At 65.6% G+C, this 56800-nt stretch carries 43 protein-coding genes and 5 pseudogenes (1 of these 48 cut by a window edge); 32 read left to right on the top strand and 16 right to left on the bottom strand.

What is annotated here, in order from left to right; translation table 11 throughout:
• The 7 genes from ACIIOY_RS19530 to ACIIOY_RS19560 form a co-directional block, all read left to right on the top strand.
• A protein-coding gene (locus ACIIOY_RS19530) for an ABC transporter permease (RefSeq protein ID WP_411036389.1) crosses the window boundary here: on the top strand, nucleotides 1–26 show its end. It extends 760 nt beyond the left edge of the window; the window shows 26 of its 786 coding nt (coding positions 761–786); its start codon lies beyond the left edge, outside the window; its stop codon occupies nucleotides 24–26.
• A gap of 4 nt (nucleotides 27–30) precedes the next feature.
• A complete protein-coding gene (locus tag ACIIOY_RS19535) occupies nucleotides 31–816 on the top strand; it encodes an ABC transporter permease (RefSeq protein WP_411036345.1) in 786 nt (261 codons plus the stop codon).
• A 3-nt stretch (nucleotides 817–819) separates the two neighbouring features.
• On the top strand, nucleotides 820–1935 hold the full coding sequence (locus ACIIOY_RS19540; protein WP_411036346.1) for an ABC transporter ATP-binding protein: 1116 nt from the start codon (nucleotides 820–822) through the stop codon (nucleotides 1933–1935).
• Nucleotides 1936–1951: 16 nt separating this feature from the next.
• Nucleotides 1952–3337, top strand: coding sequence for an NAD(P)/FAD-dependent oxidoreductase (locus tag ACIIOY_RS19545; protein WP_411036347.1), 1386 nt, complete (start codon nucleotides 1952–1954; stop codon nucleotides 3335–3337).
• Between the two features lie 12 nt (nucleotides 3338–3349).
• A complete protein-coding gene (locus ACIIOY_RS19550; protein ID WP_411036348.1) occupies nucleotides 3350–3709 on the top strand; it encodes a cupin domain-containing protein in 360 nt (119 codons plus the stop codon).
• A gap of 42 nt (nucleotides 3710–3751) precedes the next feature.
• Entirely contained in the window at nucleotides 3752–5746 is a 1995-nt protein-coding gene (locus ACIIOY_RS19555; RefSeq protein WP_411036349.1) for an oxidoreductase, read from the top strand.
• 224 nt (nucleotides 5747–5970) lie between these two features.
• Nucleotides 5971–12756 carry a beta strand repeat-containing protein gene (locus ACIIOY_RS19560; RefSeq protein ID WP_411036350.1) on the top strand — a complete coding sequence of 2262 codons (6786 nt, stop codon included), beginning with the start codon at nucleotides 5971–5973 and terminating at the stop codon, nucleotides 12754–12756.
• A gap of 46 nt (nucleotides 12757–12802) precedes the next feature.
• Here ACIIOY_RS19560 and ACIIOY_RS19565 read toward each other — a convergent pair whose 3' ends face one another.
• Together ACIIOY_RS19565 and ACIIOY_RS19570 are read right to left on the bottom strand one after the other, a co-directional pair.
• Nucleotides 12803–13495, bottom strand: coding sequence for a LysR substrate-binding domain-containing protein (locus tag ACIIOY_RS19565; RefSeq protein WP_411036351.1), 693 nt, complete (start codon nucleotides 13493–13495; stop codon nucleotides 12803–12805).
• A gap of 29 nt (nucleotides 13496–13524) precedes the next feature.
• A complete protein-coding gene (locus tag ACIIOY_RS19570) occupies nucleotides 13525–13710 on the bottom strand; it encodes a LysR family transcriptional regulator (RefSeq protein WP_411036352.1) in 186 nt (61 codons plus the stop codon).
• Between the two features lie 185 nt (nucleotides 13711–13895).
• Between ACIIOY_RS19570 and ACIIOY_RS19575 the strand changes: the two genes are divergently transcribed.
• A complete protein-coding gene (locus tag ACIIOY_RS19575; RefSeq protein WP_411036353.1) occupies nucleotides 13896–14777 on the top strand; it encodes a DMT family transporter in 882 nt (293 codons plus the stop codon).
• A 117-nt stretch (nucleotides 14778–14894) separates the two neighbouring features.
• Here the strand turns inward: ACIIOY_RS19575 and ACIIOY_RS19580 are convergent, their stop codons facing one another.
• Nucleotides 14895–15845, bottom strand: a complete 951-nt coding sequence (locus tag ACIIOY_RS19580; RefSeq protein WP_411036354.1) for a LacI family DNA-binding transcriptional regulator — start codon at nucleotides 15843–15845, stop codon at nucleotides 14895–14897.
• 367 nt (nucleotides 15846–16212) lie between these two features.
• Here ACIIOY_RS19580 and ACIIOY_RS19585 point away from each other — a divergent pair, with 367 nt between their 5' ends.
• The 5 genes and pseudogenes from ACIIOY_RS19585 to ACIIOY_RS19605 all read left to right on the top strand — a co-directional run.
• A complete protein-coding gene (locus ACIIOY_RS19585) occupies nucleotides 16213–17160 on the top strand; it encodes a 2-hydroxyacid dehydrogenase (protein ID WP_411036355.1) in 948 nt (315 codons plus the stop codon).
• A 10-nt stretch (nucleotides 17161–17170) separates the two neighbouring features.
• Entirely contained in the window at nucleotides 17171–18202 is a 1032-nt protein-coding gene (locus ACIIOY_RS19590) for an L-idonate 5-dehydrogenase (RefSeq protein WP_411036356.1), read from the top strand.
• A 9-nt stretch (nucleotides 18203–18211) separates the two neighbouring features.
• Nucleotides 18212–18967 carry an SDR family oxidoreductase gene (locus ACIIOY_RS19595; protein WP_411036357.1) on the top strand — a complete coding sequence of 252 codons (756 nt, stop codon included), beginning with the start codon at nucleotides 18212–18214 and terminating at the stop codon, nucleotides 18965–18967.
• Nucleotide 18968: 1 nt separating this feature from the next.
• Nucleotides 18969–19487, top strand: a complete 519-nt coding sequence (locus ACIIOY_RS19600; RefSeq protein WP_411036358.1) for a gluconokinase — start codon at nucleotides 18969–18971, stop codon at nucleotides 19485–19487.
• A pseudogene (locus ACIIOY_RS19605) lies at nucleotides 19484–19618 on the top strand (NAD(P)-binding domain-containing protein); the annotation flags it as partial. The gene ACIIOY_RS19600 and the pseudogene ACIIOY_RS19605, both read left to right, overlap by 4 nt.
• Before the next feature lie 165 nt (nucleotides 19619–19783).
• Here ACIIOY_RS19605 and ACIIOY_RS19610 read toward each other — a convergent pair.
• A pseudogene (locus tag ACIIOY_RS19610) lies at nucleotides 19784–20498 on the bottom strand (SDR family NAD(P)-dependent oxidoreductase).
• Here ACIIOY_RS19610 and ACIIOY_RS19615 point away from each other — a divergent pair.
• Nucleotides 20446–20805 (top strand): annotated as a pseudogene (locus tag ACIIOY_RS19615) (helix-turn-helix domain-containing protein); the annotation flags it as partial. The pseudogenes ACIIOY_RS19610 and ACIIOY_RS19615 overlap by 53 nt on opposite strands.
• Nucleotides 20806–21104: 299 nt before the next feature.
• On the opposite strand, the gene ACIIOY_RS19620 reads toward ACIIOY_RS19615, so the two are convergent.
• The 6 genes from ACIIOY_RS19620 to pstS all read right to left on the bottom strand — a co-directional run bounded on the left by ACIIOY_RS19620 (nucleotide 21105) and on the right by pstS (nucleotide 30540).
• Entirely contained in the window at nucleotides 21105–22211 is a 1107-nt protein-coding gene (locus ACIIOY_RS19620; RefSeq protein ID WP_411036359.1) for a siderophore-interacting protein, read from the bottom strand.
• Nucleotides 22205–24367 carry a TonB-dependent receptor gene (locus ACIIOY_RS19625; RefSeq protein ID WP_411036360.1) on the bottom strand — a complete coding sequence of 721 codons (2163 nt, stop codon included), beginning with the start codon at nucleotides 24365–24367 and terminating at the stop codon, nucleotides 22205–22207. Before ACIIOY_RS19625 ends, ACIIOY_RS19620 begins: the two co-directional genes overlap by 7 nt.
• 155 nt (nucleotides 24368–24522) lie before the next feature.
• Complete coding sequence (locus ACIIOY_RS19630) at nucleotides 24523–25509, bottom strand: helix-turn-helix transcriptional regulator (RefSeq protein ID WP_411036361.1); 987 nt, start codon at nucleotides 25507–25509, stop codon at nucleotides 24523–24525.
• 487 nt (nucleotides 25510–25996) lie between these two features.
• Nucleotides 25997–27568: a CYTH and CHAD domain-containing protein gene (locus ACIIOY_RS19635; protein WP_411036362.1), complete on the bottom strand. Its 1572-nt coding sequence runs from the start codon at nucleotides 27566–27568 to the stop codon at nucleotides 25997–25999.
• A 172-nt stretch (nucleotides 27569–27740) separates the two neighbouring features.
• Complete coding sequence (locus ACIIOY_RS19640) at nucleotides 27741–29474, bottom strand: Na/Pi cotransporter family protein (RefSeq protein ID WP_411036363.1); 1734 nt, start codon at nucleotides 29472–29474, stop codon at nucleotides 27741–27743.
• Nucleotides 29475–29532: 58 nt separating this feature from the next.
• Nucleotides 29533–30540, bottom strand: coding sequence for a phosphate ABC transporter substrate-binding protein PstS (gene pstS, locus ACIIOY_RS19645; RefSeq protein ID WP_411036364.1), 1008 nt, complete (start codon nucleotides 30538–30540; stop codon nucleotides 29533–29535).
• Between the two features lie 362 nt (nucleotides 30541–30902).
• Between pstS and ACIIOY_RS19650 the strand changes: the two genes are divergently transcribed.
• The 4 genes from ACIIOY_RS19650 (at nucleotide 30903) to ACIIOY_RS19665 (ending at nucleotide 34152) form a co-directional block, all read left to right on the top strand.
• Nucleotides 30903–31709: a 3-hydroxybutyrate dehydrogenase gene (locus tag ACIIOY_RS19650; protein ID WP_411036365.1), complete on the top strand. Its 807-nt coding sequence runs from the start codon at nucleotides 30903–30905 to the stop codon at nucleotides 31707–31709.
• 40 nt (nucleotides 31710–31749) lie between these two features.
• Nucleotides 31750–32493, top strand: coding sequence for an acetoacetate decarboxylase (locus ACIIOY_RS19655; RefSeq protein WP_411036366.1), 744 nt, complete (start codon nucleotides 31750–31752; stop codon nucleotides 32491–32493).
• Between the two features lie 11 nt (nucleotides 32494–32504).
• Nucleotides 32505–33677, top strand: a complete 1173-nt coding sequence (locus ACIIOY_RS19660; protein ID WP_411036367.1) for a patatin-like phospholipase family protein — start codon at nucleotides 32505–32507, stop codon at nucleotides 33675–33677.
• 193 nt (nucleotides 33678–33870) lie between these two features.
• Entirely contained in the window at nucleotides 33871–34152 is a 282-nt protein-coding gene (locus ACIIOY_RS19665; protein ID WP_411036368.1) for a hypothetical protein, read from the top strand.
• 380 nt (nucleotides 34153–34532) lie between these two features.
• Here the strand turns inward: ACIIOY_RS19665 and ACIIOY_RS19670 are convergent, their stop codons facing one another.
• Nucleotides 34533–35942, bottom strand: coding sequence for an aminotransferase-like domain-containing protein (locus ACIIOY_RS19670; RefSeq protein WP_411036369.1), 1410 nt, complete (start codon nucleotides 35940–35942; stop codon nucleotides 34533–34535).
• A gap of 105 nt (nucleotides 35943–36047) precedes the next feature.
• Here ACIIOY_RS19670 and ACIIOY_RS19675 point away from each other — a divergent pair, with 105 nt between their 5' ends.
• The 8 genes and pseudogenes from ACIIOY_RS19675 to ACIIOY_RS19710 all read left to right on the top strand — a co-directional run.
• Nucleotides 36048–37367 (top strand): hydroxymethylglutaryl-CoA reductase, degradative, encoded by a 1320-nt coding sequence (locus ACIIOY_RS19675; protein WP_411036370.1) that lies wholly within the window; start codon nucleotides 36048–36050, stop codon nucleotides 37365–37367.
• 5 nt (nucleotides 37368–37372) lie between these two features.
• Nucleotides 37373–38386 carry an ABC transporter permease gene (locus ACIIOY_RS19680; RefSeq protein ID WP_411036371.1) on the top strand — a complete coding sequence of 338 codons (1014 nt, stop codon included), beginning with the start codon at nucleotides 37373–37375 and terminating at the stop codon, nucleotides 38384–38386.
• 37 nt (nucleotides 38387–38423) lie between these two features.
• A complete protein-coding gene (locus tag ACIIOY_RS19685) occupies nucleotides 38424–39437 on the top strand; it encodes a sugar ABC transporter substrate-binding protein (RefSeq protein ID WP_411036372.1) in 1014 nt (337 codons plus the stop codon).
• 13 nt (nucleotides 39438–39450) lie between these two features.
• A complete protein-coding gene (locus ACIIOY_RS19690) occupies nucleotides 39451–41562 on the top strand; it encodes an ABC transporter permease (RefSeq protein WP_411036373.1) in 2112 nt (703 codons plus the stop codon).
• Nucleotides 41562–42656 (top strand): SMP-30/gluconolactonase/LRE family protein, encoded by a 1095-nt coding sequence (locus tag ACIIOY_RS19695; RefSeq protein WP_411036374.1) that lies wholly within the window; start codon nucleotides 41562–41564, stop codon nucleotides 42654–42656. Before ACIIOY_RS19690 ends, ACIIOY_RS19695 begins: the two co-directional genes overlap by 1 nt.
• Nucleotides 42653–44149: a sugar ABC transporter ATP-binding protein gene (locus ACIIOY_RS19700; protein WP_411036375.1), complete on the top strand. Its 1497-nt coding sequence runs from the start codon at nucleotides 42653–42655 to the stop codon at nucleotides 44147–44149. Before ACIIOY_RS19695 ends, ACIIOY_RS19700 begins: the two co-directional genes overlap by 4 nt.
• Nucleotides 44149–45102, top strand: coding sequence for a hydroxymethylglutaryl-CoA lyase (locus tag ACIIOY_RS19705; RefSeq protein ID WP_411036376.1), 954 nt, complete (start codon nucleotides 44149–44151; stop codon nucleotides 45100–45102). Before ACIIOY_RS19700 ends, ACIIOY_RS19705 begins: the two co-directional genes overlap by 1 nt.
• Nucleotides 45103–45138: 36 nt before the next feature.
• A pseudogene (locus tag ACIIOY_RS19710) lies at nucleotides 45139–45267 on the top strand (LysR family transcriptional regulator); the annotation flags it as partial.
• 76 nt (nucleotides 45268–45343) lie between these two features.
• Here the strand turns inward: ACIIOY_RS19710 and ACIIOY_RS19715 are convergent.
• Genes ACIIOY_RS19715 through ACIIOY_RS19725 form a run of 3 tightly spaced genes read right to left on the bottom strand, consistent with a single transcriptional unit; the run spans nucleotide 45344 to nucleotide 48200 of the window.
• Complete coding sequence (locus ACIIOY_RS19715) at nucleotides 45344–45649, bottom strand: antibiotic biosynthesis monooxygenase (RefSeq protein ID WP_411036377.1); 306 nt, start codon at nucleotides 45647–45649, stop codon at nucleotides 45344–45346.
• A 36-nt stretch (nucleotides 45650–45685) separates the two neighbouring features.
• Nucleotides 45686–47248: an autoinducer-2 kinase gene (gene lsrK / locus ACIIOY_RS19720; protein ID WP_411036378.1), complete on the bottom strand. Its 1563-nt coding sequence runs from the start codon at nucleotides 47246–47248 to the stop codon at nucleotides 45686–45688.
• Nucleotides 47249–47252: 4 nt separating this feature from the next.
• Entirely contained in the window at nucleotides 47253–48200 is a 948-nt protein-coding gene (locus ACIIOY_RS19725; RefSeq protein WP_411036379.1) for a sugar-binding transcriptional regulator, read from the bottom strand.
• A 240-nt stretch (nucleotides 48201–48440) separates the two neighbouring features.
• On the opposite strand from ACIIOY_RS19725, the gene lsrA reads away from it, so the two are divergent.
• The 5 genes from lsrA to ACIIOY_RS19750 all read left to right on the top strand — a co-directional run bounded on the left by lsrA (nucleotide 48441) and on the right by ACIIOY_RS19750 (nucleotide 54330).
• Entirely contained in the window at nucleotides 48441–49943 is a 1503-nt protein-coding gene (gene lsrA, locus ACIIOY_RS19730; RefSeq protein ID WP_411036380.1) for an autoinducer 2 ABC transporter ATP-binding protein LsrA, read from the top strand.
• The gene (locus ACIIOY_RS19735; RefSeq protein ID WP_411036381.1) at nucleotides 49936–50967 is read left to right on the top strand and encodes an ABC transporter permease subunit; all 1032 of its coding nucleotides are present in this window, start codon (nucleotides 49936–49938) and stop codon (nucleotides 50965–50967) included. Before lsrA ends, ACIIOY_RS19735 begins: the two co-directional genes overlap by 8 nt.
• A complete protein-coding gene (locus ACIIOY_RS19740; protein ID WP_411036382.1) occupies nucleotides 50964–51977 on the top strand; it encodes an ABC transporter permease subunit in 1014 nt (337 codons plus the stop codon). The genes ACIIOY_RS19735 and ACIIOY_RS19740 overlap by 4 nt, the downstream gene beginning before the upstream one ends.
• 2 nt (nucleotides 51978–51979) lie before the next feature.
• Entirely contained in the window at nucleotides 51980–53011 is a 1032-nt protein-coding gene (lsrB, locus tag ACIIOY_RS19745; RefSeq protein WP_411036383.1) for an autoinducer 2 ABC transporter substrate-binding protein LsrB, read from the top strand.
• 65 nt (nucleotides 53012–53076) lie between these two features.
• Entirely contained in the window at nucleotides 53077–54330 is a 1254-nt protein-coding gene (locus ACIIOY_RS19750; RefSeq protein WP_411036384.1) for a class II aldolase/adducin family protein, read from the top strand.
• Between the two features lie 221 nt (nucleotides 54331–54551).
• On the opposite strand, the gene ACIIOY_RS19755 is transcribed toward ACIIOY_RS19750, so the two are convergent.
• Entirely contained in the window at nucleotides 54552–54929 is a 378-nt protein-coding gene (locus tag ACIIOY_RS19755) for a DUF4112 domain-containing protein (protein WP_411036385.1), read from the bottom strand.
• A gap of 113 nt (nucleotides 54930–55042) precedes the next feature.
• A pseudogene (locus tag ACIIOY_RS19760) lies at nucleotides 55043–55606 on the bottom strand (response regulator); the annotation flags it as partial.
• A gap of 394 nt (nucleotides 55607–56000) precedes the next feature.
• Between ACIIOY_RS19760 and ACIIOY_RS19765 the strand changes: the two are divergent.
• The coding region (locus ACIIOY_RS19765) for a hypothetical protein (protein ID WP_411036386.1) at nucleotides 56001–56800 on the top strand (800 nt) is incomplete at its 3' end.

The raw sequence follows: 56800 nt of genomic DNA on the forward strand, positions 1-56800 counted from the left end.
ACACCCGAACGCGCAGGGAGGCCTGAACCGATGCCCTCCTTCCCGCGCGTCCTCCTCGGCCTCTTCTGCCTGCTGGTCGCCGTGCTGCTGCTCGCGCCGACACTGGTGGTGATCCCCATGTCGTTCAACGGCAACAAGTCGCTCGCCTTCCCGCCGGTCGGCTTCTCCTGGCAATGGTACGGCAACTTCTTCACCAACCCGGACTGGACGACGAGCTTCACCAACTCGCTGATCATCGCGCTCATCGTCGCGGTGGCGGCGACCGTGTTCGGCACGCTCGCCGCCTTCGGCGTCACCCGCGCGGCGGCAAGCACCGGCGGGCTGATCCGCGGCCTGCTGATCACGCCGATGGTCGTGCCGGGCGTGGTGCTGGCGATCGGCATCTACGCCGTCTATCTCGACACGCATCTCGTCGGCGCCGTCACCGGCTTCGTGCTGGCGCACACGATGCTCGCCATCCCCTTCGTGCTGATCGCGGTGCAGGCGAGCCTCGAAGTCTTCGACCGCCGGCTTGAGACGGCGGCCGCCAGCCTCGGGGCGGGACGGCTGACGGTGTTCCGCACCGTGACGCTGCCCTTGATCCTGCCCGGCATCCTTTCCGGCGCGCTCTTCGCCTTCATCACCTCTTTCGACGAGATCATCGTCGCGCTGTTCATCACCAGCCCCTACCTGAAGACCCTGCCGGTGCAGATCTACACGTCGATCACGCGCGATGCCGACCCGACCGTCGCCGCCGTCGGCACGCTGCTGTTCCTGGCGACCTCGCTCATCATCATCGCCGGCCTGCTCTTCGGCATGCGCCGCGGAAGGACCTGACCCATGACCGCACCCCAACGCTCCGCCGGCGCGGCGATCGAGATCCGCAAGGCTTCCAAGCGCTACGGCGCCTTCGCGGCCCTCAACGACATCGACCTCCACATCCGCCCCGGTGAGTTCATGACGCTGCTCGGCCCTTCCGGCTCCGGCAAGACGACGACGCTGAACCTCATCGCCGGTTTCACCGACATCAGTTCCGGTTCGCTGGAGATCGGCGGCAGGAGCGTCACGGGCCTGCCCTCGCACAAGCGCAATATCGGCGTCGTCTTCCAGCACTACGCCCTCTTCCCGCACATGACGGTGGGAAAGAACGTCGCCTATCCGCTGACGCTGCGGGCCATCCGGGGCGAGGAGCGCGAGCGCCGCGTCAGGCGCGCCCTCGACATGGTGAAGATGGCCGATTTCGCCCACCGCTATCCGAGCGAGCTTTCCGGCGGCCAGCAGCAGCGCGTGGCGCTCGCCCGGGCGCTGGTCTTCGATCCGCCGCTTCTCCTGATGGACGAGCCGCTCGGCGCGCTCGACAAGAAGCTGCGCGAATGGCTGCAACTGGAGATCAAGCGCATCCACCGCGAGCTCGGCACCACCTTCGTCTACGTCACGCACGACCAGGAGGAGGCGCTGGTGCTCTCCGACCGCATCGCCGTCTTCAACGGCGGCCGCATCGAGCAGATCGGCACAGGCCGCGAGCTCTACGACCATCCGGCGACGCTCTTCGTCGGCCGCTTCATCGGCGAATCCACGGTGCTGCGCGGCACGGCCGACGTTTCGGGCGGCGACACGGTGATGACCATAGGCGACCAGAAGGTCGTCGCGCATGGCCGCCTTCCGGGCGACGCCCGGCCCGTCATCCTGCTCCGGCCCGAGCGCGTGGGGCTGAAACGCCCCGGAGCCGACGCCGTCACCGGCGAGAACCGCCTGTCCGGCACGGTTTCGGAGGCGATCTATCTCGGCTCCGGCTCGAAATACGAGGTGCGGCTGACGGACGGCACGGTCGCCGTCGTGCGAAGCCCGCTCGGCGTGCCCGATTTCTCGATCGGCGATGTCGTGGACATCGCCTTTTCGCCCGCCGATCTCATCCTTCTTCCCGACGACGCCAGCGCCGACATGACGCTGACCTGAACCGAAAGCACATCCCATGGACGTCAAGACCAACGGCAACATCTCCTTCTGGTATGCCGATATCGGCGGCATTCCGCAGAGGCGCCCGGCCCTTCCCGGCGACCGCGAGGCCGATGTCTGCATCATCGGCGCCGGCTTCACCGGCCTCTGGACCGCCTACTACCTCAAGAAGGCCGATCCTTCCCTTAACGTCGTCGTCGTCGAGCGCGAATTCGCCGGCTTCGGCGCCTCGGGACGCAACGGCGGGTGGCTCTCCGGCGGCTTCGGCTGGTCGCGGGAGAAGTACCTCAAGACCTCGAGCCGCGGCGCCGTCATCGACATGCAGCGCGCCATGGCCGGCACGGTGGACGAGGTGATCCGCGTCACGGAGGCGGAAGGCATCGACGCCGACATCCTGCGCGTCGACAACCTCACCGTCGCCACCAACCGGCCGCAGCTCGACCGGGCCCGCGAGGAATACCAGTTCTATCTCGACTGGCAGATGCCGGCCGAGCGTATCGAGATGCTTTCCGCCGAGGAAGCGGCAAAGCGCATCCGCATCGCCGACGTGAAGGGCGCCTTCGTCATCCGCGACATGGCGCGCGTGCAGCCGGCCAAGCTGGTGCGCGGGCTCGCCCGGGTGGTGGAGGGCCTCGGCGTTGCGATCTTCGAGGGCACCTCCGTCACCGGTTTCGAGAAGGGCCGCGTTGCGACCGACCGCGGCACCGTGCGGGCGCCGGTCATCATCCGCGCCACGGAAGGGTTCACCGCCGGATTCCCCGGCGAGGAGCGCACCTGGCTGCCGCTCAACAGCGCCCAGATCGTCACCGAGCCGGTTCCCGACGCGCTCTGGAAGGAGATCGGCTGGGAAGGCCACGAACTGCTCGGCGATGCGGCGCATGCCTATTGCTACGCCCAGCGCACCCGCGAGGGCCGCATCACCATGGGCGGGCGCGGCGTGCCCTACCGCTTCGGCTCGAAAACGGACGTCAACGGCCGCACGCAGCAGGCGACCATCGACGCGCTCCACGGCATCCTGACCCGCCTGCTGCCGCAGACGAAACCGCTCAGGATCGACCATGCCTGGTGCGGCGTGCTCGGCGTGCCGCGCGACTGGTGCACGACCGCCGGCTTCGACCGGGCGAGCGGCATCGGCTGGGCCGGCGGCTATGTCGGCCTCGGCGTCTCCTCCTCCAACCTCGCCGGCCGCACGCTCGCCGACCTCGTGCTGGGCCGGGAGACGGACCTGACGGGTCTTCCCTGGGTCAACCGCACGGTGCGCAAGTGGGAGCCCGAACCGTTCCGCTGGCTCGGCGTGCACGCCATGTACCAGCTCTACCGGATCGCCGACGAGCGCGAATCCGCCGGCCTGCCGCGCACATCGAGGCTCGCGGCCATCGCCGACAGCATCACCGGCCACTGAAGGACCCTTCCCATGATCAGTTTCGAGAGTTTCGGCGACCTCCTTTCCCTCGACCTCGGCGCCTTCGCGCCGAAGCCGACCTCCATTGAGGGCGACCAGCAGGAGGCGGCCATTGCGCTCTGGACCAGCCCGGACGGCAAGCTGGAGACCGGCGTGTGGGAATGCACGCCCGGCCGCTTCACGGCCGACCGCAGCCAGAACGCCGAAATCTGCCACTTGCTTTGCGGCCGCGTGACCCTGCACAACGGCGACGGCACCACCCGGCAGATCGGCGCCGGCGAGATGTTCGTGCTGCCGCATGGCTGGCGCGGGGAATGGACCATCCACGAGCAGACCCGCAAGATCTACACCATGGTCGCAGGCGGCGTCTGACGCCGCCTGCACCGCAAGAGCATGACGGGAGGAGGAACCCCGATGACCGACGTCGCCCTGGCCGGCGAGACGATGGCGCACGCGCCATCCGCTTTCCCGCACCTGTTCCAGCCCTTGAAAATCCGCGGCGTGACGCTGAAGAACCGCATCATGTCGAGCGGCCACGACACGACGCTTCCGACCGACGGCCTCGTCAACGACGCGCTCCTTGCCTACCACGCCGCGCGGGTCAAGGGCGGCGCCGGGCTGATCGTCAGCCAGGTGGCGGGCGTGCACGAGACGGCGCGCTACACCTCGCACATGCTGATGGCGACCGAGGACGAGTGCATCGACGGCTACCGCCGGCTCGCCGAGCTCTGTCACGCCGGGGGCTGCGTGCTCTTCTCGCAGCTCTTCCATCCCGGCCGCGAGATCATGGAAGGCGGCGACGGCCTTCTGACGGTCGCCTATGCTCCGTCCGTTTCGCCGAACGAGCGGTTTCGCGTCATGCCGCGCGCGCTCGACCGGCGCATGATCGACGAGATCGTCGCCGGCTACGCAGCGGCGGCCCGGCGCATGCATGCGGCCGGCGTCGACGGGGTGGAATTCGTGGCGAGCCACGGCTATCTGCCGGCGCAGTTCTTCAACCCGCGCGTCAACCGCCGCACCGACGGCTACGGCGGCACGCTGGAGAACCGGCTGCGTTTCGCCGTCGAGGCGCTGGCAGCGATCCGGGCGGCGACGTCTGAGGATTTCGTCATCGGCATGCGCATCAGCAGCAGCGAGCGCGACGAGCAGGGCCTTTCCGACGACGAGGCGCTGGAAATCTGTCGCCGGCTGGAACCGATGCTGGACTATGTCAGCATCACCGCCGGCACCTCGGCCTCGCTCGGCGGGGCCGTGCACATCGTGCCGCCCATGGCCTATCGCGCGGCCTATCTTTCCGGCGATGCGGCGCGGTTCCGCAAGGTGCTCGGCATCCCCGTCTTCGTCACCGGCCGCATCAACCAGCCGCAGGAGGCAGAAGCGGTGATCGCAGGCGGGGCGGCGGATGTGTGCGGCATGACGCGGGCGATGATCTGCGACCCGGAGATGCCGGATAAGGCGCGCGAGGGCCGCACGGAGGACATCCGCGCCTGCATCGCCTGCAACCAAGCCTGCATCGGCCATTTCCATCGCGGCGTGCCGATCTCCTGCATCCAGCATCCCGAAACCGGCCGCGAGCTGAAGTTCGGCACGCTGGCGCCGGCCGCCCGGCCGAAATCGGTGATGGTGATCGGCGGCGGGCCGGCGGGGCTGAAAGCCGCCGCCGTCGCCGCGGCGCGCGGCCACCGGGTGACGCTCTACGAGGCGGCCGGCCAGCTCGGCGGACAGGCGCTGCTCGCCCAGCAGCTTCCCCGCCGCGCGGAGTTCGGCGGCATCGTCACCAACCTCGCCCGCGAGGTGGAGCTGGCCAATGTCCGCATCCAGCGCGGCGTGCGCGTCGACCGGGCGCTGGTGGAGGCGGAAAGGCCGGACGCGGTGGTCCTCGCCACCGGGGCAAGGCCCTACCGGCCGGAAATCCCGATCGACGACAGCATCCAGGTGGTCGACGCCTGGCAGGTGCTGCGCAGAGGGGTCAAGACCGGCAGCCGCGTGGTCGTCGCCGACTGGCGCTGCGACTGGATCGGCCCCGGCATCGCGGAGCTTTTGACCAACGAGGGCTGCAGCGTCGACCTCGCCGTCAACGGAACCCATCCCGGCGAGCTTCTGCCGCTCTACGTGCGCGACAACATCGCCGCCGAGCTTCACCGCATCGGCGTGCGCGTCACGCCTTATGCCCGGCTCTACGGCGGCGACGGAGGCACGGTCTACATGCAGCACACGGCCAGCGACCAGCCGATCCTCTTCGAGGACGTGGAGACGCTGGTGCTCTGTCTCGGCCACGCGCCGGCCGACGATCTGGCGGCCTCGCTGCACGGCCTCGTGCCGGAGCTGCATGTCATCGGAGACAGCCTCGCCCCGCGCACGGCGGAAGAGGCCGTCTACGAGGGGCTGAAGGTCTCCGCCGCCCTCTGACGTCCCGACACCCGCACGGCCGTGCGGCTTGCCGCGATCTTCCGCAAAGGATCGCGGAGGAATGCCGCCGCCGGCTCCCGGCACGCGGCCGCCGGAAAGCCGGTCGCCGGGCCCGGCGGACGAAGGCGTACCTTCAGGTTCAGGCAAGCTCATCCCTGTATCGAGCAAGCTGCCGGAACACGTGGATTTGGTGTTCTTTCGTTTCCTTTTTCCAGGACTTTGCCATGACGTCGATCGTTTCCTCGCTCAGCATCAGCCAGATCCGGCAGCTCACGGAATCGGCGATCCAGGGCTGGTCGACGGAAGACGTGGCATCCCTTTCCACCAGCCAGATCGGCGCGTTCTCGTCCCGGCAGATCGCCGCGCTGGAGGTGGAGGACATCGAGATCCTCAGCGCCGGCCAGATCGGCGCGATCGCGCAAAACGCCATCGTCGGCCTCTCGCTGGACCAGATCGGCGCGCTCAACAGATATGCCGCCGGCCAGATCGAAAGCCTGACGACCGCCCAGGTCGCGGTCCTGACGACGGGACAGATCGGCAAACTCTCACCCGAGCAGGCGGAAGCGCTGACGGCGTCCCAGGTCCGGGTGCTGAGCGCGGCCCAGCTCGCGGCGCTCGACCCGCAGGACCTTGCGACCTTCTCGACCGAAGACATGGCCGCGATCAGCTACAAGGCCGTGCAGGGATTGAGCAACGCGGCCATTGCCGCGCTTTCCGCCGAGCAGATCGGCGCGCTCGCCCCTCTTGCCGTCGCGGGCCTCACCCAGTCCCAGGCCGCCGCCCTGACACCCGAACAGATCGAGGCGATGACGACGGAGCAGGTGGCCCTCCTGAAGCCCGCGCAGATCGCGGCGCTGAGCGAGGGAGCGGTCAAGGCCTTCTCCGAAGAGCAGATCGCCGCGCTCAGCACCGGCGCGGTCACCGGCCTAGCGCCATGGCAGATCAGCGCGCTCGAAACCTGGCAGGTCGAGGCATTGACTCCGGCGCAGGTCAAGGTGCTCACCGCGCAGCAGGTCGCCGCCATCAGCGCCGATGGCCTTGCCACCTTCTCACCCGAGGACATCGCGGCGATCTCCAGCAAGGCGCTGCCGGGCCTGAGCATCGGCGCGATTGCGGAATTCTCCACCGCCCAGGTCGCCGCGCTCAGCCTGCAGACCATCCAGGGCCTGACGGTCGCGCAGATCGCCGCGCTCAGCGCCGAACAGGCCGCGGCACTGACGCCGGCGCAGGTCGCCGCCATGAGCGCGGCGCAGATCGCGGCTTTCAGCCCCGAAGAAATCGCGGAACTGCCCGGCGAGAGCTTCGCCGCCATATCGACCAAGGCTCTGCGCGGGCTGAGCACGGCGGCGGTCGCGGCGCTGACCCCCGAACAGGCCGCAGCGATGACCGCCGCCCAGGTCGCCGCCCTCGACGCCCGGCAGGTCACCGCCCTTGCCACCGAAAGCATCGCCCAGCTCTCCACCAGCAAGATCGCGGCCATGAGCAGCGCCGCCGTCAGGGGGCTCACGGCCACGCAGATCGGCAGCATGAGCCTCGCGCAGATCGAGGCCTTCCTGCCGAGCCAGATGAAGGGCTTCACCGCCCAGCAGATCGCCGCCCTCGACAGCGACGGCATCGCGACTTTCTCCGCGGCGGATATCGCCGCGCTTTCGGCAAGCGCGCTTTCCGGCCTCAGCCCCGAGGCCATCGCCGGCCTGACGACGCAGCAGATCGCCGCGCTCAGCGTCAAGGCGGTCGCAGGCCTCACGACGCAGCAGATCGGCATGCTCGACGCGGATCAGGTCGAAGCGCTCAATCCCGCCCAGATCAAGGCGCTGTCGGCAGCGCAGATCGGCGCCCTGCATCCCGACACCCTCAAGGGCTTTTCCAGCGCCGACATCGCGGCCATCCAGAACGGCGCGCTCGCCGGCCTCGGCGCCGATGCGCTCGCCGTGCTTTCCACCGACCAGATCACGGCCCTGACCGCCGCCCAGATCGGCGCGCTCAAATCCGCCCAGATCGCCGCCCTCGACATGGAGCAGATCGAAGCCCTCACGCCGGCACAGGTGAAGGCCCTGAATGCCGCACAGCTTGCGGCGCTGTCTCCGGAAGCGCTTGCCGCCTTCTCGACGGCGGACATCGCCGCGCTCAACAGCCGGGCCGTTTCCGGCATCGCCAGCGCCGCGATCGCCGAGCTTTCGGCCGACCAGATCGGCGCCCTCACCACCGCCGCCCTTTCGAGCCTCACGGTCGCGCAGATGCGCGCGATGAGCGCCCTGCAGATCGAAGCGCTCTCGCCCACGCAGATCGCCGTCTTGAAATCCGGGCAGCTTGCCGCCATGGACCCCGATGCGTTGGCGGCGCTTTCGCCCGCCCACATGGCCGCGATCAACAGCAAGGCCGTCACGGGCCTGCCCACCTCGGCCATCGCCGCCCTGACGCCCGAACAGATCGCCGCGCTCAGCCCGAACGTCGTCGCCGGCCTCTCGACCAGCCAGATCGGCGTGCTCAGCACCGCGCAGATCGAGGCGCTCACGCCCGACCAGATCCGCGCGATGAGCGCCAGGCAGATCACGGCGCTCGGAGCGGAAGGCATTGCGACCTTCTCCACCGCAGACATCGCGGCAATCGGCGTCAAGGCCATTCCGGGCCTGAGCAGCACCGCCCTCGCCGAGCTTTCCTCCGGGCAGATCGCGGCGTTGACGGGCGCTCAGATCGGCGGCCTCACGCCGGCGCAGATCACCGCCATGGACGGGGCCTTCCTCGCCTCGCTGACCACGGCACAGATCGCGGGCATCGGCACGAACGTGATCGGCAGCCTGACACCCGACCAGATCGAGGCGCTGACGACGGCGCAGATCGAGGCGCTGACCTCGATGCAGGTCAAGTCCCTCACGTCCGCGCAACTCGCGGCCCTCAGCGCGGCGGACATCGCGACGTTCTCGACGGCCGACATCGCCGCGATCGCCAACAAGGCCATCGCGGGCCTCAGCGGCGAGGCCATTGCCGGCCTTTCCCTCGCCCAGACCGCAGCCCTCAGCCGCGCCGCGCTGGCCAGCATGACGGCGGCGCAGGTCGAGGCGCTCTCGACCGCCCAGATCGCGGCCCTCTCCACGACGCAGCTCAACGCCTTCACCTCCACGCAGGTTTCCGCGCTCGAACCCCAGGACATCAGGGCGCTTTCGTCCGAGCAGATCGCCGCCCTCACGAGGAGCGCCATTTCCGGCCTCGCCCCGGATACCTTCGCCTCGCTCACCTCCGCGCAGATCGCTGCCTTGAGCACGAGCGCCTTCTCGGGACTGACGCCCGACCAGATCGAGGCGCTGAGCTCGCTCCAGGTGAGCCAGCTTTCCACCGCGCAGATCCGGGCGCTTACGGCCGCGCAGGCTGCCGCGCTCGACAATGACATCAAGGCGCTCTCCTCCGAACAGATCGCCAGCCTCGGCGCGGCGGCCATCGCCGGTTTGCGTCCCGACCAGATCGGCGCCCTCGGCTCCGAGCAGGTCGCAGCCCTCACCACCGCACAGATCGGGGCGCTCTCCTCCGGACAGGTCGCCGCCCTCAACGTCAGCGACGTCGCTGCGCTTTCGACCGCGCAGATCGCCGCGCTCAACGCCTCCGGCGTGTCCGGATTGACATCCGGCCAGATCGCCGCCCTCAGCGCGGCCCAAATGGGCGCCCTCGGCACCAAGCAGATGGCGGCGCTCACCTCGGCGCAGATTCCCGCCTTCGGGACCGACAAGATCGCCGCCCTTTCGACAGCGCAGATCGCCGCGCTCAACGCGGGCAGCATCGCCGGCTTCACCTCGCAGCAGCTCGCGGTGCTCAGCACCAGCCAGGCCGAGGCCCTGACCAGCGCCCAGGTCGGCTCGCTCAACTCCGAGCAGATCGCCGAATTCGGCACCGACGACATCGCCGCCTTCTCCACGAAGGATATTTCGATGATCAGCTCCAGCGCGATCCGCGGCCTGTCGGCGGCGACGATCGCGTCGTTCTCGACCGCGCAGATCGCGGCCCTGAGCGCCGCCGCCATCGGTGCCATGACCACCCAGCAGATCGCGGCCCTGAGCACCGCCCAGGCCGAGGCGCTCACCAAGGTCCAGATCGCCGCGCTGAACTCCGGGCAGCTTGCCGCCCTGGGGCCCGACGACATCGCCACATTCTCCGTTCAGGAGATGGGCGCCATCACGTCGGGCGCGATGCCCGGCCTCTCGACCGACGCCATCGCGGCCCTTTCGACGGCACAGATCGCGGGCCTGAGCTCCACCGGCATCGCCGGGCTCACCACGAAGCAGATCACCGCGCTCAACGCGGCGCAGGCCGAAGCGCTGACGACCGGCCAGATCGGCGCCCTGAGCGCCACGCAACTCGCCGCGTTCTCGACCGACGAGATCGCCACCTTCGCGACCCGGGAGATCGCCGCCATCGGCGCGGAAGCTATCGCCGGCCTCTCGACGGCGGCGATCGCCTCGCTCTCCACGGCCCAGATCGCCGCCCTCAGCACCGCCGTCATCGGCGGGCTGGAGCCCCGGCAGATCGCGGCGCTTACCAGCGAGCAGCTCGATTCGCTGACGCCGGAGCAGGTCCGCGCGCTCGGCGCCCGGCAGATCGCCACTCTCGGACCGGACTATATCGCGACGCTTTCGCCCGCGCAGGTCGCCGCGCTCAGCACGGCGGCCATCTCCGGCCTCTCCCCCGAGCAGGTCGCCGCATTCACGACCGCGCAGGCCGAAGCCCTCACCCCGGCGCAGGTCGCCGCCTTCAGCGCACGCCAGATCGCCGCGCTGGACATGGACAAGCTCGGCACGTTCTCCGTTGCCGACATGGCCGCGATCGGCTCGGGCGCGATTTCGGGCCTGTCGACGGCCATGCTCGCCTCGCTGACGACGAGCCAGATCGCGGCGCTCGGCCCGGCCGGCCTTTCCGGCATGACGAGCGACCAGATCGCGGCCCTTACGACCGCGCAGATCGAGGCGCTGACCCCGGAACAGATCGGCGCTCTCGGCTCCAGGCAGGTGGCGGCCCTCGGCACGGACGACATTGCGGCGCTTTCGCCCGAGCAGATCGCGGCCCTCGGCACGGCAGGCATCGCCGGCCTAACGGGCGCGCAGATCGGCGCCCTTTCTGCGGCCCAGGCCGAGGCGTTGACGGGCGCGCAGATCGCCGCGCTGAACTCGTCGCAGATCGCCGCGCTCGGCACCGCGAACCTCGAAACCTTCACGCCCGCCGAAATCGCCGCGATCAGCTCGCGCGCGGTCGCGGGCCTTCCGACAGCGGCGATCGCCGCCCTCACCACGGCCCAAGTCGCCGCGATCAATGTCGCCGGCCTGACGGGCGCCCAGGTCGCCGCCCTCAACGGCGACCAGCTCGAGGCCCTGACGACACTGCAGATGGCGGCTCTCGGCTCCACCCAGGTCGCCGCCCTCGGCACCGACGACATCGCATTGCTGTCCCCCGAGCAGGTCGCGGCCCTCAGCACGGCCGGCATCGCAGCGCTCGGCACTGACCAGATCGCGGCTTTGAGCACCTTGCAGGCGGAAGCCCTGACGAGCACGCAGGTCGGATCGCTGAGCTCGCGGCAGATCGCGGCGCTCGGCGCGGATGACCTTGCGCTGTTTTCGGCCGACGACATGGCCGCGATCGGCCCGCGGGCGATCCTCGGCCTTTCGACCGGCATGATCGCCTCGCTCACGACCGCGCAGATCGCCGCGCTCGGCACGGCCGGCGTCTCCGGCCTGTCGAGCGAACAGATCGCCGCGCTCAATGCCGACCAGGTGGAGGCGCTCACCGCCACGCAGATCGGCGCCTTCACCTCGCGCCAGATCGCCGCATTCGACTCCGGCGACATCGCGCTGTTTTCGACCGCCGAGATCGCAGCGATCAGCGCGGTGGCGATCTCCGGCCTGTCGGCGGCGATCCTCGCCGGCTTCTCTCCCGAAAAGATGGAGGCCCTCAGCCCCGACGGCATCGGCGGGATGACAACGGGCCAGATCGCGGCGCTCAGTCCAGGCCAGGTGGCCGCCCTTTCCACCGCGCAGGTCGCGGCGCTCACCTCAAGGCAGGTGGCGGCGCTTGCCGTCGAGGACATCGCGGCCCTGACGCCGGGACAGGTCGCGGCGCTGAGCGCAAGCGGCATTGCCGGCCTTACCGGCATGCAGGCCGCGGGCCTTACCTTCGAGCAGGCCGAGGCCTTCTCCACGAGCCAGATCGCGGCGCTGACCGCGGCGGCGCTTGGCGGCCTTTCGAGCGAAGCGCTCGACACCTTCTCCACGGACAAACTCGCGGCGATCGGCGCGAACGCCATCAAGGGCCTGCCGCCAAGCTATGTGGCGACGCTTTCGGACGCCGAGATCGCCGCGCTCGGCACGGCGGCGATCGCCGGCCTCGGCAGCGCCCAGGTGGCCGCGCTCTCGGTCGACCAGCTCGAAGCCTTCTCGCTTGCCCAGATCGCCGCGCTGAGCGTGCCGGGCACGGCCGGCCTCACCCCGGCGCAGATGCAGGCGATCTCGACCGAGGAACTTGCGGCGATGAGCGCCGCCGCGATCAAGGGTCTCTCTTCCGCGGTCGTCGGCGCGCTTTCGACGGAGAGCGTGGCGGCGCTGACCACAGGCCAGATCGCAGCCCTCACCTACGGCCAGGTGAGCGCCATGAGCGCGACGCAGGTCGGGGCGCTCTCGACCGACCAGGTTGGCGCGCTGACGGCAACGCAGGCCGCCGCCCTCGGGGCCGACGACCTCGGCACCTTCTCCGTGGAGCACATCCTCGCGCTGAGCGCGAATGCCATCTCGGGGCTGAGCACGGCAGCGCTCGCCGGACTTACCGCCGAGCAGGCGAACGCCTTCACGCCCGGCCAGCTCTCCGCGATGACCTCGGCGCAGATCGACGCCCTGCCGCGCGGCTCCGGCGCTTCGGCGACGGCCTTCAGCACCGCCGGCAGCCAAAGCACCGGGACCTTGCCGGAAGAGCCGCAGGCCGCCGGCGATCCGCAGGCCGAGATCGCGGCGATCATTTCGTCCTATCTCGAAGCCTGACCCGCGGACGGGCCGGCCTGAACGAGGCCGACATCCGGATCCCGCGTCAGCCCTGCATGCTTCGCGTGAACTCCCGTACCTCCCGCAAAATCCAATCCCGGAAAGCGCGGACCTTCGGGTGATCCTGATTGCCGATCTTGTAGATCAGGTCGTAGCCCCATGCGACCTCAAGCTTCGCCTGCGGGAAGAGCGGTATCAAGCGGCCGGCGGCAAGGTCCTCCGCGACGAGGACGCTCCGGCCGAGCGCGACGCCCACCCCGCGGACGGCCGCATCGATGGACATGCTGCCATGGCTGTATCCGGGGCCGCGCCTGCCCGGATACGGAAGCCCCATCATCGCGAACCACCGCTCCCATGTCGTGGTCATCCCGATCTCATGGATGAGCTGGCATTTCGCCAGATCGTCCATCGCATGGAGCCCGCCCATCCGGTCGCGATAGTCCGGAGAGCACACCGGAGAGACCGTTTCGTTCATGATGCGCTCGGCTGCCGCGAAGGCATAATCGCCGTCTCCGTAGCGCAGCGCCACGTCGACATGGCCTGCCGCGAAATCCACGGGCGCATCGGTCACTTCCAGATGGATGTCGAGGTCCGGAGACGTTGCCATCAGGCGGTGAAGGCGCTGCGTCAACCACTTGCTGGCAAAGGAAACGCTGCAATTGACGACCAGACGGGACGTGTCGTTCCTTCGGCGCAACGCCTCCGCCTCACGCGCCAGTTCCGACAAGAGCCGCGTCACGGTGCTGAAGAAGGCCTGCCCCGCTTCGGTCAGTTCGATCCTGCGGTCAGACGGCGAAAGAGCGGCACGCCGAGATAATCCTCCAGCGCCTTGATCTGTCGGCTCACGGCACCGTGGGTCAGGTGAAGCTCCTGTGCGGCGAACGTCATGCTCAGGCGCCGGCCCGTTGCCTCGAAGGCCCGGAGCGTCTGGAGCGGGGGAAGCTGGTCGGCCATGGGCATATGCGTGATCTGAAATCACGCGTCCTGTGAGAACAAATGGTTTGTCGGACGGGTAAATCCCGGCCTACACATGACACAGTCGCAAGCGAGTGCCAATCCGCAAGGCCCTGGAAGTGTCACAGAATTCCCTTGACGTAACCGTCACGCCGCAACCGTTCACCTCGACAGGCTCCCTCTCGATGAGGAGCGTCGGAGCCATGTTCCTGCTGGCGCTGATGTGGGGGCTGTCGATCCCGATCACCAAGCTCGGCCTCGGCAGCATTCCCCCCATGACACTGACGGCGCTCCGCTTCATGGTCGCCGTGCCGCTCATGATGTTCCTGGCTCGACGGGAACTGCGGGTTCCCGCAAAGGCAGTTCTTCCCATCATCGGCCTCGGCGTCATGGGCATCACGCTCGGCAACGTCGCGCAGTCCTTCGGCGTGCAAGGCACGTCGTCCTCCGTTGCGACCATCCTTTCGGCAACCATCCCGCTGTTCATCGTCATCCTGGCCGCCATCCGATTCAGGCAGCCGGTCACGCCGCTGCAATGGAGCGGCCTCCTGGCCGCCTTCTTCGGGATCGCCCTTGTCGCCGTCGGCAGCGGGCCGGGTGTCGACGACATGTCGAGGACGACGGTCTCCGGGGTCGTCCTCATGCTGATCTCGTCCTCCGGCATCGCGGCCTATTACATCTGGAGCGCGGAACTGACGGAGAAGTACGGCCTGATGCCCGTGGCGGCATGGAACATGCTCGTCGGGCTGGTGACGGTCCTGCCGCTTGCAGGCTGGGAAATGGCCCGGCAGCCTGTCGACATCACGGCGCAGGCTCTGGCGGCCATCATCTATCTCGGCGTCGTCGTCACCGTGATCGGGCTGATCCTGTGGCTCCACCTCCTGAAGGTCGTTCCCGCCCGCATCGCCGCGAGCGTCCAATACCTGCAGCCTGTCTTCGGCATCGGCGCCAGCGCGTTTCTGTTCGGTGACAAGCTGGGACTGCTGTTCGCCGCAGGCGTGACCCTTGTGCTCGCCGGACTCGCCCTCGCCGCTGCGGGTAAACGTGCCAACTCCCAGTCGGGATGAAAGTTCGGCAAACTTATATCCCCCGCTCGGTTACTCCCCGAGCGACTTGGCCCGCCCCAGTGGCGGGCCTTTTTCTTCCGCATCGCAGATCGACAGAAAAGTGCGATAAAGGACTTATCAGCGGCTGCTGCCGCGCACGATCAGCTCCGGTTCGATGGTGATGTGGGTGACGTCGGCCCGGCCGTCGATAAGGTCGAGGATCAGGTGGCCGGTGCGTTCGCCGATCTCCCGGGCCCGGGCATCGATCGTGGTCAGGGCGGGCACGCTGATACCGCCGATCTCGTAATCGCCAAAACCGCCGATGGCGATGCGCTCCGGCACTTCTATGCCGCGGCGTTGACATTCCGTCAGCGCGCCGAAGGCCGATAGGTCAGAGACGCAGATCACCGCGTCCGTATCGGGATACTCGGCAAGCAGCCGCGCCATGGCATTGGCGCCCTCCCGCATCGAGATCGGCGGCGCGCCGGCATCGATCAGCCGCGATGCATCGAGGCCATGGTCGCGGAGCGCGGCGATGAAGCCGAGGCGGCGGTCGCTGCCACGCGTATCGCGGCTAGCATCACCACCGATGAAGGCGATGCGGGTATAGCCGACCGCCACGAAATGATCGACCATGCTGCGTACGGCATCCGCGTTCGAGAAACCGACGAAATGTCTGATCGGATCGGCCGGCACGTCCCAGGTCTCGATCACGGGCACATTGGCTTTTTCGAGCATTTTTCGCGCGCGCGCGGTGTGCTTGCCGCCGGTGACGACGATTGCCTGCGGCTTGCGGCGCAGGAGCTGCTCGATCAACCGCTCCTCCTCCTCGGTGTCGTAGTTGGTATAGCCGAGTAGGATCTGGAACCCCTGCGCGCTCAGCGTCTCGGAAAGCCCGCCCACCGTGTCGGCGAAGTTCGCATTGTTGATGGAGGGTATGGTGACGGCAATGAAATCCGTCTTCTGGGACCTGAGATTGGAAGCGGTGGAATCGAAGACGTAGCCGAGCTCCTCGGCCGCCTTCAGGATCACGTCCCGGGTATCCTTGTTGATCAGACTGCCGGATTTGAAGGCACGTGACACGGTCATGGGGGAAACGCCCGTCTTCCGGGCTATGTCCGCCATGGTGGGGGCCTTGCCGCTCCGCATATTCCTGCCTCGTTATCGTTACCATAGCGTAGCGCAGCGCGCTGTCCCTTCGCAAGCAGCCCCGGCGCGGAGGCTGCATTATCCCCACGCGGACCGTTCAGGCCGCATCCGCGCCGATGGAGGCGACGGTGCGGGCCTTGGCGGCGGCGCTCTTCAGCGAGAGGTAGGGCGAGCCGGCCATGCGGAAGGAGGCGAGCGTCACGCCGCTGGGGCGGTTTCTGCACGGCATAGCGAGGTAAAATAGGGCTGGACATTTCCTCGAAGCGGATTATGTTATCGATAACAAAACTTCCCCGAAGGAGCCCCCATGCCGAAGATCGAGTTATTGCAAGTCGGCCCTTACCCATCGTGGGACGAGGAGCGTCTGGACGCGGCCTTTACGATGCACCGGTATTTCGAGGCTTCGGACAAGGCGGCGTTCCTGGCGGAGCGTGGGGGGAGCATCCGCGGGATCGCGACGCGCGGCGAGCTTGGGGCGAACCGGGCGCTGATCGAGGCGCTGCCGAAGCTGGAGGTGATCTCCGTCTACGGCGTCGGCTATGATGCGGTGGACCTTGCCGCCGCCCGTGAGCGCGGCGTCCGCGTCACCAACACGCCGGACGTGCTGACCAAGGACGTCGCCGATCTCGGCATCGCCATGATGCTGGCCGCGGCGCGCGGCGTGATCGGCGGCGAGGCGTGGGTGAAGAGCGGCGACTGGGCGACGAAGGGCCTTTATCCGCTGAAGCGCCGCGTGCACGGCAAGCGCGCCGGCGTGCTCGGCCTCGGCCGCATCGGCTACGAGGTGGCCAAGCGTCTCGCCGGCTTCGACATGGACATCGCCTACAGCGATACCGGCCCGAAGGATTTTGCCGGGGACTGGACCTTCATCGCCGATCCGGTAGCGCTTGCCGAACGCTCGGATTTCCTCTTCGTCACGCTTGCCGCCTCGGCCGAGACGCGCCACATCGTCGGCCGGAAGGTCATCGAGGCGCTGGGGCCCGAGGGCATGCTGATCAACATCTCGCGCGCCTCCAACATCGACGAGGCGGCGCTGCTCGATGCACTGGAAAGCAAGGCGCTCGGTTCGGCCGCGCTCGACGTGTTCGAGGGCGAGCCGAACCTGAACCCGCGCTTCCTCGCGCTCGACAACGTGCTGCTCCAGCCGCACATGGCCTCCGGCACGGTGGAGACGCGCAAGGCCATGGGCCAGCTCGTCTTCGACAACCTGTCGGCCCATTTCGCCGGCCGGCCGCTGCCGACGCCGGTTCTTTAAGGAGAGGCCCATGAAGGCGATCGTCATCCATGCGGCCAGGGACCTGCGCGTCGAGGAGCGGGAGCCGGAGACGCCGGGCTCCGGCGAGGTGGAGATCCGCCTTGCAAGTGGCGGCATCTGCGGCTCGGACCTGCACTATTACAACCACGGCGGCTTCGGCACGGTGCGGCTCAAGGAGCCGATGATCCTCGGCCATGAGGTCGCCGGCCATGTCGCGGCCCTCGGCGAAGGCGTGTCTGACCTTGCCGTCGGCGATCTCGTCGCCGTCTCGCCCTCGCGGCCGTGCGGGGCGTGCGACTACTGCCTGAAGGGCTTGGCGAACCATTGCTTCGACATGCGTTTCTACGGCTCGGCCATGCCCTTCCCGCATATCCAGGGGGCCTTCCGCGAGCGCCTGGTGGCCAAGGCCGGCCAGTGCGTGAAGGCCGAGGGGCTTTCGGCCGGGGAGGCGGCGATGGCCGAACCGCTGTCGGTCACGCTGCACGCCACGCGCCGGGCCGGCGAGATGCTGGGCAAGCGGGTGCTCGTCACCGGCTGCGGGCCGATCGGCACGCTGTCGATCCTCGCCGCAAGGCGGGCGGGTGCGGCCGAGATCGTCGCCGCCGACCTTTCGCAAAAGGCGCTCGGCTTTGCCCGCACCGTCGGCGCGGACCGCACGATCAACCTGTCGGAGGACCGCGACGGGCTTGCCGGCTTCAGTGCGGACAAGGGATATTTTGACGTCCTCTACGAATGCTCGGGTGCCCAGCCCGCGCTCGTTGCCGGCATCCAGGCGCTGCGCCCGCGCGGCGTCATCGTCCAGCTCGGCCTCGGCGGCGAGATGAGCCTTCCCATGATGGCGATCACTGCCAAGGAACTGGACCTGCGCGGCTCCTTCCGCTTCCATGAGGAGTTCGCCGTCGCCGTGAGGCTGATGCAGGGCGGCCTCATCGACGTGAAGCCGCTGATCACCCATACGCTGCCTCTTGCCGAGGCCCAAAAGGCCTTCGAGATCGCCTCGGACAAGGGGCAATCGATGAAGACGCAGATCGCGTTCGGTTAAGGAGGGGACATGAGCATCCAGCTGTTCGACCTGACGGGCAGGCGCGCCCTCGTCACCGGCTCCTCGCAGGGCATCGGCCTCGCCTTGGCGAAAGGACTTGCCGCGGCCGGCGCGGAGGTCATCCTCAACGGCCGCGACGAGGCCAAGCTGGCGGCGGCCGCAAACGCGCTCGGCGCAAGGCAAACGCTCGCCTTCGACGCCACGGACCACGAGGCCGTGCGCACGGCGATCGACGCCTTCGAGGCGGGGACCGGCGCCATCGACATCCTCGTCAACAATGCCGGCATGCAGCACCGCACGCCGCTGGAGGATTTCCCCGCCGATGCCTTCGAGCGCATCCTGAAGACCAACATCTCCACGGTCTTCAATGTCGGCCAGGCCGTCGCGCGCCACATGATCGAACGCGGCGCGGGCAAGATCATCAACATCGCCAGCGTGCAGACCGCGCTTGCCCGCCCCGGCATCGCCCCCTATACCGCGACCAAGGGCGCCGTCGGCAACCTCACCAAGGGCATGGCGACGGACTGGGCCAGATACGGCCTGCAATGCAACGCCATCGCGCCGGGCTATTTCGACACGCCGCTCAACGCCGCGCTCGTCGCGGACCCGGCCTTCTCCGCCTGGCTGGAAAAGCGCACGCCGGCCGGCCGCTGGGGCAAGGTCGAGGAACTCGTCGGCGCCTGCATCTTCCTTGCCTCCGACGCTTCCTCCTTCGTGAACGGACACATACTCTATGTCGACGGCGGCATCACGGCCTCGCTCTGAGATGCCGAACGCCTCCGCACACAGGCGCATCGTCCTGATGGGCGTCGCCGGCTGCGGCAAGTCGGCCGTCGGCGCCGCGCTCGCCGCCCGCCTCGATGCGGTCTATCTCGACGGTGACGACCTGCACCCGCCGGAAAACATCGCCAAGATGCGCCGCGGCGAGCCGCTCACCGACGAGGATCGCTGGCCCTGGCTCACCCTCGTCGGCCGGACGCTTGCCGACCCGCACGGCACCCTCATCCTCGGCTGCTCGGCCCTCAAGCGCCGCTACCGCGATCATATCCGCAAAGAGGCCGGCGCACCCGTCATCTTCGTCCATCTTGCCGGAACGAAGCAGCTCATCACCGCCCGCATGGCCGCCCGTACCGGCCACTTCATGCCCACGACCCTCATCGACAGCCAGTTCGACGCCCTCGAGGCGCCAACACCAGACGAACGTCCAATCACAATCGACATCAATGCGTCGCTGGAGGCGATTGTCAGCGCCATCGCGGCCGAACTGGAGGAGACACCGGCATGAGCAACAGGGTAGCGCTGATCGGCGCGGGCGCCATGGGCGGCGCCATCGGCACACGGCTGGTGGAAACCGGCAACCGCCTGACCGTCTTCGACCCCGGTCCGGAAAAGGTGCAGGCGCTGTCGAAATCTGGATGCCATCCTCGCGCTGGCAGATGCGGCGCGACAGGAATCCCGGCTGCGTCTCGAGCCAGGCGTTGATGTCCGCATTGGCGGCGATGAAGTCTTCCATGTCGATGCCGTCCGCAAGGCGGAAGGTGGTGATCTCCACCGCTTCGGTCATGCGGTTTTCCCTTTCGATCAGATGATGTAGCCGCCGCTGACCTCGATCGTCTGGGCGTTCACCCAGCGGTTCCGGTCCGACAGCAGGCTAGCGACGACGCCGGCGACCTCCTCGGGCTCCCCGACGCGGCCGAGCGCGGTCTGCCCAGCAAGCAGCGTCTCGAATTCCGCGTTCAGCCCGCCGCCGAGCTCGGTGCGGATCGGTCCTGGCGCGATCGCGTTCGCCCGGACCGAACTCCTTGGCCTGGTAGCGGGTCAGCACCTCCAGTCCGGCCTTGAAGCTGGCGTAGGGCGCGACGCCCGCCGTCGCCACGCGGGAGGTCGCGCTGACCATGTTGACGATGTGGCCGCCATCGACCATCAGCGGCAGCAGGGTTTGCGCGAGGAAGAACGGCCCTTTCAGATGGACGTTGAACAGTCCGTCGAACTCCGCCTCGGTCACCGTCTCGATCGGGCTGTAAAGTCCGAAGCCGGCATTGTTGACGAGGAAATCGAAGTCCGTGCGATCCCAGACGGATTTCAGCACCTCTTCGACAGCGGCGCGGAAGGCGGGAAAGGATGCGCTGTCCGCGACGTCGAGCGGCAGTGCCGCCGCCTTGCCGCCATTCGCGGCGATGCGTCCGACGACCTCCTCGGCCTTCTGCGGGCTGGCGTTATAGGTGAGGATCACCCCCATGCCGCTCGCAACGCCCGACACGGCCCTGTCGCGGATTTCCGTCGCGATCCGGTGGATACGCGAGAATTTCGCGAAGCCCTTGCGCGTCGAGGCGCTGGCCGGGATGACGGCGCTCAGCGTCTCCGCCTTCCATCGCCACTTCAAGGCCGTCACAGCGCTGAGCCCGCTGCAATATCAGAAGCGCATACGCCTGCTGCAGGCCCGCTCGATGCTTATGGCCGGCGCGGGAAACGTCACCGCGGTCTCCTACGGCGTCGGCTACGAAAGCCCGACCCAGTTCAGCCGGGAATATGCCCGGCTGTTCGGCCTGCCTCCTTCACGGGATATCGCCCGGTTTCGCGAGCCTCAGCGCGATTTCGCATAGTGATCGAAGCGCGGAGGCGGCCCCTCCCCTCTTCGATCCAGGCGAGCTTGTCGGAGACGTAGGCGATCATGCGGTCGATATCGTCGCGCTGCAACTGACGATTCCAGGAATTATCTTCGTGTTGGTCGGCCTGCTGAGCTGCGTAGTTTTCGCGGTTTCGGCTGGAGCTATTGCGCCCTGGGGGCACGCTTGGCCCTCCAAGAGCGATAGAAGTTCTGTATCATCGCGGGTTCCAAAGGGCCGTGGCGGGTCCTGGTACCAGATTCCTGGCGAACATGAAGATACCGACGCGGGACTTTCTAATCGTCGCCGAGCTTCCAGTACCCACGCACCCGGTTGTTGCTGGCCGCAAGCGAGTGCCGAGTTCGAAGAAACACGCGCACCATCTTCGCGTCGCTGTGTTCCAGCGCTCCCCAAGCCGCATCCAGAGGACCGAGCGTTCGCAACAGAGCTTCGACGCGCTCCTTTCGTTCCTCGCCATCGGCCACAATTCGGTAGACCTGGCTGTCTTCGGGAATGAGCGAAGCATCAACATAGTCCTGCTCGGCTTCGCTCCTGGAGATCAGTACCAGTGTGGGAGGAAGCGGGTTGCGCCAATTTTCCAGGACGGCCGCCAGAGCGGGCATAGCCGTCTCATCGGCGATTAACAGCACCCTTCCTTCGTGAACATGGTCCGTTTTTTCGCGGTACTCGGCCGTGCTTTTCACCATGTCTCCGGGTGCCAGGCTTCTGGCCCACACGCTGCCCGGTGAATCGCCGTGCGTGTAGACGTCGATCCAGGCGAGGCGATGCGCGCTGTCGTCATTCTCTGCGGGAAAACTGGCACGCAGGGTGTAGTACTTCGACTTGCTGTACATCGAGTTCAGCAGTTTCCTGCGCGCTGTCGGCTTGAGCCATTTCATCACCGTCAGCATGCCGCGAAACCACAGCCGCATCATCAACGGCATGTCGGAGTACTCGACGTCCTTGTTCTGACGGGTCGGCCTGAGCGCCTTGAGCGAAAAGAAGAACGCATAGCCGGGCTCGTTAGCGGGCAGCGGCCTATCGGTGGTGAACACCAAACGCAGCATGTTGGCGCTCAGCGTCTGCCGCTCAACGAAACGGAAATAGCGCGTCTTGGTCCCTGGAGGTAGTTTCCGTTGCCTGACCATGGCCTGGTAGGCCAGAAACAGGATCTTGTCCTCGGCATCCCCGGTCATCGAGAACGCATGCAGATGGCTGCGGCTACCGGCCGGTGTATCGACCTGCAGCTTCAGACCAGAATCGCTTACGTCCAGCAACGTCGCCCGTTCGGCATCAGCATCGATGAATACCTGGGCGATACTCAGGAGCTCGTCCTGATGATCGTCGTTGACGTGCTCGATAACGTCAGTCAGTCCCTGTCTGTCCACGGTCGAAGTCACCATTTTATGCTGGTGCCGAGGCCGACAATCCGGCCGCGCCCGACATAGGCGACGGTTGCCCCAGGCTGTACCGGTGCAGCATAGTGGACTGGCCGCTCATCGAGCAGATTGTTGGCGAAGGCGTAGACGCTGATATTGCCCCTCTCCCAACCAAGACGCGCGTTGACGATATGATAGGCGTCCATCTTGCCGGTATTGGTGAAGTCCGTGTAGCGGGTGCCGACGAACTGGTAGCTCGCCGAAGCCGTGAACTCTCCGGGAATTCCGATACTCTCCGCGTCCACGCGATAGTTTATGCCGAGATTGGCAGAGAAGGACGGTATCTGCGGGACCTTGTTGCCTTCGATTGCGCCGGCCGCTGCCGAACCCGCCGACACGTTGACCAACTCCGACTGGATGGCGGCAAAGCCACCTGTCAGCTCGAGCCCGTTTGGGAGCGTCGCGGTGACACCGGCTTCGACGCCGTAGCTGCGGTAGTCCTGGTTGGCATAGTAGAGAGTAAGCGTCGACGGATTGAAGAAGCTGAGTTGTCCGTCCTTGACGTCGTTGTAGAAGACATTGGCGTTGAAACGCAGATCGTCGGTGACCTGGGCCTTGACCCCGACCTCATAGGTCCATGACGTGGCCGGATCGAAGGGCAGCGCGGCGACGCCAAGGGGCGCATAGTCCGTAGATTTCTGGAAACCGCCGGATGCATATCCTCGCCCGACCGAGGCATAGGTCATGATATCTTCGGTCCACCTGTAGGATAGTGCCAGGCGACCGGTCAGATAGGTGTCGGAGACGCTGTCGTCCTGTGAAAATGCTGGAATCAGCCCAAGGGTGCCGTTGGAGGTGTAGCGGGCGTTCAGTTCCTGACGGTCATGCGCGAGCCGTAGTCCGCCCGAGACCTCCCAGCGCTCGCCGAGCGGGACGCTGGCGTCAGCGAAGATTGCAGCGGTCTGGCTGGTGATGTCGTTGTCGTTGCTGCCGTTGCCGATCGGCACGTAGTCGGCATGCATGTCGCGCTTGAAGGAATAGTCCGACCGGAAATAGCTGGCGCCGACCACCCACTGCCAGGGTGCGCCTTCCGCGGAGTTCAATCGAAGCTCCTGGTTGAATACCCTTTCATGCTCGTTGTTGCGAATGTAATCCCTTGCCGGATTGTTGAAGACGAAACATGGAAACCCGGTGATCGCACTGAAGAGCAGGCAATCGGTCGAATCGTTGTCGCTCTTCAGCCGGATGTCCTGATAGCTCGTCGTCGAGGTGAACCGCGCGGAGTCGAAATCCTTGCTCACCGTCACCGAACCGTGAGCGACCTTCTGCTGGTTGAAAGGCCGGACGTCTGATCCGCTCACGGGAAAGTCCGGGACCTCCAATAGAATGTTCGATGGATCGCGGCGTTGATTGCGGCTGAAGCCTCCGGTGACGTCGATGGTGAAGGTATCGTCTGGTGTGAAGCGCAGCGTGCCGCGCGCCGCGCCGATCCTCGCTCCGCCGTCGGTGCCGCCGATCACTGTATTGGGGATATCACCGTCGAAATTCTCGAAGCGCACCACACCCCGGCCCGCAACGGCGTCGGGAACGATCCAGCCGCCTGCAGTCCCCCGGATGAAGCCGTAGCCGTCCGTGCCGCCTTCGGCATCCAGCCTGAACTCGCGTGTTCCGTCCGCAGGTTTGCTCACGACATTGATCGAGCCGCCCATGGCGCCGCGCCCGAAAGTCGTTCCCTGCGGCCCGCGCAGCACCTCGACGCGATCAAGGTCGAGTATCGGCGCGTTGAGCCAGGACAGGCTCGTGGGAACGCCGTCGATGGAAATGCCGACGGTGCTATCCAGCGGGTTCTGAGCCACTCCGATGGTCGCAATGCCGCGCATGGTCAGGTAGCCGTCTCCGAAACGGGCAAAGTCGATGAAGTTGGTCCCAGGGGCCGACCTAGCGATCGCCGCGGCGCTGTCAAGCGTTGAAGCTCGAACCTCATCCTCCGTCAGGACGACCGCCGACATAGGCAGGCGCGCCTCGGTCTCATCGCGTTTCCGGCCGGTGATGACAATCGAATCGAGAACGGTTACTTCACCGCCCTCCTGTGCATTCACCGTGAACGTGATGCCGCCGGTGAGCAACAGAGCGAGAGCTGTACTGGAGAGGACGGCGCGGCGAGTGGTCTGAAATGACAATGTTCGGCCCCCGATACCCATCGGGCGGCGACAGGCTCTACTGTTGGCAGACCGATGGAATTAAGTTGAAACTATTACTCATCTTTAACCGGAGAGCCAAAATTCCGCCACGTGGCAGTCGTCGCGCGGCGTTGAAAGATCGTCGCGCGACGCAATTAATCGAAGCGGGCCGAGCGCTCGGAAGTCGGCGGATGCCCGAACTGCCTTTTGTAGGCCGCAGCGAATGCGGAGGGACTTGAAAAGCCGACCTTCCGTCCGGCATCCGCTACGGACAAGCCGTGCTCGGCGAGAAGGATGCGCCCCATGGTCAGGCGCTGTTCGCGAACGTAGCCGAAGATCGTCGTGTCGAAAACCGTCCTGAAGTTTGCCTGGAGCGTCGTGATGTTCACGCCGACCCGCCGCGCGAGCTCCAGCGTGGTGGGAGGCGAGATCAGATTGCCGTCGAGAATGTCGCGCGCCTCCATGACGCGATCGTAGTGGCGCTTACCCAAGGTTGCCACCAGCTGTCCCTGCCGGCTCAACTGATCCGCAACCTCTGTAACCAGGAAAAGCGTGTTGCTCTCAAGGAAAAGCTCGCCGAGCTGGCCGTTGTAGGGGTGGTTCAAGGTCATCCTCGCACGCTCAACTAGGCTCGGTGAGCGCGCAAGGGTTTCGATGCGAAAATCACTGGTAAGAAAGTCGTGCAAGACCGCAAGGCCATCGTCGGCAAGGTCGTTCGCAAAACGGTCGAAGAAGCTCGGTTTGATCATGAAACCGGCGCTGGAGCTCCTGCGTGAGACGGCGGGTGTCCACCGGCACGAATTGCGTTTCCCATAGCCGACGAGAACAGGGCGATGCAGGGACTTGGCCACACGATGCTGCTCGCCGATCATCATTGCCTCCGGTTCGCCCTCAAGCAGGAGCCCACAGACAAGCGAAGGCTCGACACTCACGACCAGGTCCTGATCGACGAGATACGTGACGTCGTCCGCTGTGACCGTGAGTCCGGGCTGGACCTCCCGAAACAGCATCCGGCCTGAGAAGACGGGCGTCTCCATGAAGGCGGGCGACATGTCGACAGGCTCGACTCCAAGCGCGGACTCGGCACTGCTGCGCAGCAGTTCGGACGGTGTGAAGCTGCGCTCCGACTGGTGAAGTGTCATGAGATATCCTCTGACCGCATGGTCATCCTCCACAAAAAGGACAGGCGCTGGAATGTCGGATTGGCTTTCGCGTGGGGAATCGGATGCGAGGCTACAGCCAAACCGGCCGCACGAGCAATCCCGCCACCGTCTGAAGCCAGGCCAGGAGGCCGAATGACGTGTCACTATCCATTCGCCCTGATAGCAACAGGCCGACATTGGGAGATCATGACACGAGCAGAAATCCGCCATCGGTGGCTGGCCGGCCACTGAAGGCTTTATATCGAAGCATTACCTGTCCAGCTCAAGGCGACGCGGCGCGAACTTGGTTTCCAACAGCACTTCATGGACGACCGTGACGAAGTCGGCGCGAGGCTCTGCCGGTACGGTGACGGCGGAAAACGGCACCAGCGAATCCGGGCCGGACGAGGACGCCCGGCTGGGCCAGCAGATAGCGGCCGGCCTTGACGGCCATGTGAAAGCTTTATGGAACGGGCCGCCGCTTCATTCAGCGCCAGAAGCGTCTGGCGTCGCAGAAGGTGTCATACGCCTCCACCGCGGCCTTCAGCATCTTCGCCTCGTCCGCCCTGCTTTCCGGCACCTCCGTTTCGGGGAGAATGACGCCGGCCTCGGCGAGGTGTCTCGATGTGTTCGCCCTGTCGTTCAGCATGCCAAGCGCATCCTGCAACGTTTTCAGCGTTTCGAGAAAATGACCGTAGCGGCGCTGCTGTTTCCTGCCATGGAACAGGCAGGCGAAGAACTCGGCCGCATAGCGCAGTTTCTTTGCGTCCTTGCGCAACCTATGGCGTGCCTCGTCGTCGAGATCGGCAAGGTCGCGGCCGTGTTTCTTCACCTTCCGCCGCAAACGGCCGAGCGCGGAGATCGCGAAATCGCGCAAGGGCATCGCGCGCATTTCCGCGGAAGAAGGGCGATGGCGCCAATCGCCACAGGCAAGCCATTCCGACAGGTCCAACATCAACGCCCGCGCCCGAGGCGAAGCGAGGGCAGCGGCCGCCTTGTCGAAAGCCTTGCGGCGCGACTGCTCAAGGGCCGCGCGTTCCGCCGCATCCCGCCGCTCCGGTATCAGGACGTCGAGATCGCGCACCGCGCCCAGCACGCCGGCGAGCCAGCGCAGCCCGTCCTTCAGGCGCTCCAGCGCATCGTCCCCGGCCACCGGCGCAAACGCCGTCAGCGCCGAGCGCAGGCGCCGGAGAGCAACCCGCGCCTGATGCACCACCTCCACGTTGCCGCGTTCGAACAGCGCCTCGTTCAGCCTGAACTGGCGAATGCAGGAGCCGGCGATGGCGCGAAATGCATTCTCCACCCCCATATCCTCTGACAGATGGACCGGCTCGGCCGCGGCGGCGATGAGGGCGGGGCCGCGCAGCCTGTAACCCCGCTCCGCCTTGGTGAACACGCCGAGACGCAACGGCGCCTGGGCGTCGATTCGGCGCGCATAGGAAAAAAGAGTAGCGGGATCGCCCGCCTTCAGCTCCAGTTCGATCTCGCAGACAGGCGTGTACCTGTCACCGGCGACGATCTCGCCGCGATCGAGCGCCAGCTCGATCTGCGCCCCCTGCCAGACGACGGGCCATGTCAGCCGCGTGACGGCGATCTCGAACACGGGGCGCAGCATTCCGGCTCGCGCGCCGAGAAGCGCCTTCACCGGCGTCGTGTCGTCGAGGACAGGCACATCGTCCTCGACGGTCTGCTCCCATTCCGGACGCACGAAGAGGCTGGCCACGCTCTCGCCCACGGCCTTGACGGTCTGGATGCGACGGTCGCCCGTCCGGCGAATCCGGAGCGAGAAGCCGGCGGCGCCAAGCTCTTGCTCCGGCGTGTCGAAATAGATCGCCCTGAGCTCCGATACGGCAGGCTCTGCCGGCAGGAGACCGGAAGATAGAAGCGCCTCCGCGGCCTCGGGCGTCATGTCCAGTTTCAGTTCGATCTCCGATGCCAAAAACGGCCTATCTCCAAAAGTCATTGCCTGTAAGGTACCCGGTCGTGAGCGATGCCGATCACACCACGCGAAGCTTGCGAAGACGCCCGCCCAGCCAGCGCCATGCCGAAGCTCACACACAACCCTTTCTTCGATGCCGCGGCCGGCGCATGCTACGTCCGGCAGTGGAGAGAAACAACGAATGGCGTGCCTCCGCAATCCGAAAGCCGCGGAAACACTCCGGCGAGTCCCGGCACTAAGAGCTCCGAAATCAACGCAGCCGGATAGCCGCGGCGTTCGACGACGGGGTCGATCATTCGGCCGGTACCGGGCTGAGGCCGCCGTCGTCGAGCGGCCGTTCCCGCTTCTCCGTTCGGGCGGCGGCGCGGGCCAGAACGGTCTGGCGGTTCACGGACTTGCGCTCGGCGTCGATACGGCGGATCAGCAGCTCGGCCCGCTCTATGGAACCGAGAAGCGCGAGAATCGTGCCCCGCTCGCCGGCACCGGCATTCGGCCCGAGCGCCAGCGTGCGGGCGCGCAGTTCCTCCACCTCGGGGAAGCTGACATGCCCCGCCGGCATTCTCGGATCGGGAATGCCGTGATCGGGCATGATCGCACCCAGCGACGCATCGAGCTTGTCGAGCGCCAGGTCCACGATGGCCTGTGCCTGCGAGGAGAATTTCTCACGCTTCACGCGGCGGGCAACCTGATGCATCTGTTCCGTCAGCGCGGCGGTGAAGTCTGCCTCCTCGATCAGGCTGGCGATCAGATCCAACTGTTCGTAAGGCAGGTCCTCCTTCATGAGGTTCGCCGTGTAGGCGCGGATGTCCCGGCTGAGGATGTCCGTCGCGAGGTAGTGCTCGCCCGGATCGGACGGTGCCTTCTTGTCGCCGCGGGCGATGTCGAGGAACACCGCGCCGGCCTGGAGGTGACGGGCGGTCTCCTGCTGGATCGCCGGCACCGCGCGCGCGAAATCGTTCGCGACTTCGCTGCTGAGGAATTTCGGGGTCGAATAGTCCTCGATATCCTCGGCCGAGCTATGGCCGATGCGCGACAGGACGCGCTCGAACACCCCGACGAAGGGGAACAGGAGCGCAGTGTTGAAGATGTTGAACACCGTCGAATAGAGGCCGACGGCCACCGGCACCAGCGGGAAGGTCTCCTTGCCGTCGACGACGACCGGCACACCCGGGTCGCCCAAGCCGAAAGCCTGCATGCCCCATTGCAGGATGCTGATCGACACGAAGAACAGCGGAACGGTGATGCACACGCCGATGATGTTGAAGGAGATATGGGCGTAGGCCGCGCGCTTGGCGTTCCTGGAAAGGTTGAGCGAGGCCATCCAGGAGGTGATGGTGGTGCCGAGGTCGGCGCCCAGCGAGAAGGCGACCGCCGTGGTCCAGTCTACGACACCGGCCGCGCCAAGGCCCATGACGATGCCGATGGTGGCGGAAGAAGAGTGGATCATCGCCGTGACGCCGGCCGCGATGAGCACGCATTTCAGCAGGTTGCCGTAGGAGTCGGCCTTGAGCGTCTGCAGCAGCTCCATCACCTCAGGCATGTTGCGCAGCGGCTTCAGGCCGCCGGTCATCAGGTTGAGGCCGTAGAAGATCAGCGCGAAGCCCATGCAGGCGAGCGCGATATTGCGCACCTTTTCGCTCTTGGCGAAGCAGTAGACCAGAGCGAAAATGCCGGCGAAGACCAGCCCGAGCGGCCCCAGCGGCAATGCGATCAGACCGTTGCCGAGCGTGGTGCCGATATTCGCGCCCATGATGACGCTGATCGCGGGCCTGAGCGCCACGACGCCGGCATTGACGAGGCCGACCACCATGACGGTCATCGCCGTCGAGGACTGGATGACGCCCGTGATGAGCGTTCCGGCCATCACGCCCTTGATCGGCGTGCCGGCAGCCTTCGCGAGGAACGCGCGCATGCGGTTGACGGAGAGGGCCTGGATGCCGTTGGCCATGAATTCGAGGCCCAGCATGAAGATGCCGAGGCCACCGATCACCGGCACGAGGATGTCCTTGAAGATATCTATTTCCATGGGAGAACTCATTTCTGATGGAATAATTGCTCTGATGGAATTGCGTCGTCGCCGGGGTTCAGTTGTTCACGGAGCCGAGATTTGCGGTCCAGTACGCTTCGACCTTTTCGGCCAGCGCCGGCGGGACGGGGACGTAGCCGAGGGCGCTCGCCTCGTCCCCGCCATGGCGGAAGGCGAGACGGAAAAGGTCCAGCACCCGGTGGATGCGCCCCATGCCGCGGTCCTTCGGCACGACGGCATAGGTGACGACCGTCATCGGATAGGCTTTTTCGCCCGTAGGGCCGGTCGTGACGCCGAGAGAACCTGTCGCGGAGTCCCAGGCGAAAGCCTCGAGGCCGGCCTGGAAGCTTTCCGCGGCCGGCTGAACGAAAGCGCCAGCGTGGTTCTGCAGCGCAGCGTAGGGAAGGCCGAGGCGGACGACCTGGCCATATTCAAGATAGGCGATGCTGTTCTCCGTCGCCGCCGCCAGGTTGGCAAGGCCGCCGGTGCCCTTTTCGCCTTTGCCGCGCGGCCATTCGACCAGCGTGGCCGCGCCTATCTTCTGCGCCCATTCCGGGCTGGCCTTGGCCAGAAAACTCGTAAAGGCGAGGGTCGAGCCCGAGCCGTCCTCGCGGTGCAGCACTTCGATCGCGGCGTCCGGCAGCGCAACCTCCGGGTTCAGTGCCTTGATGGCCGGGTCGGACCATTTCGTCACCTTGCCGAGATAGATATCGGCGATGACGGGGCCCGACAGCCTGAGTTCACCGCCACCGATCCCCTCGATATTGGCCACCAGCACGATACCGCCCATGACGATGGGAAACTGGGTCAGACCGCGCTTGTGAAGCTCTTCCGCCGACAGCGGCGCATCCGTCGCGGCGAAATCCACCTCGGGCTGGGCAAGGCGCATGATGCCGGCAAGCGAGCCCACCGGCTCGTAATCGACCCGCCAGTCCGGAGACGTATAATCGCCGCCTTCCGTACGCGCCGCCTCATACTGGCGCGACCAATGATGAATGACGGGGGCAGCGAACGTCGAGCCGGCGCCCAGAATGGGATCGGCATGGGCAGCAAGACTGAATGCCACGGTCAAGAGTCCGGCGAGGCCGGCCAAGCCTATCGCCTTACGCGAGGCTGTACGGACGCGAGAGAAGAATGATCTCATGCTGGACTCCATTGGGGTATGACGAGCATGGCCCGGATCCGGCCGGCTCTCCATGATCATCGGCGCGTTGAGCCACGCCGGATACGGAAGTCGTTCAACTGTCGGCCGCTATACTTTCGATTGCGTCGTAACCGGCTAAATTAACAAGGGCGTGACATGGGCGGCGGCTGGGCAATCGCAGTCAATGCGATCGCACCGAGCAGGATCGCTCTGTCATCTCCGTGAAATGTCGATGTGCTCCAGATCACGCGAAGACGGCCCCGCCTGCGACCGTGGAGAATCCGATGAACGACGCGCCCCCGCAGAAAGCCCTCACCGACCGAACCGCCATCGTCACCGGCTCCACGAGCGGCATCGGCCTTGCCATCGCCCGGCGCTTTGCCGCCGCCGGCGCGAACATCGTCATCAACGGTCTGGGCGATGCCGCCGCCATCGAGGCGGAACGCGCAGGCATCGAAACGGATTTCGGCGTGCGCTGCCTCTATTCGCCGGCCAACATGCTCTCCGGTGCCGAAATCGGCGGGATGGTGCAGCTTGCGCTCGACAGCTTCGGCGGTTGCGACATCCTCGTCAACAATGCCGGCATCCAGCATGTCGCGCCGATCGAGGAATTCCCGGACGAGAAATGGGAGGCGATCATTCAGATCAACCTGGTCGCCGCTTTCCATTCCATCAAGGCCGCCCTTCCCGCGATGAAGCAGCGCGGCTTCGGCCGCATCGTCAACCTCGCTTCGGCCCACGCGCTCGTCGCCTCGCCCTACAAATCCGCCTATGTGGCAGCCAAGCACGGCATCGCCGGCTTGACGAAAACCGTAGCACTCGAAACAGCCACGGACGGCATCACCGTCAATGCCATCTGCCCCGGCTATGTCTGGACACCTCTCGTCGAGAAGCAAATTCCGGACACGATGGCAGCGCGCGGCCTCAGCAAGGAGGAGGTCATCCGCGACGTTCTTCTGGAGGCACAGCCGACCAAGCAATTCGTGACGGTCGAGCAGGTTGCTGGCCTCGCCCTCTACCTTGCCGGCGAGGAAGCAGCCTCCATGACCGGCGCCATCCTCTCGCTCGATGGCGGCTGGACGGCGCATTGAGCGCCGGCCTACCGATTTCTCCTTCCTGGGAACGAAAAACATGAAAGCCGCCGATGTCCGCAATGCCTACGCCATGCCGCTGACCAACCCCGCCTATCCGCCGGGGCCGTATCGCTTCATCGACCGGGAATACGTCATCATCAGCTACCGCACCGATCCGGACGCCTTGCGGGCGGTCGTGCCGGAACCGCTGGAGATTGTCGATCCCATCGTCAAGTACGAGTTCATCAAGATGCCGGATTCGGCCGGCTTCGGCGACTACACCGAATCCGGCCAGGTGATCCCCGTCCGTTTCGAGGGCGAGGAGGGCGTCTACGTGCACGCTATGTATCTCGACGACGACGCACCGATCGCCGGCGGGCGGGAAATCTGGGGCTTTCCGAAGAAGCTCGCCTATCCCAAGCTCGCGCATGAGGGCGAAGTGATCGTGGGCACGCTCCATTACGGCTCCGTGCTCTGCACCATCGCGACCATGGGCTACAAGCACCGGCCGGCCGATCCCGCCGAAGTGGCTCATTCGCTCGGCAAGTCGAACTTCCTTGTCAAGATCATCCCGCATGTCGACGCGAAGCCGCGCATCTGCGAGCTGGTGCGCTACCATCTTGAGGATATCGTCGTGAAGGGCGCCTGGACGGGACCGGCCGACCTCCAGCTCTTTCGCCATGTCGTCGCCGACGTCGCCCGCCTGCCGGTCCTGGAGATCGTCTCGGCGGTGCATTTCGTCGCCGACCTCACGCTGGGGCTCGGCGAGGTCGTGCACGACTACATGGGCGAAACGGACTGAGGAGCGCAGCCATGGACGAGCAGGCCGTGTCGAAACCGAAGCGCAGATCCGAAACGCCCGACATCGCCGATCTCCTGTCTGCCTACCAGTCGGTCGGCCTGGTCTTGCAGGGCGGCGGCGCGCTCGGCGCCTACCAGGCCGGCGTCTTCCAGGCCCTCGACGAGGCGGGCATCGAAGCGAACTGGCTCTCCGGCGTCTCGATCGGCGCGGTGAATGCCGCGATCATCGCCGGCAACACGAAAGGCAACCGTCTCGACCGTCTGCGCAACTTCTGGGAGACGATCTCGCGCCGCAAGATCTGGCACTTCACGCCGGAAGGCGACATCTTCCGCAAGCTGCGCAACCAGGCCAGTTCGCTGATGACGATGACGGCAGGCATTCCCGGCTTCTTCACGCCCCACCGGATCAATCCCTGGTTCCAGTTTCCGGGCGCGGCGGAAGCGACCAGCTTCTACGACACGTCCGAGTTGAGGGAAACGCTCGACCGCCTGATCGACTGGGACGTGCTCAACGACCGCCGCCATCGGCTCAGTGTCGGCGCGGTGAATGTCAGCACCGGCAACTACCGCTATTTCGACAGCCATATCGAGGCTTTGGGGCCGGAGCACATCATGGCCTCGGGCGCGCTGCCGCCCGCCTTCCCCGCCGTGCTCATCGAGAACGAATACTACTGGGACGGCGGCATCGTCTCCAATACGCCCCTGCAATACCTGCTGGAGCAGGAGAGCGTGCACGATACGCTGGTCTTCCAGGTCGACCTCTTCAGCGCACGCGGCATCCTGCCGCGCGACATGGCCGATGTGCTCGCCCGGCACAAGGATATCATGTATTCCAGCCGGACGCGGAACAACACGGACACGTTCCGGCGCATGCACAACCTGCGCCTGAAGCTGCACCAGGCCCTGCTGCGCGTGCCGCCGGAGGCACTGACGCAGGACGACCGGAGCTTCCTCGCCGCCATGGAGGACGTGCCGCAGATCAACATCGTCCACCTCATCTACCAGCAGAAGGTCTATGAGAGCGACGCCAAGGATTACGAATTCTCCGGCACGTCCATGCGCGAGCATTGGGATTCCGGCTATCAGGACACGAGGAAGACCCTGAAGCATCGCCGCTGGCTGGAGAAGCCGCCGGAATCGATCGGCATGACCGTGCACGACGTCCACCGCGACGACCCGAGCTGACTTCCACGGCATATACTGAATATGCCGCCGGGGATTGACGTCTCCGGCGGGAACGTCCTGTCCGCCTGGGAGATCCGGAGCAGCTTTTAAATTCCAGCTGAAATCATATCACCTGATTGCCGTCAAACCTTCATCCCGAATTCGCATTCCAACGATTTCATGTCCTCGCCAACCCCTAGACAGAGGATTAGCCATGGAAGCCGAACGCGAGATCGAAAAGGAATATTCCGTCACGGAATTCGTTGCGGAGCTCCGCCGGCTGGCGGACGTGCTGGAATCGAGCGAAGGCTACTCGATCCGGCTCGACGACGAGGAGGTCGTCGTTCCGCAGGACGCCATCGCTTCGATCGCCTACGAAATCGAGGAAGGCCACGCCGAAATCGAGTTTCAGCTGAGCTGGGAAACCGGCGAAGCCGAAGGCAGCGACGATGATGACGGCGAGCACGAAGACGAAGCCGAAGGCGCTGCCGCCTGAACCGGCACAACGCTGGAAACATGACAGCCGGATGGCATCGTCGCAAGACCGCCATCCGGCCACTCTCCGGCATACCGGCGAGCGGCGTAAATCCCCCCATTCGTTCCTGCAGGACAATTGATTTCGGAAGCGCTGCGGGACATGCTTTTCGTGCGCGCGAATCCATCCTGCACATATTGGCCGAGGAAGCCGATTGGCTGGATCGCCACCTGAAGGCCGCGGAGTGATCGCCGGTACGATCCCCACGGTCTGGCGGGAAATTTATCTACGGCTTCTTCCGCGCATCCACGCCGAAATTGACGCACGGCTTCATCAACGGCACCGGCTGCCGCACAGGGGCCTCACGGTACCCTAATTCTCGAACATCCTGATTGGACCACTTAAAGTGCGCGCAATAGGAAATCGTAGAATCTGGGTTCGTCGGCACGCGAAACGTTGATGCGAATACCCCTTGCAAGGGGATTCTGCTTGTCGATGCAGAAAACGCTGCCCGGCGCGATGAAAATGCTCTCCTTTGCACCCTCGCGCGCAAGGTCGATGTCGTTCGCGCCGGGCGGCAAGAGCAGATACTGGTAGTAGCCGCCGATCGTGTCGCAAAAGGTCCGCCAGCCGGCCTGGTGCAACTTGCCCTGCACACGCAGCGAGGCCGCCTCGATCCGCTGCCAGAGCCGCTTGAGATGGCGGTCGTAGTGACCGTCGGACATGAGGCTGTGCAACAATCGCTCGACATGGCCCGAGCTGTTGACCGTGGTGAGCATCTTGAGCTCCGCCAGCGCCGAGATGCGATCCGACCGCGCCACGATGAAGCCGGAGCGCAAGCTGGCCGACAGCGTCTTTGCGAACGTACCGACCGAAATCACGTTGTTCAATTGGTCCAGCGTCGCCAGCCGGTGCGCCGAAGCCAGCGGAAGATCGGCAAAGGGGTCGTCCTCGACGATGGTCAGGTTGTGCCGGCTCGCGGCCGTGAGGATTGCATGCGCCACCGGCAGCGTGATCGAGCCGCCGGTCGGATTGTGTCCCAGCGACTGGGTGAAGAACAGCTTCGGCCGCTCCGCTGCGAGCTTGGCGGTAAAATCGGCGACGTCGGGACCGTCCGGCGTGCGGCGCACGCTGACCATGCGGACCTGCGCCAGCGCGAGCTTGGCAAACAGCGGATAGTAGCCGGGATCATCGACGAGAACGGTGTCGCCGGCCGAAAGCATGCTTCGGATGACCAGATCGAGAGCATGGTTGGCGCCGAAGGTCATCAAAACATTGTCGTCGCGTGCCGCTATCTGCCGCACAGCGAGCCGCCGGACGATCTGCTGCCGCAAGGGCAGGAAGCCGAGCGCGGATCCGTAGGCATCCGCATCCGCCGGCAGCGCGCGGCCGTAGGAACCGAGGTGCCGCCTGATTTCCGACTGCTCCGTCCAGGAGGGCGGCGGCCGGCCGTCGCCGACCCGGATCTGGAAGCTCTGCTCCAGTTGCGCGCTGAGCAGAGAGGCGATGTCGACCGCTTCGGCCACATGCTTCAGACGCTGCGCGCCATCCGTCTCCGGCGTATGGACGACGACGAAGCCTGACCCCTTTCGTGCCGCGACCAGACCCGAGGCGACCAGCCGGTCGTAGGCTTCCACGACCGTGTTCTTGGAGACGCCCAGCACGTCCGCCGCCTTGCGGATCGACAGCAGGCGGCTGCCGGCCGGCAGGGCACCGGAAGCGATCTCCTCCCGCAGCCTCTCGACGACCGTTTCCGCCAACGTGACTCCCTTGGAGCTTGGTCCACCTTTGGCTGTCAGGATGTCCTCCAATGGGTACAGTTACAGACAATTTTTTAAAACCGTACCTTTTCATCACGCTATCAAGCCGATCATAAATCGTTCAAGAGGATTTTGTATTTCGCTTGGGAGGCGGCTTTGGCCGAAGTGAACCGAGGCGCAGCGCGCCCGTCCATCAACTCGCGCCTGGAGAACATGCGCAACCTTTCGCCCGCCGAACGACTTGCGCGGGTTGCGGATGCGGTGTCGCTTGCCGATACGGATACGCAGACCTTCAGCCATGCCGGACTTCCCCTTGTCCTTGCCAACGGCATGATCGAGAACGTCATCGGCACGTTCGAATTGCCGATCGGCATCGCCACCAATTTCACCGTCAACGGCCGGGACTACCTGGTGCCCATGGCGGTGGAGGAGCCCTCCGTCGTCGCCGCCGCCTCCTTCATGGCGCGCACCGCCCGCAAGTGCGGCGGCTTTCAAACATCAAGCACCGGTCCAATTATGCGCGCCCAGGTGCAAGTGCTGGAAATATCCGATCCCCATGCCGCAAGGGCAAGGGTGCTGCGTGAACGCGAAGCGATCATGGCGACGGCCAATGCCCGCGACAAGGTGCTGATCTCGCTTGGCGGCGGTTGCCGTGACATCGAGGTGCATATCTTCGAGGACACCCTCGTCGGCCCGATGCTGGCCGTGCATCTTCTCGTCGATGTGCGCGATGCCATGGGCGCGAACACGGTCAACACCATGGCCGAGACCGTGGCGCCCCTCATCGAAACCATCACGGGTGGCACCGTGCGCCTTCGCATCCTGTCCAATTATGCCGACCTCCGGCTGGCGCGCGCCATGGTGTCGCTGACGCCGGATGCACTGAAGACCGAGGAATATTCCGGCGAACGCATCGCCCGCGGCATCGTCGAGGCCTGCGCCTTCGCCCTTGTCGACCCCTATCGCGCGGCGACCCACAACAAGGGCATCATGAACGGCATCGACCCCATCGTGGTCGCCACCGGCAACGATTGGCGCGCCATCGAGGCCGGCGCCCATGTCTGGGCGGCCCGTTCGGGCCGCTATACGTCGCTGACCCGCTGGGAGATGGACGCAAAGGGCAATCTCGTCGGAACGCTTGAGATGCCGATGGCGCTCGGCCTCGTCGGCGGCGCGACAAAAACCCATCCCACCGCCCGTGCAGCGCTGAAGATCCTCGGCGTCGAGACCGCGCAGGAACTGGCGGAGGTCACCGTCGCCGTCGGCCTCGCCCAGAACATGGCGGCCCTCCGCGCACTGGCGACCGAAGGGATACAGAAGGGCCACATGGCGCTGCATGCACGCAACATCGCCATCGTGGCAGGCGCCGCGGGCGAGGAGATCGAAACGATCGCAGAAGCCCTTGCCGCCAATCACGACGTGCGTGTCGACCGTGCCAAGGAAATGTTGGACTCCCTGCGCAACGGCAAGAGCTGAGAGCGATGAACAAACCTGCCGCCAGCGACGAAGCCCGCCCTCCGCTCCGGATGCACCTCCTGCGCAGCCAGGAAGGCGTCGTCTTCGTGCTGGCGCTTCTCGCCTTCGTACTCTTTTCCGTGCTGCTGCCGAGCTTCCTCAGCCCCGGCAACCTGCTCGTGCTCATCCGCAGCGTCTCGATCCTCGGCATCCTCGCGCTCGGCATGGCGCTGGTGGTGATCGCGCGCGGCATCGACGTGTCGATGATCGCGATCATGGTCGTTTCGGTTTCCTGGGCCTTCGTCATCACGCGGGCTGGCTATTCCTTCGAATTCGCCCTGCTCATCGGGGCGGCCTTTGCGATCCTTGCCGGGATCACGATCGGCGCTCTGATCGCCTTCGGCGACGTGCCGCCGATCTTCGCGACGCTCGCGGCCGGATCCGTGATCTACGGCACGGGCCGCACTTTCTTCTTCACGCTGGAAATGCAGAACGTCCCGCCGGACACCGATTGGTTCAGCGTCATCGGCCAGGGCAGCGTTCTCGGCATCCCGGTGACGATCATCGGATTCGCCGGCCTCTGCGTGCTCTTTCATGTCCTGCTGACCTACACGCGCTTCGGCTGGATGATCTATGCGATGGGCAACAATCCGAACGCCGCGCGCATCACCGGCGTCCCCTTCCGGCCGATGGTGGTCGCGCAATATGCGATCAGCGCCTTCGTCGCATACATCGCCGGCCTGATCCTGTCGTCCTCGGCAGCCGCCATCAACGCGCGGCTTTTCAACTCGACGATGATCTACGACATCCTGCTCGTCGTCGTCCTTGGCGGCATCGGTCTCAATGGCGGCCACGGCAGCGTGCGCAACGTCATTCTCGGTACCGTCTTCGTCGGCATCCTGCTGAACGGCATGACCATCATGAACATCGACTACACGATTCAGAACCTCGTCAAGGGCGTGGTCCTGCTGCTGGCGATCGTCGCCGACTCCATCGTCAATCCGCGCGACGAACAGACGTCGCAACAGGGAGACCTGTAACCGCACCGCTAGACCGTGTTCGAACTGGGAGGAGAACATGAAAACCGCATTCCTGAAGACAATCGCATGCGCGAGCGCCATTCTCGTTGCCGGGATCCCGGCGGCGGCACAGGACAAGGGCCTCGAAAACCCGCGCAGCACGAGCTTTCACACCGTACTGAAGGGCAAGAAGGTTGCCTTTGTGCCGCTTTCCATGGGTTTCGACCTGACCGAGGGCTGGGCCGCGCAGATGCGCAAGCAGGCCGACCGTCTCGGCTACCAGTTCGAGATTCGGGACCCGGCCTGGAGCACGGATGCCGGCACCAAGGCCATCCAGTCGCTGATATCGGAAAAGCCTGACCTGATGGTGATCCACAACCCGGACATCCAGTCCTACGCCCGTCTCCTGAAGCAGGCGCAGGCGGCCGGCATCAAGATCGTCCAGATCAATCTCGAATCCAACACCACGACCGATTCCTATGTCGGCGCCGACTGGACCGAGATCGGCCGCAAGGCCGCCGAGGCGATCGTCGAGAAATGCGACGCAGGCAAGGGCATCTCGACCAAGGTCGCGATCGACACCGGCGTGCCGACGGCGGCCTCCGACGTGTTCCAGCTCGACGGCATCTACAAGGTGCTGGACGCGCATCCGGACATAGAGGTCGTCTCCCAGCAGGCGACGGAATACAACCCTGAGAAGGCCCGCTCGATCATGGCGACGGTGCTCCAGCAGCATCCGGATCTGTGCGGCGCCATCGGCATCTGGGACAACCAGGACACCGGCACGGCCTCGGCGATCAAGGAAGCGGGCAAGAGCGACCAGGTCTTCCTCGTCACCTCGGGCGGCGGCAACCGGGTCGGCTGCGAAAACGTGGAGAAGGGTCTCTTCAACCTCTACATCAGCTACAACGTTCCCCTGCAAGGCGATCTCCTGAATCAGGAAATCGTTCGTCTGCTGACGTCCGAAAGCCCTGCGGGCGAGACCAAGACCATGTACTTCAATCCGCTGACCCTGATCACCAAGGCCAATGTCAACCAGCGCAATTGCTGGACTCTGGAAGAACTGAACTGAGGCAATCAAGGCCATGGCGAACAGCAACGCGCTGACCCGCTTGCGCTACAGGTATTTCTCCGGCCGCCTCGTCGGGGAAATCCTGTCCAAGAGCTGGATCGACAGCGCCATTCCCGTCGCCGCCCTTCTGGTGGTGACGATCATCATGGCCGCGATCATCCCGGGCCTGTTCAGCGCCGCCTATGTGTCCGACCTTTCGCGCCAGCTCGCAGAATTCGGCCTGATCGCTCTTGCACTGACCATCGTGATCATGTCCGGAGGGATCGACCTCTCGGTCGGTTCGATGTTCGCGCTCTGCGTGCTCGCCGCGCTCGTCGGCATGAACGTGCTCGCCCTGCCCTTCCCCGCCGCCCTCGCCATGACGCTTGCGACGGGGGTCGCCTGCGGCCTGCTCAACGGCATCCTGATCGGCTATCTCAGGCTTCGCGCCTTCATTACCACGCTGGTGACGCTCGTCATCTACCGCGCGATCTACGACATCATCTTCCCACGGCTCGCCAGCGCCATCGTCGGCAGCATGCCGGACTCGCCCGCCTGGGATTATCTCGGTTTCGGCGACATCTACGGCGTCGCGATCTCCTTCGTGATCTTTGCCGCCATCGCCGTCGCCATCCATATCACCCTGTCACGCCTGAGACCCGGCTGGCGGCTCCGAGCCGTCGGCGGCACGCGCAAGTCCGCCTACAATGCCGGCATCAATGTCAAGCGCACGGTCTGCATGGCCTATGTCTCGTCCGGCATCCTGACGGCGAGCGCGGCCTTTCTCTTCGCCGCGCGCCTCGGCAGCACCGGCGCCGATACCGGCATCGGCCTCGAGATCCAGGTGCTGACCGCCGTCGTGCTGGGCGGCGTTTCGCTCGGCGGCGGGCGGGGCTCGGTCGGCAGCGCCCTCATCGGCGCCATCTTTGTGCTGATCCTCACCAACGGCCTGATCCGGCTCTCCACGCCCGGCTCGGTCAACCAGCTCCTGCTCGGCCTGATTCTCATCCTCGCCGTGCTCTTCGACGCGAAATGGGTGAAGAACCGCGGCAAGATCCTCAGCAAAGTCTATGTATCGCCGACCTACCTCGAACTGCCGAAGCGCGCGACATCCGCAAGCGACCCGTTCGCGCTCAATGACGGGCTCGCCGAGGTCGAGACCATCGGCATGGGCGAGGTCGAGGGGCCGGAGGACGTGATCCTCGATCGTAACGACCACCTCTATACGGGCACACGCCACGGCACGATCGTTCGCTTCCTCGCGCCCGACTACCGAAAAAGCGAGATCTTCGCCCGCATCGGCGGCCATCCGCTGGGCCTTGCCTTTGCCGAGAATGGCGATCTGCTGACCTGCGTCGGTGGCATGGGGGTCTATAAGGTCTCGCCGGCCGGCGAGGTCTCCCGCGTCACGGACGAGACGAACCGCAGCTGGCTCTCGGTGATCGACGATTCACGCCTGCGCCTTCCCGACGATCTCGACGTGGCGCCGGACGGACGCATCTTCTTCAGCGAGGCGACGATCCGCTACGAAATGGCGGACTGGGTCGTGGATGCGCTCGAAGGCCGCGGCAACGGCCGGCTGATCTGCCACGACCCCGCCACCGGCAAGACCCGCACGCTGCTGCGCGGCCTGATCTTCCCGAACGGCATCACCATCTGCCGGGACGGCCAGTCGTTGCTCTTCGCCGAAACCTGGGCCTGCCGGATTTCGCGCTACTGGTTCGACGGCCCGGACAAGGGCAAGCGCGCCGTGCTTATCGCCGATCTTCCCGGCTATCCCGACAACATCAACCGCGGCTCGGACGGCACCTACTGGGTCGCGCTGCTCGGCCTCAGGACGCCCACCTTCGACCTCGCCATGCGCAAGCCGGGTTTCCGTCGCCGCATGGCCCGCCGCATCGCTTCGGACGAATGGCTTTTTCCGAACGTCAATCGCGGCTGCGTCGTGCAGATTTCGGAAAGCGGTGCGATTCTCGACGTGCTCTGGGACGAGGTCGGCGAGAACCATCCGTCGATAACCTCGACCTGCGAGCACAAGGGCTATCTATATCTCGGAGGTGTCTCCAACAACCGCATCGGGCGAATCCGCTTGCCGAAAGCCGACCCGAGCTGGACGGCGCGCAAAGACTATTGGGGGAAGGACTGATGGGTATTTTCTCCCGCATTTCCGAACTGTTCGGCGGCAGCGACGAGGATGGCCTGAGCGTCCCGCCGATGGATGGCGTCTTCAAGCCCAACACGCGTCTAGATACGGCCGAGCGCGTGCTGGAGCTGCCGGCGATCGACAATCTCGCCGCATCCGCCGAGGGCGCGCTGCATTGCTCCAGCGACAACAGTCTTTTCCGTGTCGACTTGCAATCCCGGACCGCCGGCCTCGTCCGTGAATTCGACGGCCCGATCAGCATGATTGCCGCGCGCCCCTCCGGCGGCCTTGCCATTGCGGTCGAGGGCGCCGGCCTTGCCGTCATCGACGAAGCCGGCGCTGTCCACTCGATTGGCCTGCCGCAAGACCACGCCGCCTGCCTCACCGCCGGACTCTTCGAAGACGACGACACGCTGCTGCTTGCCGTCGGTTCGCGCCAGAATGCGGTGTCGGACTGGAAGCGCGACCTGATGAGCCATGGCGCGAGCGGCCTGGTCATCCGCCATTCCATCGCCAGCGGCCGGACCGACATCCTCGAAAGCGGCCTTGCCTTCCCCTATGGTCTGGCGCGGCTGCCCGACGGGGCGATCGCCGTGACGGAAAGCTGGCGTCACCGTATCATCACGGTCAGGCCCGGCGCTTCCCGCCCCTCTCCCGTGCTGCATGATCTGCCGGCCTATCCCGCCCGCCTCGCGCCCGCCTCCGGCGGCTACTGGCTGGCGCTCTTCGCGCCGCGGCGGCAACTGACCGAACTCGTGCTGCGCGAGGACGACTATCGCACGGAGATGATGGCAACCATCCCATCCGAAGCCTGGATCGGGCCTGATTTCGCGGACAGAGGCTCCGTGGAGCAGCCGCTGCAATCCGGTTCCGTGCGGCAGATGGGTATCATGAAGCCCTGGGCGCCCTCGCGCTCCTACGGCATGGTGGTCCGTCTCGACGCCGCCCTGCAGCCCGTGACAAGCTATCACTCGCGCGCCGACGGCAAGGTGCACGGCATAGCCTCCATTGCCGAGATCGGAGGCTCGCTCTACGCCGCCTCGCGCGGCGCGGGCACGCTCCTCCGCCTCGACGCGGCGCCGGGGGAGATACCATGACCGACATCGTCGAGTTCCGGAGCGCCACGAAGGAATTCCGCAACGTCGCGGCCTTCAGAAACGTGAACTTCACCCTTCGCAAGGGCGAGGTGCATGCCTTGCTCGGCGAAAACGGCGCAGGCAAATCGACCCTCACCAAGGTTCTGGCCGGCCTCTATCCCCTCACGGCCGGGGAAATGCTGATCGAAGGGGTGCCATGCAGCTTCGCTTCCCCCGGTGACGCCCTCTCCCATGGCGTCGCGATGGTCTTCCAGGAGACGAACCTCATCCCCTCGATGACCGTCGCCCAGAATCTGTTCCTCGGCGAGGAAAACTTCTTCAACCGCCTGCGGGGCATCAATATCAAGGCGCAGCAGCAGTTACAGCGCCTGAGCTTCCATGTGGAACCGACGGCGCTCGTCTCCTCGCTCGGGGCCGCCAAGAAGCAGATGGTGGAGATCGCGCGCGCCGTGCAGCACAATGCCCGGATATTCATCTTCGACGAGCCGACGGCGACGCTGACGCCGGAAGAAAAGCAGCATTTCTTCGCGCTGGTCGAACGGCTGAAGGCCGAGGGCGGATCGATCATCTTCATCAGTCACGCGCTGGAAGAAGCCCTGGCGATCGCCGACCGCATCAGCATCCTGCGCGACGGCGAACTCGTCGTCACCGACGATACCCGTAATTTCACCCGCGACCGCATCGTCCAGGCGATGGTCGGCCGCCAGTTGAAGGATGAGCTCTACGGCAATCCGGCGAAACGCACCGGCCGCCCGGCCGGGCGCAAGGTGCTGGCGCTCGAAAACGTCTCCATGGGCAAGGCGGTGCGCAGCGCCACGCTTTCCGTCTTTTCCGGCCAGATCACCGGCATGTTCGGCCTTGTCGGCGCAGGGCGCACGGAGATGATGAAAATCGCCGCCGGCGTGCTGAAGCGCGACTTCTTCCACGGCGGCCGCATCCGGCTGAACGGCAAGGCCGTGCGCTTCAACGTGCCGCGCAGCGCTGTCAACAACCGCATCGCCTATATCACAGAGGATCGCAAGCTCGACGGTCTGTTCGACACGATGGGCATCGCCCAGAACATCTTCTACGGCAAGCTCGTGAAGAGAGCCAACCCGGCATCCATCGTCACCATGGCGCAGGCCCGGCGCGATGCGGCCGAGTGGATTGAGAGGCTGCGCATCCGCGCCATCCGGGAAAATGCGAAGGTGGTCGAGCTTTCGGGGGGCAACCAGCAGAAAGTCGTCATCGCCAAGGGCCTGATCCAGGCACCGGAACTGATCATCTTCGACGAGCCGACGCGCGGCGTCGACGTCGGCGCCATCGCGGAGATCCACGACATCATCCATAGGCTTGCGGATGCCGGCGCCGCCGTGGTCGTCATCTCATCCTACCTGCCCGAAATCCTCGCGATATCGGACCGTATCCTCGTTGCCCGGCAGGGCCGCATCGTCGAGGAACTGGCCATCGAGGAGGCGACCGAGGAGAAGATCATGTATGCGGCGGTGCATTGATGACGACCGGCCGCGACATAACCATCGTCGAGGTCGGCCCGCGCGACGGCCTGCAGAACGAAAAAGGCGTGATCTCAACGGACGACAAGGTGGAACTCATTCGCCTTCTTGCCTCTGCCGGCCTTCGCCGCATCGAGGCGACAGCCTTCGTCTCCGAGAAATGGGTGCCCCAGATGGCCGACCACGATACGGTCATGCGGCGGGCGATCCGGCGCGAGGGGCTGGAACTATCCGCGCTCGTTCCCAATGAAAAGGGAGCACGCGCCGCAATCGCTGCCGGTGCGCAGGAATTGGCCGTCTTCGCAAGCGCATCCGAAGCCTTCGCGATGAAGAACACCAATTGCACGATCGCCGAAAGCATCGAGCGTTTTATGCCCGTGCTGGCCCTGGCGAAGGCCAGCGGCCTTCCGGTTCGCGGCTATGTTTCCTGCGCCGTGGAATGCCCCTATGAAGGCGCGATCGCACCGGCGGCCGTGGCCAGGGTATCGGAGCGGCTCGCGCAGATCGGCTGCGCGGAGATCGCCGTCGCCGACACGATCGGCCGCGCGGTACCGGAGCGCGTCGACGCCATGCTGCGGTCGGTTGTCGGGGTTATACCCGCCGGACGGCTCGCCTGCCATTTCCACGATACGTCGGGCATGGCGCTCGCCAATGTCGATGTCGCGCTTGAACAGGGCATTGGCGTCTTCGACAGCGCGGCCGGCGGCCTGGGCGGATGCCCTTATGCGCCGGGAGCCGCGGGAAACCTCGCGACCGGCGCACTCGCGCGCCACCTGTCACGCCTTGGCTACCAACACGGTATCGATCTCGGCTTGCTTGATATCGCTGAAGCATTTGCGCAGAAACTGGCTCACCGCGCCGGAGCGGACCGATCAGGAACTCCTGCCCGGGCAACGATCCGGCATCTTCCCGATCTCGGCGGCGGCATAGGCGAGTGCGACGTCGCGGAGTGAGGCATACGACATCGCCACGCGGCTCAGGATCCGGCTCTGAAAGAGCGGGTGGGAATCCGCCTTCTCAACCGCACGACGCGGAACGTCTCGCCGACGGAGGCAGGCGAGCGGCTGCTGTCGGAGGTGGCACCCGCTTTGGTGCAGATCGATCGCGGCCTCGGCCAGCGACTTTAGAAGTCCTGTCGATCGCAACATAAAACGCGTATCGTGCTTCTCTGAGCGGCTGGCGCCAACCAGAAGATCACACCCCCATAAAATCTGCCATCTCGACACGATAGAAGGTCTTCGTGCGCGGGCCGGCGAGGATCGGATCAATCCGGCGGACGCATTCCTGATAATGTGGGGTCTTACGGTGCTCGTCGAGTGCCTCCGGGGACTTGAAGACCTCGTAGATCGTGAAGCTGTGATCGTCCTCCGGGTTGCGCAGCACATCGAAGCGCAGATTGCCCGGCTCTTGGCGGGTGCCTTCGTAGTTGATGCGGAATGCCTCCAGAAATTCTGCGGCATGACCCTGCTTGACGTTGATGCTGACCATCTGGATGAGCATGTTGGTATCCCTGCTAAGTTGTTCATCAATGAAAGGTCAAAGGCCGGGCGCCTTCCACATAGGCGTGGTGACGCCTTCGTCAACGAGTTGGCGCTGTAGCGCATAGGCCCACGCCCAGCGCTCGCCGGCTTCGTCGTAGATGGCCTTGTGCTTGACGTTCGGCTCGAAACGCCTGTCCCAGCGCACCCAGACCTCCGCCGCCTCGGCGAAATCGCGGCGAAGGCCGATGCCGATCGCAGCGGCGGCCGCGCAACCGAGCGCCGTCGCCTCCTTGACGACCGGCGTGACGACTGGAAGACCTGTTGCATCGGAAAGGATCTGCGACCAATGGGCGGATTTCGACGCGCCGGCGGCGAAGACGACCTTGTCCGGCGTCTTGCCGGACAGCGTGAAGATGGCCGAGAGGTTGCGGGCCGCGACGATGGCGGCATTCTCCTGCAGCGCGCGGAAGATCGCCGCCTTGCCGGATTTTTCCGGGTCGATGGAGAGATTCAGCAGCGAGGGGGCGGCGTGATACCAGTTGCCGTAATGCATGACGTCGGAGAAGACGGGGATGATGCCGTAGGCGCCGACGGGAACGTCCGCCGCCTTTTCTTCCAGCAGCCGGTAGGCATCGCCCCCCGGGCCTGCCGCCGCCACCTCCTCCGCACCGAAACTGTCACGGAACCAGCGCATGACGATGCCGACGAAGAAGCTGATCGCCTCGGCCTGGTTGAGGCCGGTGACGACATGCGGGTTGATGCGCAGGTCCATCGACGGGTCGGAGACGTCGAGGCCGACATTGACCACCTGCTGCCAGAAGGTGCCGCCGAGCACCGCGCAGTCGCCCTCGTTGACGACGCCGATCGCCGCCGCGCCGCTCTGGCAGTCGCCGCCGCCCATGATCACGGGCGTGCTGGCGGCAAGGCCGGTCTCGTCGGCAGCCTTTTGCGTGACGCGGCCGATGAGCGTGCCGGGCTCGACGCTTTCGGGGAAGATGTCGTCGCGCATGCCGGCTTTCGCCATCGCCTCCGGCAGCCAGTCGCGTTTCGTCAGGCTGTATAGGCCCGTGGTGCCGGCATTGGAGGGGTCGCTGGCGATGACGCCGGAAAGGCGCGCCAGGACCCAGTCGGAAAGCATGCTGATCCGGTCGATACGGGCATAGATGTCAGGTAGATTGCGCTTCAGCCAGAGGAGGCGCGGCAGCGCGCCGAGCGCGAAGGTCTGGCCGGTCTCGGCATAGAGGTCGCGTTCAAGGCCCGGAAAGTCCCGCTTTAGGTCGCGCACTTCGCTGACGGCGCGGCTGTCGACATTGGCGCAGGCCCAGATTTCCCGCCCGCTGCGGTCATAGGCGACGAAGGCCTCGCGCATGCTGGTGGCGCTGACGGCGCGGATATCGGCAGCGCGGATGCCGGCTTCGGATATCGCCTGCCGGATGGCGCGCGACAGCAGCGACCAGTTGCCCTCGACGTCGAAATCCATGGAGCCGGGAAAGCGCGGATCGGCCTTGTGCCACCATTCGTGCTGGGCGCTGGCGATCTGGTTGCCGTTCTCGTCGAAGATGACGGCGCGGCCGCTGCCGGTGCCGGCATCGACGGCCAGCAGGTAGGAAGTCGTCATGGGTTCAGTCCTTGATCTCGATGAGGCCGGCGGCCGTCGTCTCGTCGGTGATGAGGATGCCGACGAATTTTCCGCGCAGCGCCGCGTGGATGGCCCCGACCTTGTGGATGCCGCCCGCCGCCGCCACGACCTTTTCGGCGCGCGACAGCGCCGCAAGCTTTACGCCGATCACCCGGTCGTGCAGCGGCAGGTCGAGCGGTTCGCCGCGCTCGTTGTAGAACTGGCAGAGGATATCGCCGACCGCGCCCTTGCGGCGCAGCGGCTCCACTTCGTCGGGACTGACATAGCCGGAGCGCACGACGGTGGAGGCGGCGGAAAGCTCGCCGATGCCGACGAGCTGGTAGGTGGCGTTGAGCGCCATGTCGAGGAGGTTGGCGACGGCCGGCTCGGAGGAGAGGTTGCGCGCCACGTCCGGATCGCGCACGACGAGCGGCGCGGGCACCAGATGCACGCCGCTGCCCCAGTTGGCCGTGCGCATGCCGTCGACATAGGTGCCGACGCCGCCGGTGAGGCTGACGAGGCCGATATTGCGCTCGTTGGCGAGATGACCGAGCCGCTGGATGGTGTTCGAGACGGTGGCGCCCCAGCCGACCGCCAGGAGGTCGTCGGTCTGCAGCCGCTGCATGAGGAACTGCGCGGCCGCCTGCCCCAGCCGGTCGCTCGGGTCCTGATCGGGAAGCTGCGGCACGACATAGGCCTCGAGCAGCCCGTAGCGCTCCTTGATCTGCCGCTCCAGCGCAAGGCAGCCCTGGTAGCGCGAATTGATGCGCACCTGGATGATGCCCGAGCGCCGGCCGCTTTCGAGCAGGCGCGAGACCTTGATGCGCGACATGTTGAGCTTTTCGCCGATCTCGTTCTGCGTCAGCCCGTCGTTGTAGTAATACCAGGCGATGCGGGTGAGGATCTCCTCGTCCGTATCGGCATAACTCCATTCCCCGTTGTCCGTCGCCATGCAAGCGGCTCCCTCGGTCGATTTCTGATCATTTGAATAGCAAAAAAACTTTTGATACGTCAACGCATCCATGCGGCGAAAAATTCTTTGCGGCCGCAATTCCTTGATTTTTGCTGGTAAATCATATTTTGCAGCGCAATATCAGTCATTCGCGGTTGCGTTGGATGATGCGAGCATATTGACGACCGCGGATCACTATGATCACATGATTGACACAAGTTACATGTGAACAGGTGCAGAATGACGGATAGCCCGGCGGCCGGGAGGGTCGCGAAGCTGACGGACATCTGGAAGTCCTACGGTGCCGTTCCGGTGCTGAAGGGCGTTTCGCTCGCCTTGCAGGCCGGAGAGGTGCATGCGCTTCTCGGCGGCAACGGCGCCGGCAAGTCGAGCCTCATGAAGATCATGTCCGGCGTCATCCCCGCCAATTCCGGCGCGATCGAGATCAACGGCCGGGCGCTCGCCCACGCCTCACCCGCCCTTGCCCAGGACCTCGGCCTCTATCTGGTGCCGCAGGAGGCGCACATCCTGCCCAACCAGAGCGTCCTCCAGAACGTCTGCCTCGGTCTTGCCGCCTCGCCCAAGGCCTTGCGCCCGCGCGTCGAACGGCTCGTCGCCGAACTCTCCGTCTCGCTCGACCTCGACGCGCAGGCCGCCGCCCTCGAGATCGCCGAACGGCAGATCGTCGAGATCCTGCGCGGCCTGGTGCGCGATGCCCGCGTGCTGATCCTCGACGAGCCCACCTCAGCGCTTACCCCCTTCGAGACGAGCGCGCTCTTCCAGCGCGTGCGCAAATTGCAGGCGCAGGGCGTCGGCATCTTCTTCATCTCGCACAAGCTGCGCGAGATCCGCGAGATCTGCGGCACGATCAGCGTGCTGCGCGACGGCGTCGTCGTGCTTTCCGGCCCGCTCGACGGCTACAGCGACGCCGAGATCATCGACGCCATGAGCCGCGTGCAGATCGCGGACGCCCCCGGCCGGGACCGCGCCGGCCGCAAGGTCTCGCAGATCGGCAAGCCGCGCCTCAGCGTGCGCGGCCTCAGCGGCGAGGGCTTCCGCAATATCAGCCTCGACGTTCGGGCCGGCGAGATCCTCGGCCTTGCCGGCGTCGTCGGCGCGGGGCGCACGGAATTCGCCGAGACATTGTTCGGCCTGCGTCCCCAGGCGGCCGGCAGCGTCGTCTTCGACGGCGCGGAGTTGAAGAAGCGCTCGCCGCGCATCTGCATCGACCGCGGCCTCGTCTACTTGCCGGAGGACCGCCAGCAGCACGGCCTCTTCCTCGAGGCTCCGCTCTTCTGGAACGTCTCGTCCTACCTCGTGCATCGCCTGCCCTTCTTCCTGCGCCCCGGCGCGGAGCGGAAAGTTTTCGACGGCTTCCGCGCCAGCATGGGTATCAGGTGCACCGGCCCGGGCCAGGAGGCGCGCGGCCTATCGGGCGGCAACCAGCAGAAGGTGCTGCTGGCCAAGTGCCTGTCCGCCCGGCCGAAGGTACTGATCCTCGACGAGCCGACGCGCGGCGTCGACGTCGCGGCCCGCAACGACATCTACGAGCTCATCCGCAAGCTCGCCGCCGACGGCGTCGCCATCATCCTCATCTCGTCGGATTTCGACGAGATCGAGCAGCTTGCCGACCGCGTCGAGGTCATGGCCTTCGGCCAGTCCGGCGGGGAACTCACGGACGACATCTCGGTCGACGCCATCGCGCGCCTTGCCTTCGGCGCCTCGGAGGCCCGCCATGCTTGACCTCTTTGCGCGTAACCGCGTCGCAACGCTCCTCGTCATCCTCGCCGTCGCCTATGCCGCCATCGGTGCAGCGGCACCCGGCTATCTTTCCGGCGCCACGGCCTCGGTCGTCGTTTCCAACAGCCTCGTGCTGATGCTTATCTCGCTCGGCACGATGATCGTCATCGTCACGCGCAACATCGACGTCTCCAGCGGCTCGGTGCTGGGCCTCAGCGCCGCGGTGCTCGGCCTGTCGCTGAATGCCGGCGTCGGCCCGCCGCTCGCCATCGCCTTCTGCCTGATGACGGGGGCGGCCGCCGGTGCCTTCAACGGGCTGATGGTCGCCTATCTCGGCATCCCCTCCATCGTCGCCACGCTCGGCACGCTTGGCCTTTATCGCGGCATCATGCTGGTGCTGACGGGCGGGCGGTGGATCGAGGACCTGCCGCAGAGCCTGAAGGCACTCGCCGGCAATCTCGGCCTCGGCTTCTCGGCGCTGACCGTCGTCGTGCTCGTGCTCGTCGTCCTCGTCTGGCTCGTGCTACGCAAGACGCGTTTCGGCCGCTACTTCTACGCCGTCGGCGACAACCGCGCGGCCGCCCATCATCTCGGCGTGCCAGTCCGGCGCGTACAGTTCACCGCCTTCGTCGCGACGGGCCTCTGCGCCGCGCTCGCCGGCCTCGTCTTCGCCGCGCAGATCGGCTTCATCCCCAACCAGGCCGGCAACGGCATCGAATTGAAAGCCATCGCCGTCAACGTGCTCGGGGGCGTGAGCCTGCTCGGCGGCACCGGCTCGGTCGCCGGCGTCGTCGTCGCCGTCATCTTCATCACCTCGATCGACAGCGCGCTCGTCTTCCTGAAGATCCCGGCCTACTGGAACGACTTCATCGCCGGCGCGATCCTGCTCTCGGTGCTGCTGCTCGACGGGCGCATCCGCCAGATCATCGACCGGCGCATCCGTGCCCGCCGCTACGCCGTGCACGAGCGCGGCCCCGCCCAACCCGCCGAAACGACAACGGCAAAGACCGTGGAGGCCGGCCGATGAAGAAGCTCATCTTCCGCTGGGAGACCGCGCTCTTTGCCATGCTCGCCGCCGAACTTCTCGTCTTCGGCCTCGTCAACCCGCGCTTCCTCAATGTCGCGAACCTCGTCTACGGCACGTCGGACTTCGTGCAGATCGGCATCGTCGCTCTGCCGCTGACCCTCGTCATCATCGCCGGCGGCATCGATGTCTCCTTTGCCTCGGTGATCGGCCTTGCCGCCATCGTCTTCGGCGTCGCCACCTTCTACGGCGTGCCGCTGCCGCTTTCGATCGCGCTGGCGCTCGTCTCGGGCGCGCTCTGCGGGCTTCTCAACGCAACCGTCATCCACCTGTCGAAGATCCAGCCGCTCGTCGTCACGCTCGGCAGCCTCTATCTCTTCCAGGGCACGGCGACGGTCGCCTCCGGCCTCGTCGGCGCAGGCGGCTACGAGGGCATCGGCAATTTCCCGGACGCCTTCAACGCTTTCGGCTATGCCGAAGTCCTCGGCCTGCCGGCGCCGCTCGCGCTGTTTCTCGCGCTCGCGCTCATGCTCGTCGTGCTCCTGCACTTCACCCGCTTCGGCCGCGCCGTCTTCCTGTCCGGCCAGTCGGAGAGCGCAGCGCGCTTCGCCGGCATCCCGGTCGGCCGCGTGCAGACGATCACCTATGTCATTACCGGCGTTTCGGCGGCCATCGCCGGCCTCGTCATGTCGGCCTATTTCGGCTCGGCCCGCGTCGACCTCGGCTCGGCGACGCTCTTGCCCGCCGTCACCGCGGCCGTGCTCGGCGGCGCCTCCATCTACGGCGGCCAGGGCTCCATCCTCGGCACCCTGATCGCCACCTTCGTCATCGGCTACCTGCAGCAGGGCCTGCAGGCGGCCGGCGTCCCCAGCCAGATTTCCAGCGCGCTTTCGGGAGGGTTGCTGGTTGTCGCGGTCGCATTGCGCCATGGAAGCGCAATGCTGGCCGATTTCATCGCCGTCGCCCGGCAACAGAAAAAATCCCGGGCGGCAGTCACTTCAGGAGGAGAATGAGAATGATCAAGTCCATGTTGAAATCCGGCGCTCTCGCCGCCGCGCTCGCCGCCGGCACTATGCTCGCCTCGGGCACCGCGCATGCCGAAAACCAGATCGCTTTCATCCCCAAGCTGGTGGGTGTCGGCTTCTTCACCTCCGGCGGCGCCGGTGCCACGAAGGCCGGCGAGGAGCTGGGCGTCAAGGTCACCTATGACGGCCCGACCGAGCCCAGCGTCTCCGGCCAGGTGCAGTTCATCAACAACTATGTCAACCAAGGCTACAATGCCATCATCGTCTCCTCCGTCTCGCCGGACGGCCTGTGCCCCGCGCTGAAGCGCGCCATGGACCGCGGCGTGCTCGTCATGACCTGGGACAGCGACGTCAACCCGGATTGCCGCAGTTACTACATTAACCAGGGCACGCCCGAGCAGCTCGGCGGCCTGCTGGTCGACATGGCGGCCGAAGGCGTGACGAAGGAAAAGGCCAAGGTCGCCTTCTTCTATTCGAGCCCCACCGTGACCGACCAGAACGCCTGGGCGGAAGCCGCCAAGGCGAAGATCGCCAAGGAGCATCCGGGCTGGGAGATCGTCACCACCCAGTACGGCTACAACGACGCGCAGAAGTCGCTCCAGACGGCCGAGAGTATCCTGCAGACCTATCCGGACCTCGACGCGATCATTGCGCCCGACGCCAACGCCCTTCCGGCCGCCGCGCAGGCAGCGGAGAACCTGAAGCGCGCCGAGGGCGTCACCATCGTCGGCTTCTCCACGCCGAACGTCATGCGCCCCTATATCGAGCGCGGCACGATCCAGCGCTTCGGCCTGTGGGACGTCACGCAGCAGGGCAAGATCTCGGTCTTCGTTGCCGATCACGTGCTGAAGAACGGCCCGATGAAGGTCGGCGACAAGCTGGAGATCCCCGGCGTCGGCACGGTCGAGGTCTCGGCCAACAAGGTGCAGGGCTACGACTACGAGGCCGACGGCAACGGCATCATCCTCCTGCCGGAGCGAACGGTCTTCACCAAGGACAACATCGCCAACTTCGACTTCTGATAACGCACGAGCAGCGGGCGGCTCCGGCTGCCCGCCGCATTCATTTCAAGAACAGGACAATCCGCATGAAAAGCCGCTGGAACGACGAGGACGCCGCCCGCTACGTGGAGGCCGCGCGCGCGACGGGACAGAGCGAGGCCCTCGGCCTTCGCATCTACACCTCCCGCATCATCGGCGGCGACCCGGACCTCGTGCTGCACGGCGGCGGCAACACCTCCGTCAAGGTGACGGCGGCCGACGGCGAAGCGCTCATGCACATCAAGGGTAGCGGCTGGGATCTCGACACGATTGAGGCGCCGGGCCTGCCGGCCGTCCGCCTCGCCCCGCTGCTGGAGGCCCGCAACGGCCCGAAACTCTCCGACCCGGACATGGTCGCCCTGCTGCGCGCGAGCCTCATCGAGGCGGACGCGCCGAACCCCTCCGTCGAGGCGCTGCTGCACGCCTTCCTGCCCTTCGCCTTCGTCGACCATACCCATGCGACGGCGATCCTCGCGCTTGCCGACCAGCCCGACATGCGCGAGGCCGTGCACCGCATCTACGGCGCCCGCCTCGCTTATGTGCCCTATGTCATGCCCGGCTTCGACCTTTCGATCGTCGCCGACCGTATCTATCGTGAGTATCCCAGCTGCCAGGGTCTTTGGCTGGAGAACCACGGCCTCTTCACCTTTGCGGACGATGCCCGCCTCTCCTATGAACTGATGATCGAATTCATCACCATGGCGGAGGAAGAGCTTTCCCGTAAGGGCGTTACGCTTCCTGGTCCGCAGCCGAGCGACGGCACGGAAGATTTGGCGCTACGGGCGCGGTTGGAAAAGGCTCTTGTCCGCGATGGCTCGCCCTTTACCAAGGCTGCCTTTCTCGACTACCGCTCCACCGCCGCGATCCGCGAGCATGCCGGCAAGGAGAATATGGAAGCGATCAGCCTGCGTGGCACCGTCACCCCTGATCACGTCATCCGTATCAAGCCCTGGCCGATGATCATCGAGCAGGGTGCGGATGAAGCCGCGATCGACGCAGCGCTTGCCGCCTATGCCGATCGCTACAAAGCCTACTTCGCGCGCAACGCCAAGCGCACGACCGAGCCCAAACACATGCTGGATGTCTATCCGCGCATCATTCTTGTCCGCAACCAGGGAATTTACGCCGTCGGCGCCAGCGCAAAGGCAGCCAAAATCGGCGGGGACCTCTGCGAGCAGGCGACGCGGGCAATCAATGCAGCGGAAGGCTATGGACGCTTTACCCCAATAGGCGAGGCCGATCTTTTCGACATGGAATACTGGTCACTCGAACAAGCCAAGCTCAAGGTTGCGGGTCAGTAGTGGGAAAGCGACTTTAGTTGTGCTGATGGGGACCCGAACAGTTCACCCGCTAGATAGGTGGGGCTTGCGACCGTTTCGGCCAGTTCCTCATCGCTGGCCGGCGCTGCTGGCATGGCAGGAGCGGTTCACCGGAATGGTGCGGCAGGGCCTCGGTGTTCGGCTGCTGCTGTCGGCAAGCCCGTCGCCCGCGCCTTCGGCGGCGAGATGACGGTTATCGGTACCTAGCGATCGAGGTCCGCATGATCGAGGCCGAAGTGATCCAGCACGAGTTGAAGATTGCGACGGTTGGACTTGAAATAGACGTCAAAGACGTCGCCAAGCAACGGCATGCTTCCCGCCACCGTGTCAAACCCGACATTGAGCAGCATCTTGAGGAGTTTATCGTTCGGTACGCCCAGGCGGCGCGCTTCGTTGATGATGATGAGGCTGACGGCGGCAGCCGCGAAATCGCCGATGCCGGGGACCAGCCCGAGGACGGAATCCGCGCCCAGCGAGACACGCGTACCAGGAATGCGAAGCGCAGTATCCATCAAGCGCGCCAGGCTACGCATCCGCCTCAGGCGCGCCAGTCGTTCAATTGGTAGATTCTGGCTGATCATAGCCCTTCCGCGCCTGTCGACGTTCATCCAACTGATTGCCTTCCGTACGGCAGGGCAGCCGACGATGTGGGGGGTCAGATGCGCAATCCCGTATAACGACCATAGATTGGTAACGTGAGATCGAGAAGCTGGTCGCGCGACAGGAGCCGGCCCGGGCGCTCCAGGAAGACCTTGAGCAGATCGAATTCCGCGCCCGTCAGGTCGATTTCGCCGCCATCCCGTCCCACGACCCGACGCAGCTCGGGATCGGCCTCGAAGCCGGCGAACTCGTAGACCGTAGCCTCCTCCCGCACCGGCTCATCGAGCGTGGAGCGGCGCAGCACCGCCTTGATACGCGCGACGAGCTCGCGCGGGTTGAAGGGCTTTGGAAGATAGTCGTCCGCGCCCAGTTCCAGTCCGACGATACGGTCGACGTCCTCCTTCAACGCCGTCAGCAGGATCACCGGAACGTACGGACGCCGGTCGCGCAGGATCCGGCAGATATCGAGGCCGGAGCCGTCCGGCAGCATCACGTCCAGTACGATGAGGTCGGGATTGCTGTCCGCGACCCGGCTTTCGCATTCGCGCCGGTCGGCTGCCGTGGTGACGCGAAAACCCTGCTCGCCGAGATAGCGCGCGAGAAGGGAACGGATTTCGGGGTCGTCGTCGACGATCAGTATGTGGGTCCGAGTGCTCATACAGGCCAGATGTCCGATTGCTGTTCGCGAATATAACCCCTCCGCGGCCTCGTCTCGGAGAATTTTGCAACGGAACGTTGCTGCAAGCCCTTCGGCAACGTTCGTTTACAAAAATGCCGCTCCGGGAAAAGCATCGACACTTTGCCGACCAACCACAGACACGCACGCCTCCTAGGTTCCTGGCTGCACCAGGCCCCCGGCGCGGCTTATTGCGAACCCGTTCCGCCCGTCAGCGACGACAACGAACGTCCTCCGTCGACAGAGGAATAGCAGATCGTCCGCCACCATCCCCCCGGCGAGCGGACGATGCAGCCTGGCGGCTGTCTTCCGGGGGCGCGTGCGTCGGTCTTCGCGCCCCCGGTCGGAGATCGCCGATGCATCAAAAGGATAGCAGATGAGGATGTCCGTTCTGGCCGCAGTTGGCTCGCTCATCGCATGCGGGGCCGTTTGTCGGCTTGGGAAGCGGGGCGGCTCCGCCGCCGAACCGGGCGTCGAGCGGCAGGCTTCTGCCAAGCAGCGGGTGTGGCAGCAGCAATGGAAGAAGGATAGCCGGCCGTTGATGGGCACCGTACGCCAGGAAGAACGAATGCAGGATCTGCCTTGGGACGCCCGCGTGCGTCGTTCCGTCGAGAAGCTGAAGATCGCCGCGCTGGTGACGGCGTGCCGCATCGCCGGCCCGCGCTTTGCCGCCCGGTTCATCGTCGGCAGGGCCGATTTCGCCGGCTACGTGCCGGGGCGGCCCACGGTGGTCGCGCTTATGCGCCCTCTCTTTAGCAAAGACTTGGAGCAGCTGAGAAATAGAACAGAATTGAACTGGGTTTATATAAACAACGAGTTCCTCGGTCACGTGCAGAAGGCGTGGTGCCCGCCGGAGATGCGTTTTCAAACCGAATACCAGAAGTTCAAGGGCGATCGGTATGCGCGAACATGGAAGCAGCTTCAGATCTTTGGCGACCACCTCGTGCGCGAACTGCGCACCCGCACACCGGTCGATGCCTTCATGACATCGCATATCGACTACTGGCAGGCCGAAGGCACCCGGCTCGGAGCCAGGCGCAGCGGCATTCCCTTTCTTGGCCTTTGCCGCGAAAATATGTGCCTGCCGATGCAGCAACGTACGGTTCGCGACTACTATACCGGTTTCCGCTACGAGGGGGACTCCATCGCCGTGTTCGGCGATGCCACGCGCCGCAT

The organism is Shinella agrisoli (assembly GCF_046557955.1).
Lineage (GTDB): Bacteria > Pseudomonadota > Alphaproteobacteria > Rhizobiales > Rhizobiaceae > Shinella.

Excerpts from the sequence above, each read along its gene's own strand:
- ACIIOY_RS19535 (WP_411036345.1), top strand. The coding sequence starts at position 31 with ATGCCCTCCTTCCCGCGCGTCCTCCTCGGCCTCTTCTGCCTGCTGGTC.
- ACIIOY_RS19540 (WP_411036346.1), top strand. The coding sequence starts at position 820 with ATGACCGCACCCCAACGCTCCGCCGGCGCGGCGATCGAGATCCGCAAG.
- ACIIOY_RS19545 (WP_411036347.1), top strand. The coding sequence starts at position 1,952 with ATGGACGTCAAGACCAACGGCAACATCTCCTTCTGGTATGCCGATATC.
- ACIIOY_RS19550 (WP_411036348.1), top strand. The coding sequence starts at position 3,350 with ATGATCAGTTTCGAGAGTTTCGGCGACCTCCTTTCCCTCGACCTCGGC.
- ACIIOY_RS19555 (WP_411036349.1), top strand. The coding sequence starts at position 3,752 with ATGACCGACGTCGCCCTGGCCGGCGAGACGATGGCGCACGCGCCATCC.
- ACIIOY_RS19560 (WP_411036350.1), top strand. The coding sequence starts at position 5,971 with ATGACGTCGATCGTTTCCTCGCTCAGCATCAGCCAGATCCGGCAGCTC.
- ACIIOY_RS19570 (WP_411036352.1), bottom strand. The coding sequence starts at position 13,710 with ATGGCCGACCAGCTTCCCCCGCTCCAGACGCTCCGGGCCTTCGAGGCA.
- ACIIOY_RS19575 (WP_411036353.1), top strand. The coding sequence starts at position 13,896 with ATGAGGAGCGTCGGAGCCATGTTCCTGCTGGCGCTGATGTGGGGGCTG.
- ACIIOY_RS19580 (WP_411036354.1), bottom strand. The coding sequence starts at position 15,845 with ATGACCGTGTCACGTGCCTTCAAATCCGGCAGTCTGATCAACAAGGAT.
- ACIIOY_RS19585 (WP_411036355.1), top strand. The coding sequence starts at position 16,213 with ATGCCGAAGATCGAGTTATTGCAAGTCGGCCCTTACCCATCGTGGGAC.
- ACIIOY_RS19590 (WP_411036356.1), top strand. The coding sequence starts at position 17,171 with ATGAAGGCGATCGTCATCCATGCGGCCAGGGACCTGCGCGTCGAGGAG.
- ACIIOY_RS19595 (WP_411036357.1), top strand. The coding sequence starts at position 18,212 with ATGAGCATCCAGCTGTTCGACCTGACGGGCAGGCGCGCCCTCGTCACC.
- ACIIOY_RS19600 (WP_411036358.1), top strand. The coding sequence starts at position 18,969 with ATGCCGAACGCCTCCGCACACAGGCGCATCGTCCTGATGGGCGTCGCC.
- ACIIOY_RS19620 (WP_411036359.1), bottom strand. The coding sequence starts at position 22,211 with ATGGTGACTTCGACCGTGGACAGACAGGGACTGACTGACGTTATCGAG.
- ACIIOY_RS19630 (WP_411036361.1), bottom strand. The coding sequence starts at position 25,509 with ATGACACTTCACCAGTCGGAGCGCAGCTTCACACCGTCCGAACTGCTG.
- ACIIOY_RS19640 (WP_411036363.1), bottom strand. The coding sequence starts at position 29,474 with ATGGAAATAGATATCTTCAAGGACATCCTCGTGCCGGTGATCGGTGGC.
- ACIIOY_RS19650 (WP_411036365.1), top strand. The coding sequence starts at position 30,903 with ATGAACGACGCGCCCCCGCAGAAAGCCCTCACCGACCGAACCGCCATC.
- ACIIOY_RS19655 (WP_411036366.1), top strand. The coding sequence starts at position 31,750 with ATGAAAGCCGCCGATGTCCGCAATGCCTACGCCATGCCGCTGACCAAC.
- ACIIOY_RS19660 (WP_411036367.1), top strand. The coding sequence starts at position 32,505 with ATGGACGAGCAGGCCGTGTCGAAACCGAAGCGCAGATCCGAAACGCCC.
- ACIIOY_RS19665 (WP_411036368.1), top strand. The coding sequence starts at position 33,871 with ATGGAAGCCGAACGCGAGATCGAAAAGGAATATTCCGTCACGGAATTC.
- ACIIOY_RS19680 (WP_411036371.1), top strand. The coding sequence starts at position 37,373 with ATGAACAAACCTGCCGCCAGCGACGAAGCCCGCCCTCCGCTCCGGATG.
- ACIIOY_RS19685 (WP_411036372.1), top strand. The coding sequence starts at position 38,424 with ATGAAAACCGCATTCCTGAAGACAATCGCATGCGCGAGCGCCATTCTC.
- ACIIOY_RS19690 (WP_411036373.1), top strand. The coding sequence starts at position 39,451 with ATGGCGAACAGCAACGCGCTGACCCGCTTGCGCTACAGGTATTTCTCC.
- ACIIOY_RS19695 (WP_411036374.1), top strand. The coding sequence starts at position 41,562 with ATGGGTATTTTCTCCCGCATTTCCGAACTGTTCGGCGGCAGCGACGAG.
- ACIIOY_RS19700 (WP_411036375.1), top strand. The coding sequence starts at position 42,653 with ATGACCGACATCGTCGAGTTCCGGAGCGCCACGAAGGAATTCCGCAAC.
- ACIIOY_RS19705 (WP_411036376.1), top strand. The coding sequence starts at position 44,149 with ATGACGACCGGCCGCGACATAACCATCGTCGAGGTCGGCCCGCGCGAC.
- ACIIOY_RS19715 (WP_411036377.1), bottom strand. The coding sequence starts at position 45,649 with ATGCTCATCCAGATGGTCAGCATCAACGTCAAGCAGGGTCATGCCGCA.
- lsrK (WP_411036378.1), bottom strand. The coding sequence starts at position 47,248 with ATGACGACTTCCTACCTGCTGGCCGTCGATGCCGGCACCGGCAGCGGC.
- ACIIOY_RS19725 (WP_411036379.1), bottom strand. The coding sequence starts at position 48,200 with ATGGCGACGGACAACGGGGAATGGAGTTATGCCGATACGGACGAGGAG.
- lsrA (WP_411036380.1), top strand. The coding sequence starts at position 48,441 with ATGACGGATAGCCCGGCGGCCGGGAGGGTCGCGAAGCTGACGGACATC.
- ACIIOY_RS19735 (WP_411036381.1), top strand. The coding sequence starts at position 49,936 with ATGCTTGACCTCTTTGCGCGTAACCGCGTCGCAACGCTCCTCGTCATC.
- ACIIOY_RS19740 (WP_411036382.1), top strand. The coding sequence starts at position 50,964 with ATGAAGAAGCTCATCTTCCGCTGGGAGACCGCGCTCTTTGCCATGCTC.
- lsrB (WP_411036383.1), top strand. The coding sequence starts at position 51,980 with ATGATCAAGTCCATGTTGAAATCCGGCGCTCTCGCCGCCGCGCTCGCC.
- ACIIOY_RS19750 (WP_411036384.1), top strand. The coding sequence starts at position 53,077 with ATGAAAAGCCGCTGGAACGACGAGGACGCCGCCCGCTACGTGGAGGCC.
- ACIIOY_RS19755 (WP_411036385.1), bottom strand. The coding sequence starts at position 54,929 with ATGATCAGCCAGAATCTACCAATTGAACGACTGGCGCGCCTGAGGCGG.